We start from the raw sequence: 56922 nt of genomic DNA, 5'->3' as shown, positions 1-56922 counted from the left end.
TCGGCGCCGATTATCTGAAGGAAGCCTACGGTACGTCGTCGGGCACCAGCCCGACGGCGTCGACGGAGTATTTCACCAAGAATTACAAGGAATTCTCCGGTATCGAACCGACCAATCCGGCAGCCGACCGTTCCTATGACGCCGGCGCGATTGTCGGTCTCGCCATCGCCATTGCCGGTTCGGAGGATCCGGCCAAGATCAAGGACGCGATGTACAAGGCAGTCGATCCGGCCGGCACGCCGATCTTTGCCGGCAAGGAAGAGTTCGCCAAGGCGCTCGGCCTGATCAAGGACGGCAAGCCGATCCGCTATGAAGGCGTCATCGGCCCGGTCGCCTTCGACAAATATGGCGACATCACCGGCCCGTTCCGGCTGTGGAAGATCGTCGATGGCAAGGTGGCGACCGACGGTGAAATGACCACCGACGACGTCAACGCCCTGCAAGCGAAACTTCAGTAAGACTACCTATTCTCCGGTGTCGATCACGATCCCATCGTGGTCGATACCGGACGATTGTCCTGTTTTGCATTGCCACGGACACGGACAACGTCGCCTTGCGTGGACGAGCGTTTGACCGGAAGCCGATCATGAATAGGATTGGCCGATGTCACCCGAAACACAACGGCTTCTATCCACTCTCGACAATAGGCTGGGTGCGGGCGGGGTCCTCGCCGGTCCGGAGGTGGACCAGCGCTATCGTAACGATCCCGACGGCAAGCTTGGCGCGCTTCCCGAAGCGGTGCTGCGCCCGCGCGACACCGAGGGTGTCGCGGCAGCGCTGGCGGTTTGCAACGATCTCGGCCAGCCGGTTGTCATCCAGGGCGGACGCACCAGCCTGGCAGGCGCCGCGCGTGTGCAGCTGGGTGAGGTGGTGCTGTCGCTGGAGCGCATGACCGGTCTTGCCGTTCCGGATCGCCAGGCTGGCAGCATCGTCGCCGAAGCGGGCGCGACGCTGCAGGCGGTGCAGGAGGCAGCCGACAGCGACGGGCTGATGTTCGGCGTCGATATCGGTGCACGCGGCTCCGCGACGATCGGCGGCAATGTCGCCACCAATGCCGGCGGCATCCGTGTGCTGCGCTACGGCATGTACCGGGCGCAGGTTTTGGGGCTGGAAGCCGTGCTTGCCGATGGCAGCGTGCTGACCTCGCTCAAGGGCCTGCCCAAGGACAATTCCGGCTACGACCTCAGCCAGCTCTTCATCGGTTCGGAAGGGACGCTCGGCGTCGTCACCCGCGCTGCGCTCAGACTGCACCCGAAGCCGGCCTCCGAGGTCAACGCCTTTTGCGCGCTCGCCTCGCTCGATGCGGCGATTGCGCTGCTTGGGCTGCTGCGGCAAAAGCTCGGGCCTCTACTGTCCGCCTATGAGGTCAACTTCGCACCGCTCTATGACCTCATGGTCGCCAGCATGGCCATGCCGGCGCCGCTGCCGGCGGGCTCGCCCGTCTATGTGCTGGCCGAGATCCTGGGCACCGAGCCCGAACGCGACGGCGAGCGCTTCGCCGAGGTGTTGATGCAGGCGGTCGAAGACGGTGTCATCGACGATGTGGTGGTCTCGCAGTCGCCGCGCGAGTTTCGCGCCCTGTGGGACGTGCGCGAGGACGCCAATCGCGTCCTGTTTTCGATCAAGGGTCTGATCGGCGTCGACATCAGCATCCCGCTGGCCCGCATGGGAGCGTTCCTGCGGGAAGCGGATATCGCCATTCATGCCATCGATCCCGGCGCCGACATCTATTTCTTCGGCCATCTCGGCGACGGCAATCTGCACTACCAGGTACGCACGGTCGATCCGGCGGCGGCACACGACATCGTCTATCGCGGCGTGGCTGCGGCTGGAGGTGGTGTTTCGGCCGAACATGGCATCGGCCTCGACAAGAAGAAGTGGCTGCACCTGGTTCGCAGCGACGCCGAGATCGCCACGATGCGGCGGCTGAAGGTAGCGCTCGATCCGAAAAACATTCTCAATCCGGGACGGGTCTTCGACCTCAACCCGGCCGCCTTCTCCCGATGAGCATTGCCCGGTAACTCAAGTCCGTTCCGTCGCGACCTGCCTGGGTATGAGAAAGCGGGCGGCAAGCACGCAGAGCAGCACGGTGAACATCAGGATCAGCGCCACCAGCGCATTGATATCGGGTGAGAAACCAAGCCGCATCATCGCCCACAGCCTGACCGGCAGCGTGCTCTGCGTGCCGGTGACCAGGATGGTGATCATCGTCTCGTCGAACGACAGCGCGAAGGCCAGGATGGCGCCGCCGACCATGGCGCTCGACAGGTTCGGCAGGATGATGCGCCAGAACGTCTGCCAGCCCGTGGCGCCGAGATCGTAGGACGCTTCGACCAGCGTGCGGCTCATCGACTGCAGCCGCATCAGCACCGTGCGGTAGACGATCGCCAACACGAAAACCGTATGGCCTATGACGACCGTCAGCAGCGAGCGTTCGAGGCCGATTTCGCGAAAGAAGATCAGCAGCGCCAGGCCGCTGATGATCGGCGGCATCAGGAACGGCAGGAAGATGATGAACTGCAGCAGCGACCGTCCGGAACGCCGGCTGTGGTAGTAGAGCGCCAGCAGCGTTCCGCTGACCACCGACAGGATGACGGTGCAGACGCCGACGATCAGCGTGGTGCGCAAGGCGGCCAGTATGTCGTGATTTTCAGCCAGCGCCACGTAGGTCGATAGCGTCGGCGACGACCAGTCGACAGAGCCATGCGAAATGGTGAAGAACGACGACACGATCGGCACGAACAGCGGGCTGTAGAGCAGCACCGCAACCAGTATCGTGATCGTGGCCAGAAAGATCGTGGACAGTCGGGGCAGGGCGCTCATACCGAAGTTCCCCGGTTGCGCCCGATGCGTTCGCCGACGAGGATCGCCGCGATCACCACCACGGCCAGCGCCACCGACAGCGCGGCACCGAACGGCCAGTTATAGGCCGTGCCGAACTGGCTGTAGAGGATGCGGCCGAAGGTGAAGCCGCTGATCCCGCCGACCATTTGCGGCGTCAGGAAATCGCCGATCGCCAGCACGAAGACGAAGCTCGCCGCCGAGGCGACGCCGGGCAGGCTGAGCGGCAAGGTGATGCGCAGGAAGGTCTGCAAGCCGCTGGCCCCCAGATCGTCCGAAGCGCGCAGCAGCACCTGCGGAATCCGCTCCAGCGACAGGAAGATCGGCAGGATGGCGAAGGGGATCAAGAGCAGGGTCAGCGTCAAAAGGATGGCGTTCATGTTGAACACGAAAAGCGTCGACGGCTCCTGCAGGATACCGAGCGCCACCAGCGCCTTGTTGAGAAAACCGTTGAGGCCGAGGATGCTGCGGATCGCATAGATCTTGATGACGTAGCTCATCAGCAGCGGCACCAGCAGCAACATCAGCAAGGCATAGCGCCAGCGGCCTTTCAGCGTCGTCAGGAAATAGGCGGCGGGATAGGCGAGCAGGATGCAGATGATGGCCACCGAGACGCACAGCACGATGGTGTTCCAGAACACCGGGAGAAAGATCGGATCGGTGAAGAACCTGACATAGTTGCCCAGTGACAACCCGTAGACGATCGTGCCCTGGTCCACGCTGAAAAAGCTGTAGCCGAGGAAGATCGCCAGCGGCACCAGGACGAAGACCACCGGCAAGGCAAACGCCAGCACTGTCACCAGCAGCGACAGCCGTCTTTCCGCAGGCTGTGTTGATCCGGCTTCGCTCATGCCAGCACCAGATGGCCTTCATGCGGCGCAAACGAAAGCGATACAGTCTCGCCGGATTTGAGCGCGCTGCCGTCGACCCGGCTCGGCACGCGCAGCCGCAAGCGTTGCGCGGCATTGTCGGCGCCGGCCGTGATGGTGGCGACGGTCGACGAGCCGGCAAAGGCCATGTCGGAGATCGTGCCGGAAAAGCGGTTGTCGCTGTCTTTTGCATCCGCAAGGTGCAAGGCCTCTGGTCTGAATGCGGCGTAGGCGCTGGCGCCGTCCGCTGCGGCCTTCAAATGCGGCTGGTTGCTGATCGAGCAGACCAGGCGCCCGAGTGCGGACTCGATCGATCGCAGTTCGCCCTGGACCGGTCCGAGTTTCCCGGCCACCAGATTGTTCTCGCCGAAGAAGCGCGCGACGAACTCGCAATTCGGCTTGTAGTAAAGGTCGTGCGGCGTGCCGAGTTGGCGGATATGGCCGGCTTCCATGACGCAGATCCGATCGGCCATGCCGATGGCTTCTTCCTGGTCATGGGTGACGAACAGGAAGGTGGTCTTGATTTCGCGCTGGATGGATTTCAGGAAGACCTGCATCTGCCGGCGCAGTTCGAGGTCGAGTGCTGCGAGCGGCTCGTCGAGCAGGATCAGGCGCGGCTGGCAGATCAGCGCACGGGCGAGCGCGACGCGCTGGCGCTGACCGCCGGAGAGCTGTGCGGGAAAGCGGTCGGCGAAACGCCCGAGCTGGACCAGCTCCAGCGCCTCCGCGACACGGCGCGCAATCTCCTTGCGCTGGATATGGCGAACCGAAAGCCCGTAGCCGACATTGCCGGAAACGGTCAGGTGCGGGAACAGCGCATAGTCCTGGAACACGGTGTTGAACGGTCGTCGGTTGATCGGCATGCGGCTGATGTCTTGCCCATCCAGGCGGATCTCGCCCGACGTCAGCGGTTCCAGCCCGCCGATCAGCCGCAACACCGTGGTCTTGCCGGAGCCCGAAGGCCCGAGCACGGTGAGGAACTCACCGTCCCGGATCGACAGGTCGATGTCGTGCAGCACGGGGACCGTGCCGTAGGATTTCGAGACGGACCGCAGCGTCAAGAGGTCGGTGTTCTGGTTCATGAAATACTCTCGCATACGCTTCGGCGGTCCGGAACCTCCGGACCGCCTGGTCCTTCGAAGGCATAGAGCGGAAAGATCAGGGCGTCGCCTTGACCTCGTTCCACATGTCCGAACGCTTGAGCGGGTCCTCGACATTGTTGAGCCAGACCAGCTTGTCGTTGCCGCCGGCGCTGCCGGTTTCCGTCACCGTGTTGCCGAAGCCGGTGCGCTCGGAAAGCGCGCCGCTGACCTTCTTGCTCAGCATGAAGTCGATCCATTTCTCGGCCGCCGCATTGTCGCGGACACCCTTGGAAATCACCCAGTTGTCGAGCCAGGCGAGCGCGCCCTCGCTTGGATTGACGTAGGCGACATGAGCGCCGATCTTCTGCAGCGCCTTGACCTGCTGCTGGCCGTAATTGGCCCAGATCAGGGCCACATCATTGTTCTGGTAGATCTGCTGCGCCTCGTCGGCGGTGGTGTAGAAGCTCAGCACGTTGCGCTTGAGTTCGACCAGCTTGGCCTTGACCGCCGCCATCTGCTCTTCATTGAGGTTGAAGGGGTCCTTGTAGCCGAGCGTCAGCGCCGTGAACGAGAAATTGTGCTCGCCATTGTCATAGGCCAGAACCTTGCCCTTGTAGGCCGGGTCCCACAGAACCGACATCGAGGTCGGCGCCGGCTTGACCTTGTCGGTGTCGTAGATCAGGCCGATGGAGTCGAAGCAGAACGGAATGCCGTAGACCTTGCCGTCCTTGGTGACGCCGCTCACCGCGGTCAGATCGCGGAAGCGCGGCAGCACTTCTTTCTGGTTGGCGAGCTTCGTCACGTCGATCGGCGACACCAGGTCGGCCTTGATGTAGCGCTGCAGCTGGGCGGTGTTGACGGCGAAGACGTCGAAGTCTTGGCCTTCGCTGCCCTTGATCTTGGCCCAGATCTCGTCGTCGCTGCCGATGAAGACGACATCGACGCCGATGCCGGTTGCGGCGGTGAAGTCCTTGACCCAGTCGGCATCGGCGTAGCCGTCCCAAGCCAGAACCCGTAGGTTCGCGGCGAGCGCCGCCGATGTCATCAGGCCGATGCCGAGCCCGATCGTCGCCATTCTTAGAAACAGTTTCTTCAGTCCCATTTTTCAATCTCCCATTGTCATTCTGGTGGACCGCAGTTTCCGGACTTTTGCCGTCACAGCTGGGTGACAGCGACCAGTCCCTCGTCCGGCACCGACACCATCCGGTTGCGCAGTGGCTTGCCGAATGTCTGTGCCTGGATTTCATACTCGTCGCCGGAGGCCGTCTTGACGCCGGAGGCGTAACTCATCACCGCCGCACCGAAGAAATAGGCATGCAGGTCGCCCGCCCTGCGGTGCATCGGGTAGCGGAAATGGAAGTGTTCGAGATTGCCGATCGAGTGCGACATGTGCGCCTCGCCCGACAGGAATTCCTGCTCCCAGATGACGGTGCCGTCGCGCAGGATGCGCGAATGGCCGCGCACTTCGTCGGGCAGGTCGCCGATCAGCAGCTCCGGCCCGATCGAGCAGGAGCGCAGCTTGGAATGGGCGAGATAGAGGTAGTTCTCGGCTTCAGTCACATGGTCGGAATATTCGTTTCCGAGCGCATAGCCGATGCGGTAGGGGCGGCCGTCCGGCCCGTTGAGATAGAGGCCGACGATCTCGGCTTCTTCGGCGCCGGCGCGCGCGAAGGCCGGCATCGGCAGCTCAGCACCGGGCGGCACGACGCAGGTGCCGACGCCCTTGAAGAACCATTCAGGCTGGATTCCGATCTGCCCGGCGGCGGGCTTGCCGCCCTCCAGGCCCATGCGGAAGATCTTCAGCGAATCCGATTCCTCGGCGTCCTCGCCATGGGTCAGCACATGCATCTTGTCGCGTGCGGCGGCACTTCCGGTATGGGTCAGGCCCGTGCCGGTGACCAGGAAGCGCGCCGGTTCCGGGTGGTCGACCGGGGCCAGCACGCGGCCATCGCGCAACAGCTGGTCGTAGTCGATCATCGCTGTGCCGGTCCGCTTCTCGACCAGCGCTGCGATCGACGTGCCCTGGGCGATTGCCGCTTCGGCCAGCTCCAGCACGCTGCTGGTCTTTTCCAGCGGGTGCAGGTGATTGCCGTCGTCGGAGACACGGCCAACCCGCCTGCTGCCATCCGGCATTCTGTACTGAACAAGACGCATGAACTAACCTTCTTCCTTTGAAGCCGTACGGGTCACACCCAGCCCGCATCGACGATGAACTGCTGGCTTGTGCACATGCGGCTGTCGTCGGCGGCGAGAAACAGCGCCATGCGCGCGATATCGGAGGGTTGCAGCCGGTCGGGCAGGCACTGCCTTTCCGCGATCTGGCGTTCGCCGGCCGGGTTCAGCCACAGGCGCATCTGGCGCTCGGTCATCACCCAGCCCGGCACCATGCAGTTGACGCGGATGCGTTCGGGGCCGAGTTCTCGGGCCAGCGCCCGCGTCATGCCGTAAACAGCGGCTTTCGCGGTGACATAGGCCGGGCAATCCGGATCGCCGACCATCCAGGTGATGGAGCCGAAATTGATGATCGAGCCGCCGCCCAGCGCGCTCATTTGCGGACGCACCGCCTGCGCCGCGAAGAACTGGTGGCGCAGGTTGACCGCCATGCGGTCGTCCCAATAGGCGACCGTCACGTCCTTGGTCTGGTGACGGTCGTCATTGCCGGCATTGTTGCACAGGGCCTGGATCGGGCCGTTGTGCTGCATCGCCTGCACGGTTGCCGCCTGCAACTCTTCGACGTTGCGCAGGTCGCAGGGAATGAACAGCGGTGCGGCATGTCCTTCGGCCGCAATCGCCTCGACCAGGCGCCGTGAAGGCTCGTCGGCCATGTCGACGAAGGCGACGCGGCTGCCTTGCGCACAGAAATGGCGTACCAGGCTTTCGCCGATGCCGCTGCCGCCACCGGTGATGAACACGCTGCGGCCCTTGAGGCTGGGGTAGATGGCGTAGCCGATTTCATCCGTCATCGCGCGCCCCTCTAGTGCGAATGCCGAGGAATGCCGGCATCGCGCCGGCCGACGAGAAAGTCGAAATCGCAGCCCTTGTCGGCCTGCAGAACGCGCTCGACATAAAGGCTCTGATAGCCGCCTTCCGGCGGCGCCGGTGGCTTCCAGTCACGCCGGCGGATTGCGAGCTCCTCATCCGACACCAAAAGCTCCAACCGGCGGCCGGCGACATCGAGCTCGATGAGGTCACCGTCGCGCACCAGCGCAAGCGCGCCACCCGCGGCTGCTTCCGGCGCCACATGCAGCACCACGGTGCCGTAAGCCGTGCCGCTCATGCGCGCGTCCGAAATGCGCACCATGTCGGAGACGCCCTGCTTCAGCAGTTTGGCCGGCAGCGGCATGTTGCCGACCTCGGCCATTCCGGGATAACCGCGCGGCCCGCAGTTCTTCAGCACCATCACCGAGGAGGCGTCGATATCCAGCTCCGGATCGTCGATGCGGGCGTAGTAGTGCTCGATGTTCTCGAACACCACCGCCTTGCCGCGATGCTGCATCAGCTCCGGCGTTGCCGCCGACGGCTTGATGACCGCCCCGTCGGGCGCCAGATTGCCACGCAGGATCGAGATACCGCCTTCCTTGGTCAGCGGCTGGCTCAGCGGTCGGATCACCTCGCTGTTGTAGTTGGGCGCGCCGTCGACCAATTCGCCGATGGTCTTGGCGCTGACGGTCATGGCGTCGCGATGAAGAAGCCCCACTTCATCAAGCGACGCCATGACCGCAGCTAGCCCCCCGGCGTAGTAGAAATCTTCCATCAGGAACCGGCCCGACGGCATCAAGTCGACAATGGTTGGAACGTCGCGGCCAAGGCGGTCCCAGTCTTCGAGGCTGAGGTCGACACCGACCCGGTTGGCGATGGCGATCAGATGCAGCACCGCATTGGTCGAGCCGCCGATCGCGCCGTTGACGCGAATGGCGTTCTCGAACGCTTGCCTGGTCAGGATCTGCGCGATCGTCACGTCCCTGCGGACCAGATCGACGATCTGGCGTCCGGCCATCTGCGCGAGCACGCCACGGCGCGAATCCACAGCCGGGATCGCGGCATTGTCCGGCATGCCGATGCCGAGCGCTTCGACCATGCTGGCCATGGTCGAAGCCGTCCCCATCGTCATGCAGCTGCCCGCCGACCGGCTCTGGCCCTGCTCGGCGGCGAGGAAGTCGGCGACCGGCATGCGGCCGGCTTTAACCTCCTCGGCGAATTTCCAGACATGCGTGCCCGAGCCGATATCCTGTCCGCGGAACTTGCCGTTGAGCATTGGCCCGCCGGAAACAGCGATTGTCGGCAGATTGCACGACGCGGCTCCCATCAGCAGCGCCGGCGTGGTCTTGTCGCAACCGACCAGCAGGATGACGCCGTCGATCGGATTGCCGCGGATGGACTCCTCGACATCCATGCTGACCAGATTGCGAAACAGCATGGCGGTGGGGCGCATATTGCTCTCGCCCAGCGACATCACCGGGAATTCGAGCGGCAGGCCGCCGGCCTCATAGACGCCGCGTTTGACGTGATCGGCCAGCGCCCGCAGATGGGCATTGCACGGGGTCAATTCCGACCAGGTGTTGCAGATGCCGATCACCGGGCGGCCGTCGAAAGCGTCGGCGGGGATGCCCTGGTTCTTCATCCAGCTGCGATGCATGAAGGCGTTCTTGCCTTCGCCGCCGAACCAGGCCTCGGACCGCAGTTTGCGTTTGGTGTCGGTCACGATGTCTGTTCCCGATCCTGGCGGCGCTTGTTGCGGTTTTCGACGCTGCGGCGCACGTCTTCCTCGGCATTGTCGATGAGCACCAGCAGCGCTTTTTGCGCGCCGGTCGCGTCGCCGGACGCAATCTTTTCGGCCACTTCCCGATGCAGCGGCAAGGAATGGCGCTGCCCTTCCGGATTGTCGTTGGAGAGGCGAAAGCTCATCACCAATGCGGTTTCGACCAGTGCCGCCAGCGAGCCGATCAGCTCATTGCCTGTCATGCGCAGGATGGTCTGGTGGAACAGGAGGTCAGGCTTGGCGAAGCGGTCGCCGTCGTCGACAACGGCTTCCATTTCGGCCAGCGCGGCATTGATCTCGGCAATCTGCGCCGGTGTGGCGCGCTGGGCGGCCAGCGCGGCCGACATCGGCTCGATGGCTCGCCGCAGCTCGAACAGCGCCCGGACATCATCGGCGCTGACACCGCTGGCGTAGCGCCATGACAGGACATCCGGATCGAGGAAATTCCAGTCGGAGCGGGGACGCACCCTTGTGCCGGTCTTCGGTCGCGATTCGACAAGCCCCTTGCCGGCCAGAACCTTGATCGCCTCGCGCAGCACCGTGCGGCTGACCCCCAGCATCTCGCTGGAATCGTCGGCATTGGGCAGCGCCTCGCCGGGCAGGAAATCGCCTTGCACGATGCGCAATCCGATCTGCTCGACGACAGTCGCATGCAGAGCGGTGGAACCGCTGGCGACCGCCACCGCGATCCTCGACGTGCGCGCCGTGCTGAAAGATTTCTTATTCTTCATACTATTCATATGATATGTCTTATAGGCGTTGCGATTGGAGTCAAGGGATGGGGGAGTGCCGATGACAAAGAATTCCGCTGCCGTTGCCGAGCAGCACCAAGAGCTGATCTCGATCAGCGATGGCATTGCGACTGTGGAGATTGCTCCGGCCGCCGGCGGCGGGCTGGCGTCGTATCGCTGGCGGCAAAACGGATCCGTGGTGGATTGGCTGCGCCCTGCGGATCAGGCGGCGATCGACAGCCGCGATGCCGGCGCCATGGCCTGCTTCCCGCTGGTTCCCTATTCCAATCGCATAAGGGGCGGGCGCTTCGCATTCGCCGGCCGCACCGTCGAATTGCCGACCAGCTCCAACGATCCGCATCATGAGCATGGCCATGGCTGGCGTCGGCCATGGACGGTCGTGCGGCACGAAGCCAGCACTACCGTCCTATCCTATCGTCATGCCGCCGATTCCTGGCCATGGAGCTATGAGGCAAGGCAAGCGATCTCGCTGGCCGATGGCGGGCTGGTCATCGCCATCTCGCTGCGCAACCTGTCGGACACGCCGATGCCGGCAGGCTTTGGGCTGCATCCCTATTTCCCGTCGACGCCGTGGACGCATGTCCAGGCGCGGGTTTCCGGCATGTGGGAGACCGATGCGGAAATCCTGCCCACCCGGCACGTCCTGCCGCCCGCTGGCGCCAACCCGACCACGGGCTTCGACGTGTCGGAGACGGACTTCGACACGGTTTTCACCGGATGGGCACGCTGCGCCCGGATCTCCTGGCCGGAGCATGGACGGCAGCTGGACATCGAGGCCGAGGCGCCGCTGGATTTCCTCGTCCTCTACACGCCGCCCGGTGAGCCGTTCTTCTGCGTCGAGCCGGTCAGCAACATCACCGATGCGTTCAACCGCAGGGGTGACGCTGGCATCGACACCGGCTGCATCGTACTGGCGCCCGGGCAGATGCGATCCGCAAGCGTTCGCTTCACGCCGTCGCAGGCGATCTGATCGTCAAACCGACCGCCCAAGCGAGGCCGGGTCAGAACGGATAATGCTGGCCCGGATCCTCGATCGTCACCCAGCGCAGATCGGTGAACTCGGCGATCGAGGCCTTGCCGCCGAAGCGGCCATAGCCCGAACCCTTGACGCCACCAAACGGCATCTGCGCTTCGTCGCCGACGGTCGGGCCATTGATGTGGCAGATGCCGGCCTCGATGCGCGCGGCGATGGCAAACGCACGCTTGATGTCGCGGCTGAACACGGCTGACGACAGGCCATACTCGGTGTCATTGGCTACACGCACGGCCTCATCCTCGCCCTTCACCCGGATCACCGGCTTGACCGGCCCGAAGGATTCTTCCGCGTAGACGCGCATCGCCGGCGTGACATGGTCGAGCAAAGTCGCCTCGACCACGGTGCCGGTGCGCTTGCCGCCCGCCACCAATTTGGCGCCCTTGGCGACAGCATCGGCGACGAGTTCCTCCATCTTGTCGGCTGCCTGGCTGCTGATCAGCGATCCCAGCACGACATGGCCGCGTGGGTCGCCGGCCGGCAGTTTCGAGGCGCGGGCAGCCAGCTTGGAGACGAATTCGTCGGCGATCTTGTCATCGACGATCAGGCGCTCGGTCGACATGCAGATCTGGCCTTGATGCATGAAGGCACCGAAAGTGGCGGCGTTGACCGCCGCGTCGATGTCGGCATCGTCCAGCACCAGCAGCGGCGCCTTGCCGCCGAGCTCGAGCAGCGCCGGCTTCAGATGCCGGCCGGCGAGTTCGGCGATGATCCTGCCGACCTTTGTCGAGCCGGTGAAATTGACACGCTTGACCGAAGGATGCGCGACCAAAGCTTCGACAATGCCTGCGGCATCCCTGGGATCGTTGGTGACGACATTGATGACGCCCTTGGGCAGCCCGGCTTCGACCAGCACCTGGCCGATCAGCCGGTGCGTACCGGGGCACATTTCGGAGGCCTTCAGCACCACGGTGTTGCCACAGGCGATCGGCATGGCGATGGCGCGGGTGCCCAGAATGACCGGTGCGTTCCACGGCGCGATGCCGAGGCAGACACCGGCCGGCTGGCGGATTGCCATGGCCAGCGTGCCCGGCTTGTCCGACGGGATGATCTCGCCCGAGATCTGCGTCGTCATCGCCGCCGCCTCGCGCAGCATGTTGGCCGCCAGCATGACGTTGAAGCCGGCCCAGGGGCCTGTCGCGCCTGTCTCTTCCATCATCAGCCTGGTGAATTCACCGACCTTCGAGGCCATCACATCCGCCGCCTTCGACAGCAGAGCACGGCGCTCGCCGGGGCCAGTCTTCGACCAGGTAGCGAACGCGGCGGCAGCGGCCTCGACCGCGGCATGGGCGTCGGCGACGCTGGCTGCGGCGGCGCGTGTCGCCAGCTTGCCGGTGAACGGGTCCATGCGGTCGTAGGAGGCCGAGCCGGACGCATCCCTTTTGTCGCCGTCGATCAGAAGTCCGATATCCATTGTAGTCTCCATCGCCCCGACTGGAGCTTCTTGATTAGAAGCCGAACATCTCGGCATTGATCGATGCTTCGAGGCCGCCGTCGACCGGCACATTGGCGCCGTTGACCCAGCGCGCACCATCCGAGCACAGGAACAGCACCACCGGCGCGATATCGCCCGACGTGCCGGCGCGCCCAACCCGGGCAATGTCGCTGTCGACACGGGCGTCGCCAAGCACGGTTCGGAACTGTTTCAGGATCGGTGTCTCGACCGGCCCGGGGCTCACCGCATTGACGCGGATGCCACGGCGTTTGAACAGATCCTGATGCGCCGCACGGAAGGTCCACAACAGCAGCAACTCCTTGGAGACGGGATAGCCTTCCTCGTTCCTGACCGCGTGCGTGCAGACCACATCGGCAACATCGGGGAAGCCTTCGATGCCAACCATCGAGGCGGCGCGGTTGAGATTGGCGCGCCAGCCATAGCCGGCGATCGACGCGACGTTGACGATCGCGCCGCCTTCACGAAGTCTTGGCGCCAGACCTTCCGACAGAGCCCGCAGCCCGAAGAAATTGACCGCCAGCGTCGACGCCGCGCCGGTGTTGCCGGAGAGGCCGGCGACATTGCAGAGCGCATCGAGGCGCTGCGGCAGGCGGGCGATCAGCTCGTCGACACCGGCCTTCGACGAGATATCGGCCTTGACGAAGCTGCCGACCGGAGCGGTCGGCTCACGCACATCGACGCCGATCACGTCGGCGCCAAGCTGGCCGGCAAGTTCCGCCGTGCGCGCGCCGATGCCGGAGGCGACGCCGGTGATGAGGATCGTCTTGCCGAAAAGCATGGTCATGCCTTCTCCCGATATGGTGTGGTTTGCTGTGGCGAAGGTGTTGCATCGCCATCGGCTGCCGCAGGGAACCTGACGCGGTAGCCGACCGGCAGCAGGCGCAGGCCAAAACGCTCCTCGATCGTCCCCCACAGGCCGCGCGGCAGGAAGAGCGAGAACAGCACGGCGGTGGCGCCAAGCCCGACCAGATACCAGACACCGGTGCCGCCGAACCATGTCTCGATGAGGAAGAACACCAGCGCTCCCAGAATGGCGCCCTCGAACGTGCCGATACCGCCGACCAGCACCATGAAGATCATGTAGGCGGTCCATTGCACATTGAAGTAGGTCTTGGGCTGGAAGGTGATCGAGGTCGCCAGCCACAGCGCACCGGCAATGCCGATGCCGAAGGCGGCAAGCACGAACAACAGCCGCTTGGTGCCGGTGACGCGCACGCCGACCGAGGCGGCGGCATCCTCATTGTCGCGGATGGCGCGGATCGCTGCACCGGTGCTGCCGCGCAGCAGGCCAAACAGGATGGCGAGCAGGGCGGTCATCGACGCCAGCGCCAGCCAGTAGATCGCTGCTCGCCTGGCGCCGGCGTCGTAGACGTTGAGCGAGATCAGCGATGTGCCGGTTTCGCCCTGCACCAGCCGGTCGAGATTGACCAGAAGATGGGTCAGCGCCGCGATCACCCACATGCCGATGGCGAACTCGCCGTTCCTCAGCCGCAGCATGAACAGCGACAGCGGCCAGGAGACGGCGCCAACGATAATTCCGGAAGCGAAGAGCGCCAGGAACGGGTTGAGGCCGGCATCGGCCAGCCGGATGGCGAAATAGGCGCCAAGCCCGAAGAACACCTGCTGGCCGACCGAGACCAGGCCGCCGAAGCCGGCCAGTGCATTCCACATCGCCGCCAGGATCACATAGACAAACAGGGCGGTCATCCTGTCGACCGCGCCGGCCGACAGGAAGTGCGGCGCGATCGCCAGCAACGCGATGATGATGGCCGCCGCAATCGCGGCGATGCGCGACGTCGCCGTGCCGCGCTCGATGACGGGGGATGTCGAAACGGCGCTCATGTTGGCTTCCTCGTGGGCAAGCGCAGCAGGCCGCGCAGGCCGAGGCCTGAAGTGGAGAGCCGAATGAACAACACGATCAGGAACGCGACATGGCCGCCGATCAGAAACCCTTGCGGATGCACTTGCGCGCCGAGTGTCTGGGCGAGCGCCAGCACGATGCCGCCGACCAGCGTTCCCCACAGCGACCCGGCGCCACCGATGACCGCGGCCTCGAAGGCGAACAGCAGTTGCGGCGCGCCGGCATAGGGATCGAAGGTGGCGCGCATGCCGAGAAACGCGCCGGCAAGGCCGACCGTGACCATGGCAATAGCAGCGGCGATGGCATTGGCGCGGCGTGCGTCGACCCCGACCAGGCCGGCTGTATCCGGGTCCTCCGACGTGGCGCGGATCGAGCGGCCAAGCCTTGTGTGGGTGAGGAACAGTTGCAGCCCGCCCAGCAGGATCACGGCACTGGCGAACATGATCACGGCGAGCTTGCCGACATAGATGCTGCCCGGCCATTCCCAGGAATCATAGGACAGGCTGCCGATATAGGGCGCCAGCGAACGGGTGTCGGCGCCGAACTGCTCGAACAGCAAATTGTCGATGACGATGGCCAGGCCGAACGTGGTCAGGATCGGCAACAAGGCTCCGCCGCGTGCGCTGCGTTCGAGTAGGAAGCGCTGCAGCGCCCAGCCGATCGCAGCCATCAGCGGCAGCACGATGAGCAGGCCGACAAAGGGCGAGATGTGGAAACGCGAGGCGAGCCACCACAGCGCAAAGGCGGCGAACACGGCAAGGCTGCCATGAGCGAGGTTGATGATGCGCATCACCGAAAACATGAACGACAAGCCGCAGGCGATCAGCGCGTAGTAGCCGCCGAGAAGGATGCCCTGGATGATCTGGTTGCTCATGCGGGAACGCTCCCGGGGCTTTTCCGGTGCAGGCCGAAATAGGCCTTCGTCACATCGTCGCGCGAAACCGCCTTGCTCGGCCCTTCGAGCGCCACACGGCCTTCGAGCATGCAGATGACCCTGCTGGATACCGCGAGCGCGCGGTTGAGGTCCTGTTCGACGAGGATGATCGTCGTGCCGGAGGCGATCAGCCCTTGCAGGGCGGCATAAACGCGGTCGACGATCAGCGGCGACAGGCCGAGCGAAACCTCGTCGAGCAAAAGCACGTCGGGATTGCTCATCAGCGCGCGGCCGATCGCCGTCGCCTGCTGCTCACCGCCTGACAGATGGCCCGTCTTGGCATGGCGGCGCGGCTTGAGATTGGGGAACATCTCGAGCACCTTGTCGACGCTCCAGTCGCCTGGCCGCCCAGTGGTCTTGCCGAGCAGAAGGTTCTCCTCGACCGTCATCTGCACGAACAGTTTTCGCCCCTCCGGAACCAGTGCGATGCCCATACCGACACGCTTGTGCGATGGCACGTCGGTGAGATCGGCGCCGTCCAGCAGCACGCGGCCGGCCGCCGGCTGGTGCGCGCCGGCGATCGCCCTCAGCAGCGTCGTCTTGCCGGCGCCGTTGGCGCCGACCAGCGCCAGCGTTTCGCCGCGTTCGATCGCGAAGCTCACGCCACGCACCGCCTGCAGCAGGCCATGCCGGACAACCAGGTCCTCGACCGACAGCAGGCTCATTTGGGGCCTCCGCCGAGATAGGCGCGCACGACCTCGGGGTCGGCCATCACCGTTTGCGGATCGCCATCGGCGATGATCTTGCCGGCGTCCATGCAGATCAGCCGCTCGGCCACCTGAAGGAGAATATGGACGATGTGCTCGATCCAGACGATGCCGATCTTGCGCCGGCGCAATTCCTTGATCGTGTCGACGAGTTCGCCGGCTTCACCGTCGGTCAGCCCGCCGCCGATCTCGTCCAGCAAAAGCAGCGTTGGTCTGGCTGCCAGCGCGCGCGCCAGTTCCAGCCGCTTGCGGTCGAGCAGCCCGAGCGTTTCGGCGCGCCGGTTGGCTACGCCCAGCATGCCGCACAATTTCAGCGAGCCGAGCGCTTCCTCATAGGCTTCGTCGCGGCCAAGGCCTGCGCCATGCGAGGCGGCAACGAAGACATTCTCGAAGGTGGTCATGCCGCTGAAAGGTTTCGGCACCTGGTGCGTGCGCACCAGGCCGAGCCGGCAACGCTGCGTCGCCGCCAGCGCCGTCACATCGCCGCCCTTGAAGCTGACTGTGCCCAAGCTTGGTGGAAAAGCCCCGGCCAGCACGCTGAGCAGCGTGGTCTTGCCGGCGCCGTTCGGGCCGACGATGCCGACCGCCTCGTCGGCAGCCATGGTGAAGTCCACCGCATCCAGCACCACAAGCGCACCGAAGCGTTTGTGGATACCGGCGGCAGCGAGGATCGCCTGTTGTTGCGGATGGGTCACCAGGCGATCCTCGTCAGCGGTCCATCAGCCGTTGTAAGGCAGAAGCTTGGCTTCGACAGGCACTTTGGGATCGGTAGCGTTCTCGGTCACGACGTAATCGAGCGGGAATTTGCTGCCTTCCTTGGCGGCCACCCATTGCGTGCCGATGATCGGGCCGGGCGAGACATTGGCCACCGGCCCGCTGGTGAAGTCGACCTTGCCGACCATGGTTTCGGTTTTCAGCGTGCTCAGCGCCTTGGCCACGGCCGCCTTGTCCTTGGCGTCGGTGCTTGCCTTCAGCGCCTCGAAGCCGGCGTCGAGCAGCGACATCGAAGCGCCGAGTTGCTGCGTCCACTGCTTGCCGCTCGCCGCCTCATAGCCATCGGCCAGCTCGATGCCCGAGACACCGGTCAGCGGCGACTTGTAGGGAAAGGCCTTGTGCCAGTACGCGGCGCTCGAAATCTTCACGCCGAGATCGCCGAGCGCCTCGATGTCGGACGGGAACAGTCCGGTCTTGGCGACCTGGCAGATCTTGATCTGCTTGATCAGGCCTTGCTGCGCCGCCTGCCGCCAGAACGCGGCGAAATCCGGCGGGATCGGGAACGAGTTGAAGATCTCGACGCCTTCCTGCTTGAACAGGGCGATCTGCGAGGAATAGTCGGTGGTGCCGGTCTCATAGGCGCCGGGATCGACAATGGTGAACCCCTGCTTGGCCAGCAGCGGCGCCAAATGGGCGCGGATGGCATTGCCGTCGGCGTCGTTGGGATACATGACGCCGACCTTCTTGTTGGTCTCGATCAGGTTCCATTGCGAGATATAGGCCTTGAAGAACTCGCCGACGCCGAAGCCGAAATGATAGGTCCATTTGAACGGCGAGGGTTCGCCCGGCTTGGCGCCACGGCCGAAATACCAGGCTTCCCACGGCATGACCGTCGACAGGCACGGCACGCCGGCGGCCTCGCAGGCGTCGGCCACCGGATTGATCACCTCAGGCGTTGACACGGCCAGCATCAGGTCGATGGCCTGGTTGTTGATCAGGTCCTTGGCCAACTGGCCCGCGCGCGAGGGATCCGATTGCGTATCCTGATCAAGGATCTCGACGCTGTATTTCTTGCCGCCGATGTCGAGGCCGCCGGCCAGTGCCTTGCGGGCCAGGTCGAGCACGTAGCCGTCGGTCTGGCCGAAGCCGGCGAGCGGCCCGGTCCGCGGGCTGACGAAGCCGATCTTGAGCGTGTCGCCTGCCTGGGCAAAGGCGCCGCGGCCGCCAAGCGTGAGCGCCGCGCCGCCAGCGATCGAGGTGGCGATGAACTGGCGCCGCGAAATGCCTGGAATGCTGGATTTGCTGCCGATGGTGTGAGTCATGAGTTCCTCCCTCTGTGGCTCCTCCACCATCACAGTGCACTACGCATTTGGTTCGGTAAAATGATATTTTGCGGTCTTTCATTAACCCCTGGGTTAGGAAATTTCAGATCGCGACAACATCCGGTTCGAACGACCGGATGCGTCAGCTGCCTTGCCTTGCCGCTTCGCGGATGGTCTGCAGCAGGATGGAGAAGGCCGGCGAGGGCGCCGTGTCCGTCCGCATCGTCAGGCCGACCGGCCCCTTGGTTTCCTCGGTGTTGACCGGCAAGGCGACGAAGGCGCCGCTGCCGAGTTCGTTGGCAACGACGCCGGCCGAAATGATCCAGACGGCATTGCTCTGCCGCAGGAAGGCGCGGCCGAAGGAGTCCGAGACGGTTTCGATCTCGGTTGCCGGCGCCGTCATGCCGTTGGTGATGAACAGGCGGTCGACAAAGGGGCGAATGACCGATTCCCGCGTCGGCATCAGCATCGGGAATTCGTCGAGCCGTGCGAACACATCCTGTCCCGGATCGAGCAGCGGATGTCCCGCCCGCACCACGAACAGCACCGGTTCGGAATAGAGGTGCTCGAAGAAGAAGCCGGTCATGTTTTCCGGCGCCGCCAGCCGTCCGACAACGAGATCGAGCGCGCCGGTGCGCAACTGTTCAAGCAGCACAGCATTTTCGCCGGTGACGATCTTGATCGCCGCACCGGTGCCCTCCTTGAGGAACAGGCTCATGGCGAGCGGCATCACCCGCGCCGACACCGTCGGCAGCGCGCCGATGCGGAGCGGGTGCCGGTTGACCGCTCCGTCCTGGCGGACGGAATCGACGCCTTGCTTGAGTGCCGTGATCGCCGTGCCGGCATGGCGAAGGAAGATTTCGCCGATGCGCGTCAGCCGGATGCCGCGGCCGTCGCGCTCGACCACCGCCACACCCAGCGCCTCTTCCAGTTCGCGCAACGTCTTGGTCACCGCCGGTGGGCTGACATGCAGCAAGTCGGCCGCTCGCGCCACGCTTCCTTGTCGCGCAACTTCAAGGAATGCCTGCAGGTGACGGAACCGGATGCGGCTCTCGGACATGGATTTGATAACCCCTGAGTTAATGAAACGGCGCAAAATATCATTTTACCGAACCAAACGCCTTGTGCAATGTGGGGACGGAGGACCGAAATCGTGCCATTCGTCACCATCGGCGGCATCACGCTGCACCATCGCCACATCAAGGCGGCCGGCAATGCGCGCCCTATCATATTCATCAATTCGCTCGGCACCGACTTTCGGATCTGGGACGAAATTGTCCCGGCGTTTGATGGTGAAATGCCGCTGCTGGTCTATGACAAGCGCGGCCACGGACTGTCCGACATCGGCGACATCAGGTCGATCGACGATCATGTCGACGACCTCTCGGCGCTCATCGATCATTTCGGGCTGAGCAAGGTCGTGCTGTGCGGCCTGTCGGTCGGCGGCCTGATCGCACAAGGCTTCTATCGCCGGCGCCCGGAAATTGTCGAAGGCCTGATCCTGTGCGACACGGCTCACAAGATCGGCACGACAGACAGCTGGAACACGCGCATCGCGACCGTCGAAAGCAAGGGCATCCAGGCCATTGCCGATGGCGTGCTCAAAGTGTGGTTCACCCCCGCCTTCCACGCGGCGCGTCTGGCTGAGCTGGACGGTTATTGGAACATGATGACGAGGCAAGCGCTCGCCGGTTACATCGGGACTTGCGCGGCCGTTCGCGATGCGGATTTCACCGATGCTGCACGCCGCATCGCGGTGCCGACGCTCTGCGTCGCCGGCGACCAGGATGGCTCGACGCCTCCCGATCTCGTCCGCTCGCTGGCCGCACTGATCCCCGGCGCGCGCTTCGAGATCATCCGCGACGCCGGGCACATTCCTTGCGTCGAACAGCCTGAAGCGCTGATCGCCCTGATCCGCGGTTTTATCGCATCGCTTGCCCCTGGAGCAGAAACCCATGGATGAAGTCCCCGGCAACGCAGCCAGATATCGCACCGGCCTCGCGGTGCGGCGCTCGGTGCTCGGCGACCGCCATGTCGACCGGGCCGAGGTCGCCGCCACCGATTTCGACCAGCCTTTCCAGGAGCTGATCACCGAGGCTGCCTGGGGAACCGTGTGGGCGCGGCCGGCCTTCACCAAGCGCGAGCGTTCGATCGTCACGCTGGCGCTGCTGGCAGCACTCGGCCATGATGAGGAGGTTGCCATGCATGTGCGCGCCACCGTCAACACCGGTGCGTCGCGCGACGATATCTGCGAGGCGTTCCTGCATGTCGCCATCTATGCTGGCGTGCCGGCCGCCAACCGTGCCTTCAAGATCGCCAAGGACGTGTTTTCGGAAATGGACGGAGCCAGGAATGCCCGCTGAGTCCGGCTCGAACCGGAGGCCCGAGACCGGCGCCTTCTTCCAGCGCGACCGGACCTGGCATCCGCCTGTTCTGACGCCGAACTACAAGACCTCCGTGCTGCGCTCGCCGCAGAAGGCGCCGCTGTCGTTCGACAACACGCTGTCGGAGATTGCAGGCCCGGTCTTCGGCCACGCGATGCTCGGCGAACTCGACGCCGACCTGATCCACAATTTCGCCAGGCCCGGCGAGAGCGCGCTCGGCGAGCGCATCATCATCTATGGCCGGGTGCTCGACGAACGCGGCGTTGGCGTGCCCGGCGCGCTGCTCGAATTCTGGCAGGCCAATGCCGGCGGCCGCTATCGCCACAAGAAGGACGGCTATCTGGCGCCGCTCGATCCGAATTTCGGCGGCTGCGGCCGCACTATTACAGGCGAGGATGGCGGCTATGCCTTTCGCACCGTCAAGCCCGGTCCCTATCCCTGGCCGAACGGACCGAACGACTGGCGGCCCTCGCACATCCATTTCTCTGTCTTTGGCCACGGCTTCGCGCAGCGGCTGATCACGCAGATGTATTTCGAGGGCGACCCGCTGATCTGGCAATGCCCGATCGTGCGCGGCATCCCCGACAAGGCAGCCATCGAGACGCTGATCGCCACACTCGACATGCAAGCGACGATCCCCTTCGACGCGCGCGCCTACAAGTTCGACATCGTGCTGCGCGGGCGCCGCGCGTCGCTGTTCGAAAACAGGCTGGAGGGCAATTGATGGCCCAGTCGCTCGACCGGCTCAGGGAAAGCCCCTCGCAGACCGCCGGACCCTATGTCCATATCGGGCTGACGCCCAATTTCTGCGGCATCGGTGGGGTCTACCCGACCGACCTTGGCGCCACCATGGTCAACGACAAGACCAAGGGCGAGCGCATCGGCCTGCGCATCCGGGTGCTCGACGGTACCGGTACCCCGCTCAAGGACGCGCTGATCGAGATCTGGCAGGCGGATGCCGACGGGCTCTACAATTCGCCGGCCGAATTGCGCGGCACTGCCGATCCGAACTTTTTCGGCTGGGGCCGTTGCGCGACCGATATGGACACCGGCCTGTGCGCGTTTGAGACGATCAAGCCAGGTCGCGTGCCGTTCAGGGATGGAAGCCTGATGGCCCCGCACATTACACTCTGGATCGTCGCGCGCGGCATCAATCTCGGCCTGCACACAAGGCTGTATTTTTCCGATGAGGAAAAGGCCAATGCCGGGGATGCGATCCTGGCGCGCATCGAGCACCGCATTCGCGTGCCGACGCTGATCGCCGAGCGCCAGGGCGACACCTACGTCTTCGACGTCCATCTCCAGGGGGAGAAGGAAACGGTCTTCTTCGACAGCTGATGGTCAGGAGGAGCAGGACATGACCGTATCGCCCTTCGACCATCCATTGCTCTCCGCTCTTCTCGGCGACGAGGAGGCGAGCCGGCATTTCTCCGTCGAGGCGGAAATCGAGGCCATGCTGGCCTTTGAGCGTGCGCTGGCGCAAGCCGAGGCCGAAAACGGGCTCATCACCGGAGATGCGGCGGCAGCGATCGTGACGGCGCTTGCCAAGTTCCGTCCCGATACCGCCCTGCTGCGGGCTGCCGTCGCCAAGGACGGCGTCATCGTCCCGGAGCTCGTGCGCCAGATCAGGGTGGCGATCGGCGAACCGCATGGCCAGAAAGTGCATTTCGGTGCGACCAGCCAGGATGTCATCGATACGGGCCTGGTGCTTCGGCTGAAATCCGTCGTCGAGCATCTCGATCTGCTGTTGACCGAAACCGTCATGCGCCTCGTCTCACTCGAAGAGCACTTCGGGGGCAGGGCGCTGACCGGAATGACGCGCATGCAGAAGGCGATCCCGATCAAAGTTGCGGATCGCGTAACAGCGTGGCGGGCTCCGCTGCAGCGACACCAGGAGAGGCTCTCGGAACAGTCGAGGCGTCTGCTGGTGGTGCAGTTCGGCGGCGCCGCAGGCACGCTGGACAAGCTTGATGACAAGGGGCCGGCGGTACGCGCGGCCCTTGCCGCGAAGCTCAGTCTTGCCGACGCACCGCAATGGCATAGCCAGCGTGATGCACTCGCCGACTTTGCCGGTCTGATGTCGCTGGTGACTGGCAGCCTCGGCAAGTTCGGCCAGGACATCGCGCTGATGGCGCAAGGTGGAACTGAGATCGAGCTTTCCGGTGGCGGCGGCTCGTCGGCCATGCCTCACAAGCAGAACCCGGTGAAGGCCGAAGCGCTGGTGGCGCTTGCCCGCTTCAACGCCACGCAGCTTTCCGGCATGCATCAGGCGCTCGTGCATGAGCAAGAGCGCTCGGGTACCGCCTGGACGCTGGAGTGGCTGCTGCTGCCGCAAATGGTCGTCGCAACCGCCGCGTCGCTGCGCCTTGCCGCCGAGCTGGCCGGACAGGTCGAAAGTCTCGGCCACTGATGCGCAGCCAGGTCGTTATCGTCGGCTCGGGACCATCCGGCCTGCTGCTCGGCCAGCTTCTGGCCGGCATCGGTGTCGAGACGGTCATTCTGGAACGCGCGAGCCGCGAGCATGTGCTTGGCCGCGTGCGGGCAGGGGTGCTCGAACAGGGCACGGTCGAATTGCTGGAAGAGGCAGGCGCGGCGGCACGGCTGCACGCCGAAGGGCTGCCGCATACCGGCATCTCGCTCGCCTTCGACGGACGCTTGCACCGTATCGACCTCGAGGCACTGACCGGCGGCAGGCATGTCACCGTCTATGGCCAGACCGAGGTGACGCACGATTTGATGGACAAGCGCGACGCGGCGGGGCTGACCACGATCTATGAGGCGGCAAACGTCACGCTGCACGATTTCGACGGCGCCGCGCCTTTCGCCACCTATGACCGGGACGGCGTCACGCATCGGATCGATTGCGACTTCATTGCCGGCTGCGACGGCTATCACGGCGTCAGCCGCAAATCGGTGCCTGAGCGCGCGCTGAAGACCTTCGAGCGGCAGTATCCGTTCGGCTGGCTCGGCGTGCTGGCCGAAGTGCCGCCGGCCGATCACGAGCTGGTCTACGCCAATCACGAGCGGGGTTTTGCGCTGTGCTCGATGCGCTCGACGCACCGCAGCCGCTACTATGTGCAGTGCCCCGAGGGCGACCGTGTCGAGGCGTGGTCGGATGAGCGCTTCTGGGACGAGTTGCGCCGCCGCTTGCCCGAGCAGACGGCGGCAAGCGTCGTCACCGGCCCATCCTTCGAGAAATCGATCGCGCCGCTGCGCTCCTTCGTTGCCGAGCCGATGCGCTTCGGCAGGCTTTTCCTGGTCGGCGACGCCGCCCACATCGTGCCGCCCACCGGCGCCAAGGGCCTGAACCTCGCCGCCAGCGACGTGCGCTATCTCTTCTCGGGTTTGCGCGACTTCTACCGCGACAAAACCGCGACTGGCATCGACGCCTATTCGCAAAAGGCATTGGCGCGGGTCTGGAAGGCGGTTCGCTTTTCCTGGTGGATGACGACGATGCTGCACCGTTTCCCGGATACCGGCGACTTCGGCCAGCGCATTCAGGAGGCCGAGCTCGACTATCTCGTGCAGTCGCGTGCCGCATCGACCGCGCTGGCCGAGAACTATGTCGGCCTTCCCTACTGAAGGCTGGGGATCACCCGACGCCTTGCTGCCTGGCAAAATCCAATAGCATCGGGCGCTGCCCGTTGAGGATTTTCACCTCGGCCTCGGCCAAGGTGAACCAGCCTGCTCTGTCGACCTCCGGGAAGTCCCTCAGGGATCCAGACCGTGGCGGCCATTCCATGGTGAAGCTGTTGCTCCTGATGGCGGCCACATCGATGTCGATGGTCGCCTCGACAGACCAGGCCGAGACGATCTTGCCGCCCGGTTGCCTGTAGTCGCCAAGCCGCGCGAAGTTGCCATCGACCTTGACGCCGAGTTCTTCCTCTGTCTCGCGTTGCGCTGCCGTCAACTCGTCCTCGTTCTCGCCGACAAGGCCCTTCGGTATCGACCAGGCGCCATCGTCCTTCTTCGCCCAGAACGGTCCGCCTGGGTGAACCAGCAACACCTTGAGATCGCCGTCACTGCGGTGATAAATCAGCAATCCCGCACTGCGTTTTGCCATTTCATACGTCCGCTTGCTAAGCCGGCAGCCTGCCGATGATCCTTGAGGCGACCTTGCGCCAGGGGATTGCGACGCTATGTCAGGCGCGCCTGCATTGCACCTCACCCGCGACTCCGGCAATCTGATACTATCGCTTATTTGGCGGCACGAAGGCTAGGTGACGATGCAACTCGGTCTTATCGGCTATTATAGCGACTTCGTGGTGTATCCGCTGGTGATCGCCGTGCTGGCAGTGGCAGGGCTGCTCGAGGCCGGCGAAGAGAGTGCGCCAGGCTGGATCGGCACGGTTCTCGCCTGCCTCGGCCTCTGGACCCTGACTGAATACCTCCTGCACAGGTTCGTCCTTCACCACATTCCCTACATCAAGGACCTGCACGATCGTCACCATGTCGAGGAGCGCAGTTCGGTGGGCACGCCGACCTGGCTCAGCCTCGGGGTGCATGCGCTGGTGGCGTTTTTGCCGGTTTGGATGATCTCGGATTTCGCCACCGCGAGCGCGGTGAGCTGCGGGCTGATGTTGGGGTACCTGTGGTACATCAGCGTCCACCACATGATCCACCACTGGCATCCCAGTCATCCGAGCTATCTCTACACGCTCAAGCGCCGGCACGCCGTGCATCATCACATCGACGAAACGGCCAATTTCGGTGTTACGTCGGCACTTTGGGATCGGATCTTCGGTACCGCGCGGCTCTGAAACCAGGCGCCTGCGCCTCGCGGCTCAACGCCTCTTTCCGCGACCGCCGGGAGACTTGGCTCCGCGAGGTCCGCTCTGAACCGGCGTGTTGTTCTGGTTTTCGTCGGACAGTTTGCGCCAGCGGGCAAGGCGCTCCGGGTCGAGCGTCCCGGCCTTCAGGGCCGCCTGCACGGCGCAGCCCGGCTCATGCACATGCGTGCAGTCGCGGAACTTGCACAGCGGCGCAAGTTCGGTGATTTCGGCAAACAGCGTGTCGATGCCGGAGGCGACGTCGCTGACCTGCAGCGTCCGCATTCCCGGCGTATCGATCACCCAGCCGCCGCCGGCAATGGAATGCAGCGATCGCGACGTGGTGGTGTGGCGCCCCTTGGAATCGTGTTCGCGAATGCCTGCGGTCTGTTGCGGCGATTGCTGCGCCGATCCGGCCAGCGTGTTGACCAGCGTCGATTTGCCGACGCCGGAGGAGCCGATCAGCGCCACCGTCTGGCCAGCACCGCACCAGGCAGCCAGGACGGTCGCCGCATCCGACGTGCGTGGGTTCAGCATCACGACCGGCAATCCACGCTGCAACGCGGCAGCCTGCCTTTCATACGCCTCGGCGTCTTCAGCGGTATCGGCCTTGGTCAGCAGGATCACCGGCGTCGTTCCGGCCTCGTTGGCCAGCGCCAGATAGCGCTCGAGCCGGGCGGGATTGAAGTCGGCATTGCACGAGGTGACGATGAACAGCGTGTCGACATTGGCGGCGGCAAGCTGCGGCACCCGGCCGCCCTGGGTGCGACGCTCCAACACCGTCTTGCGGGTCAGGCGGCGCTGCACAAGGCGCTCATGTCCATCGACCAGCACCCAGTCGCCGACGGCATAGTCGCCGGTGTTGGCCTGCGCCGGCAGCGTTAGGTCGACTGGCCCTGCCTGGGACAGGCCGGTCAGGCGGTCGCGATGGACCGTAGCGATCCGCGTCGGAACGAGATTGGCTTCGCCGGGCTCGAGCTGGTCGCCAAAAAATCCGTCCAGCCCAGGCTAGCGAGCGATGGCGTGGAGTGATCCGTCACGGCTTTGACCACGGCGTCACGGACATTGGACAGTATCCCTGGCAAAATCGAAGGAGAGGCGGACCACGACCTCGGGCGGGCGATTGCCCAGCTGTATGGGCGGCATGGCGGCATTTGGCAAGCAGGGCCGTGGCCGAAGGCGGAACGGCAAGCTTCGGTTCAAAACCTATCCCTTGATCGCCGAGCCGACGATGGAATCGACGAAGAAGCGCTGCAGGAAGACGAACAGCAGCAGCGGCGGCAGCACGGCAAGCGTGGCGCCGGCCATCACCAGGCCGGTGTTGACCGCCCCCTGTTGTAGCTCAGCAGGCGGCTGAGGCTGATGACGATCGGATAGGCGTCCGCATTGCCCTGCAGCACGGTCAGCGGCCACAAATAGCTGTTCCAGTGATAGACGAAGGCAAACAAAGCGAGTGCGGCGATCGCCGGCGCGACGCTAGGCGCCACGATCTTGAACAGGATCAGCAGCTCCGATGCGCCATCCATGCGCGCGGCATCGATCAGGTCGTCCGGCACGCCTGATATGAACTGGCGCATCAGGAAGATGCCGAAGGCGTTGGCGAGATTGGGCACGATAATGCCGGCCAGGCTGGCGTTAAGGCCTATCGACCCGACCAGGCGGTAGAGCGGGATCAGCGTCACGATCGGCGGCAGGAACATGGTGGCGATCAGCAGGGAAAACAGCAGCGACTTGGCGGGGAAGTGGTATTTGGCGAAGGCGTAGCCGGCCATCATGCTGGTCAGCAGAATGCCGGCGGTCGTGATCGAGGCGATGACCAGAGAGTTCCACATCGAGCGGCCGACATTGACCACGCCCGAAACCTTCTCATAGGCGTCGAGGCTCGGCGTGCCGGGGATCCACACCGGTGGCACCTGCATGCTTTCAGCCGGGGTCTTGAGACTCGACAGCACCATCCACACCAGCGGGAAGGCCGAGGCCACGGCGACCAGCAGCATCAGTGTCGCCAGCAGCGCCTTGCGGCCGGACGGGCGTCTGCGCGGCAACCAGCTCGGCGATCTCGAATAATCGACCGCGCTCATTCGTCGTCCTTCCGGTTGACCAGGGCAAACAGCGCACAGACCACGACGATCAGCGACAGCATCAGCATGACAGCCATGGCCGAACCCAGTCCGCCCTGCGCGCGCTCGATGCCGACGCGGCGGATGTGGTAGGTCAGCACATTGGTCGAGCCGACCGGTCCGCCCTGCGTGATGAGGGCGACCGGCTCGAACACCTGCACCGCATTGATGATGGCGATGACGGCGCTGAACAGCAGCGTGCGCCGCAGCAGCGGCAGCGTGATGAAGCGGAACTGCTCGCGCCGGTTGGCGCCATCCAGCTTTGCCGCTTCATAGAGGCTGCCGGGGATCTGCGTCAGCCCCGCGATCGCCAGCACTGTGAAATAGCCGACCTGCTGCCAGACATTGAGGAAGACGATCGAAATCAGCGCCGAGCGTGGCGACGACAGAAAGGGCTGCGGGCCGATGCCGACCAGGCCGAGCATCTGGTTGAGTGGCCCTTCGCTGGGCGAATAGAGTTTCGACCAGACCAGCGCCACCGCGATCATCGGCACCATGTAGGTGGCAAACAGCACGGTTCTCAGCGCGGTGCCGCCTGCAATTTCGCGCTGATAGACCATCAGTCCGAACGCCACCGACAGAGGCAGGATGAGGATGACCGACAGCGCCGTGTAGATCGCGGTGTTGGCAAGCGCGCCCTTGAAGTCACGTCCGACCGAGGTCGGGCCGAAAATCTCGCGGAAATTGTCGAGGCCGATGAAGCTTGCACTGGAAAACGGTGTCTGCGTCGACCAGTCCTGGAAGGACAGCCAGACAGTGAGCAGCATCGGCAAGAGGACGAAAACGCCGATCAGCGTCACGGCGGGTGCCAGCATGATGCCCGCCGAGGCACGGTACCTGTTGATCATGGCTCCAGTCTACTTGGCGGCGCGCTCCAGGATAGAGGTGGCGTCGGCCTGCGCCGTCGCCTGCGCATCCTTGGCCGAGACCTGACCGTACTGCAACGCCTCGAGCGTCTGCTGCAGGGATTCGCTGAACTCCTGGCCGCCCGGCACCACCGGGAAGGGCTTTGCATCGGCCAGCACGCTGACATAGCCGGACAGGAATTCCGAGCCGAGCTTGTCCTTGTGCGCCCCGATGTCGGACAGGCGCGACGGCAGGATGCCCATCGACATCAATATGTCGGACATCGCCGAGGCGCCGTTCTTGCCGGACTTCGGGTTGTTCAGCCATGCCAGGAAATCCCAGGCCGCCTTCTGCTCGGCTTCGCCGGCATTGGCATTGACCACGGTCATCCAGGAATAGGAGATCGAATGCGGCTTGTCGCCGCTCGGGCCGACCGGGATCGGCGCGGTGGCAATGTCAGCGAACCTGTCGCCCATGCCGCCCTTCAGCGCACTCTCCCACCAGTTGGCCATGATGATCATGCCGGTCTTGCCGGAGACGAAATTGTCCAGAAACGGGCCGGTTGTGTTGGCGTCGGCCGTCGCCATGGCGGGCACGCTGGCGCCCGACTTGATCAGGTCCTCGTAGAGCTGGAAGGTCTCAGTGGCCTGCGGGCTGTCCAGCACCGGTTTGCCGTCCTTGACCAGGTCGCCGCCATTGGAAACCAGCAGCGAGGCGAAGGGATGGACGACGCCCGCCGCCCAGGAATTGATCATGCCAAAACCCTGCTGGCCGGCATCCTTGTTGGTCAGCTTCCTGGCCGCGTCCTTGAACTCGTCCCAGGTCTTTGGGGCAGCAGTTATGCCGGCCTGCTTGAACAGCGCCTTGTTGTAGTTCAGCGCGTAGACGTCGATCTCGTTGGGAATGCCGTAGAGCTTGCCGCCGACCGAGGCGGCGCTGACGACGCCCGCTGGCCACGCATCCTTGACCTCGCCGGCGACCGCGTCGGGGGCAGGCGCGACAAGCTTGTCGCGGGCGAGTTCGGGCAGCCACAGATCGTAGATGCCGCCGATGGTCGGGCCGTCCGAGCCGCCACCCTGGGAGCGCAGCGTGGTCAGGAGATCGCCGAACGGAACGGCGCGCACGGTGACGCTGACGTCCGGATTGGTCTTCGCATAGTCCTTGGCCGCCGCTTCCAGCAGCGCGACGGTCTCGGGCGACCAATGCGTCAAATATGAGATGTTGACCGATTGCGCCCAACTGGTGACGGGCAGGAGCGCCAGGCTCGCGGCCAGGGCCAGTTTCGAAGTCCAGGCAACAGACATTCCTCATCCTCCACTTGGCATATCGATCACGATGACGTTATGACAACATGAGACGATGGCGCAAGTGCCTGTTTGTGAAAAAGCTACGGATGACATCGAGCAGAATTTCCTTGCAGCTGCTTCGCAGGGAAATTTATGTAAATTTAACAGATAGTTATGCCGAGTCCTTGGGCAAAAGAGCCTGCCGTCTCCGTTGCGCAGGCGCGCCAGACCTCTTGCGAATACCGCTATGTCGTTATAATGACTTTTCCCGAGCGATTGACTCTTTCGTGGTCCTGAGCGCCGCGAAACGCCAAGACTGAGAACAATGGGAGACTGGCAATGAGCATGCTTTCGATTCACCGACGCGCAGCCCTTGGCCTGATCGGCGGCCTCGCCGCCGCTTGCGCCGGCATCTTTTCCACCGTGCCGGCGAAGGCCGATAGCACGGTGACATTGTGGAGCTGGCGCACCGAGGACGAAGCCGCAATGCGCCGCATCTTCGACGCCTTCGAGGCCAAGACCCCCGGCATCAAGGTCAACATCCAGTTCACGCCGGATGCCGACTACCAGAACCGGCTGAGCACGGCGCTGCGCGGCGGCCGCGGACCGGATATCGCCCAGCTCAAGGCCTACGGTGAATTGCAGCCCTTCGTCGACGCCGGCTATCTCGATGCACTGGACGACAGCGTGCCCGAGCTGAAGAACATGGCCGATGCTGCCCTTGGCGGCGCGCGCGGCCGCACCGACGGCAAGGTTTATGGCGTGCCCTATTCGGTGCCGATGATGGGCGTCTTCTACAACCAGGACATCTTTGCCGCCCAGGGCATCGAAATCCCCAAGACCTACAAGGATTTCGTCGCCGCCTGCGACAGACTGAAGGCGGCCGGCATCACCCCGATCGCCACCGGCGGTGCCAACGGCTCGGCCTGGGAGCTGGAGATCGGCGTCGGCGTCGTCGGGCCTACGGTCTACGGTCCGGGCTTCTACGATGAGATGATGGCCGGCAAGGCGACCTTCGAGGATCCCCGCTATGTCGCGGCACTGAAGCGCTTTGCCGAGCTGAAGCCCTATTTCCCGGATGGCTTCGCCGGTATCGACTACACCACCGCGACGCAGCAGTTCATCGGCGGCAAGGCGGCGATGTTCCTCGGCGGCTCGTTCGAGAATGGCAGTTTCAAGGCGCAGAACCCGAAGCTGAAATTCTCGATCTTCCCGTTCCCCACCGATGATGCCGGAGCAAAACTCTACACCTCGGCCTTCTCCGACGGCTCCTATGGCCTGGTCTCCGAAAGCGCCAGCAAGGAAGCCGCGACTAAGGTGCTGGGCTTCATGGCGTCGGCCGAATTCGCGCAGATGTTCGCCGATGAGCTCGGCTGGCCGCCGGCCCGCACCGACGTCACGGTGAAGGACCCAGTGTTGGCGCAGATGATGGAGATGTCGAAGAATTCGACGCCTTATCTGACGCTGGTCGGCTTCCGCTGGCAGTCGCCGACGGCCTCCTCGGTCCTGCAGTCGGAAATCATCGACATGGTCGAAGGCAACATCGCGCCGGAGAAGTTGGCGGCCGACATGCAGGCTGCGGTCGCCACCTGGTTCAAGCCGAAACAGTAAGGAGCCGGGCCGGTCGCATCGCGGCCGGCCTCTCGCGGAACAGAAAACAGCGCATGACCAACCTTCGCCGCAAAAGCAGCCTTAAGCGCACGCAGCAGCGCATGGCCGTGCTTTTCATCCTGCCGGCGCTGGCGGTCTATGCTCTGTTCGTCCTCTATCCCTTGGCGATGTCGCTATGGGGCAGCTTCTTCATCTGGAAGGGGCTGCGCATGGTCGAGTTCGCCGGCCTGTCGAATTTCTCGCGCCTGTTCGTCTTTCCGAGCGGCGCGCGGCTCTACGGCGCGCTGTGGCACAACACCGCCTGGTTCTTCGGCATCATGGTCTTCCAGAACGGCATTGGCCTGCTGTTCGCCTGGCTGCTGTTCCTGCGCGACAAGGGGGCTGCCTTCTTCCAGTCGGTGTTCTTCTTCCCGGCGGTGCTGAGCCCGGTCATCGTCGGCGCGCTGTGGCGCCTGCTTTTGGCGCCGGGCGGCGTCGCCGAATGGGCGCTCAACGGGCTCGGCCTGCATCAGGGCAGCCTGACCGTGCTCGGCAACAGCCACACCGCGCTGGGGATGCTGATCGCCGTCGATGCCTGGAACTGGATGGGCCTGCCGGTGCTGATCTACACCGCCGGCCTGCGCCAGATTTCCGGCCAGATCTTCGAGGCGGCGAAGCTCGACGGCGCCGGCAATGCGCGCATGCTGTTGTCGATCGCACTGCCGTTGCTGATGCCGGCCATCGGCACGCTGACGACGCTGTCCTTCATCAACACCTTCAACCAGTTCGATATCGTCTATGTCATGCAGGGCGTGCAGGGCAATCCGAGCTATTCGACCGACACGCTGGTGACCTATTTCTACCGGCTGGCCTTCGGCGCGGAGGGTGCTGTCGGCATCACCGATATCGGCCTGGCACTGGCGCTGGGCACCATGCTGTTCCTGATCCTCAGCATCGGCACGCTCATGATGCTGCGCTTCTTCGATCGCCGCACGGTGCAGTTATGAGCGCGCTGGTGAACGCGCAGAGGTTTGTGATCTCGCCACGGTTGGCGCGGCTGCCTGGCTGGACCGTGCTGGTCGTATGGACGGCTGCCGTCCTGCTGCCGCTCTACATCCTCGTCGTCTCCTGCTTCAAAACCACGGCCGAGATCTACGACAACCGGCTCGGCCTGCCGCAAAGCTTTGCCTTCGACAATTTCGTCAACGCCTGGACGCGAGCTCACCTCGGCCAGAATTTCGTCAACAGCCTGATCGTCACCGGCGGCGCGGTGGTGCTGACCATCGTCGTCTCGGCCATGGCTGCCTATCCGCTCAGCCGCTACAGGCTGGGCTGGAACGGCATCATGCTTGGCCTGTTCCTGGCCGGCATCATGCTGCCCATAAGGTTGGCCTCGGTCGAACTGTTCACGCTGATGCGCAATCTCGACCTGCTCGATTCGCTGACCGGCCTGATCCTCGTCTATTCGGCGATCCGCATTCCCTTTGCCGTCTTCATCTTCGCCAATTTCATGCGCGTGCTGCCCTCCGAACTCGACGAGGCGGCGCGCATGGACGGCGCCGGCGAGGTCCGCATCCTGTTCCAGATCATCCTGCCGATGGTGAAGCCGGCGGTGTCGATCGTCGCCATCTTCACGGCCATTGCCGTGTGGAACGACTTCTTCTTCCCACTGATCTTCATCTTCGACGACCGCTACAAGACCGTGCCGCTGGCGATCAGCGTCTTCGTCGGCCAGTTCCGCACCGACTGGGGCCTGGTGTTTGCCTCGCTGGCGATCTCCATGGCGCCCATCCTGATCATGTATTGTCTGCTCGCCCGCCAGATTCGCGAAGGCGTCGGCGCCGGGGGAGGCATGAAATGATCGAAGACAGGATCTACGCCGCAAGCTCCATCCTGGTGGTGGGCGCGCACGCCTTCGATGCCGAGGTCATCGCCGGCCCGCTGGCGGCCGCCGCCGTGAAGCGCGGTGCGACCGTGACCTTCCTGCATCTCACCATGGGCGAACAGGGTCACCCCTGCCTCATCCCAGCGCATTATTGCGTGCAGAAGGAAGAGGAAGCGAGCAGGGCGGCTACGCGCCTTGGGGTCAAAGTGCGCAGCCTTGGCCTGCGCGACGCCTTCCTGCCTTCAGACGACCAGACGGCGCTTGAGGTGTGCGACGTCATTCGCGAGCTCAGGCCAGAAGTCGTCATCACCCATTGGCACGGCAGCTGGCACAAGGACCATCGCGCCGCCGCGCATCTGACGCAGACCGGCATCTTCTTCGCCGCACTGCCGACTGTTGCGAGCGACCATGCAGCACACACACCGCAATTGCTTTTGTTCGGCGAGAACTGGGAGGACGATGACGGTTTCCGCCCCGAGCATCTCGTCGATGTGAGCGACGGCTTCGACACCTGGAGCGAAGCGGTCAAGGAATACGAGCTGGCGCGCGGCCTGAGCAGCTTTCCCTATGTCGACTATTACAGCGCACTCTACCGGCTGCGCGGCTGCCTGCGCGGCACGCGCCACGCACAGGCGTTCGCGGCGGCCTCGCATTCGTGGAATGCCGGCAGTGGCCTGTTCTCGCCGCCGTTCGGCAAGGGGCCTGGCCGATGACGCGGGTTCTGGCCATCGATCTCGGCGGCACCAATCTGCGCGCCGCCGTCCATACCGGCGATGTGCGCATGCTGGAGATGTTGAGCCGCGAGGCCGCACCGGCAAGCCTCGACGCCTTTGTCGTCCGCATCCGCGCGCTGTGCGCCGAGGCGGGTGCGGTGGAGGCACTGGGCATTGCGGTGCCCGGCCTGGTCGAAGGCTCGGTCTGCCGCTGGGTCCCCAATCTCCCCTGGCTCGACGGCGTTGACGTCGCGAGATTGTTTCCGGGTCTGCGCATCGCGCTTGGCAATGACGCGCAGATCGCCATGCTCGCGGAAGCCGTCGAAGGCAGTGCGAAAGGCATGTCCGACGCGATCCTGCTGGCGATCGGCACCGGCATCGGCTCCGCCGTGCTGGCCAACAGCCGCATCGTTGCCGGGGCGCGTGGCGGCGCCTGCTCCTTCGGCTGGGCCTGCGCCGACATCGAGGATCAAGGCGAGGAGCGCAGCGGCTGGCTGGAGCGCGTCGCCTCCGGCCGGGCGCTCGACACCCTTGCGCAACAGATCGGCTTGGCCGATGGCGGCAGGCTGATCGACGCCGCTCGGGCCGGCGAGAAAGCGGCACTTGCCGCATTGGAGGCGCCGGCGCGTCGGCTGGGCACGGCGCTGGCCGGCGCGGTCGCGCTGCTCGATCCGCAGGCGGTGCTGATTTCCGGCGGCCTGGCGGAGGCGCTCGACATGATCCGGCCGCCGCTGCTTGCCGAGATGCGGCGGCACCTGCCGCCGCATCTCAAGCGGATTGTTCTGCGGCCAGGACAATTCGGTTCTCGCGCGGGTCTGGTCGGGGCGGCGCTGGCCGGGCTGGCGGGAAGAGAGTGGAGGCAGGTGCGATGAGCGAAGCGAGCTTTCAGCAACCCGATCGCAGACGACCGGAGCCGCTCTGGTATCAGGTCGAGGAAGCGATCCGCGCCATCGTCAAGAGCGGCGAATGGGCAACCGGCGACCAGATTCCGGCCGAAGACAGGTTGTGCGCCCTGTTCGGGGTCAGCCGCATCACGCTGCGCCACGCCTTGCGCAATCTGGAGGAAGGTGGGCTGCTGCGCCGCGAGCACGGCCGCGGCACCTTCGTGCGCTCCACCACGCTTGTCGCGGGCACCCGCGAACTGACCAGCTTCACCCAGGAAATGGGCAATATGGGCGTGATCGCCGGCTCGCGCCTGCTCGATTGCAGCCTGACGACGGCCAATGCCGCGGCGGCCGGTGCGCTGGAGATCGAGGAGGGCGATCCGGTGGTGCGCATCCGGCGCCTGCGGCTCGGCAACAGCGAACCGATCGGCATCCAGACGGCGCAGCTCTCGGCCGTGCGCGTGCCTGGTTTCCTCGACGCCGGCCTGCTGCAGGGCTCGCTCTACGAGGCGCTGGAGCGCCATTACGGCATCGTGCCGGTGGCGGCGCGCGAAAACTACCGCGTCGGCGCGGTCGGTGCTGCCGATGCCGAACTGCTTGATCTCTCGGTTGGAAGTCCCGCCTTCGTGGTCGAGCGCATCACCACCGACGAGCGCGGTCCGTTCGAATTCACCGTCTCCATCATGCGGGGCGACCGCTACGAAATCCGCTCGACGCTGCGCGCCGGGCGCGTCCCGTCAACCCCAAGAAGCTGATCCATCCCAAGCCGACACTTAAACAGGAGTGCCCACGTGTCCGATCTCTACATCCACCGTCTCGCAGCCCTCATCGACCAGGCGGCGAAAACCAACGAAGAAGCCTTCGGCCAGGCCGCCAGCCGCTTTGCCGACTCGCTCGAGGGCGGCGGGCTCGTCCATCTTTACGGGTCGGGCCATTCGGTGCTGCCGGTGCAGGAAGTGTTTCCGCGCTATGGCAGCTTTGTCGGTTTCAACCCGCTGACCGACCCGCGTGTGATGTGGCACAACGTGCTCGGCGCCGGCGGCGTGCGCGAACTGCTGTGGCTTGAGCGGACCGAGAAATACGCCGAGAAATTCCTCGACCACCAGCCGCTCAACAAGGGCGACTCGATCATCATCTTCGGTCACAGCGGCCGCAATTCGTCCGGCATCGACACAGCGCTCTATGCCAAGAAGCGCGGCATCTTCGTCGTCGCCGTGACCAGCAAGAACAACCTCGACAAGCCGGCGACGCACTCCTCCGGCAAGCGGCTTGCGGACGCGGCCGACCTCGTCATCGACACGTGTTCGCCGATCGAGGACGCGATCGTGCCGGTCGAAGGCTGGAGCCGTCCGGTCTCCGGCTCGTCGACGGTGCTCGCCATGATCCTGGCGCATGAGCTGATCGCCCGCACAGCGGAAGCACTGTCCAAGCGCGGCATCGAACTGCCGGTCTTCGCCTCGCCGACAATTGCCGGCGTGACACTGCACGACACCGACGTCATCTATGGCGTCTATCGCGAGCGCATGCTGGAGGCGCAGAAGAAGCACCTGCCGACTTTCCAGGCGACGATGCGCGGCGAATGATCGAATGATAATTGCGATCGGGAGGCGCCGCTTGCGCCTTCCGATCGATTGCTACCGTCCCAGCAGGTTGCGCGCCATTTCACGGCCCGACCACGCCCACACACCAGAGAAGCCCGCGCCGCACGTCAACCGCATTCTTCGCGGCGGCGCGCATGCCCGCCCGTGGCGCCGGCTTGGATCTCTCGCACTCCTGTCCCCAGCCAATCAGCCGATCCCTGACCTTTGGCGTGATACCCCCAGTCACGATCGCCTGGTGCTTGCATCGATGCGCCTGTTGATTTCAGGGCGTCAATAAATAATTTGACGTACGTAATGTTTTTGCGTTGTATTGGGAACTGTAGAAATTTGACTGAATAAGTTCGGTCAAGCATTGCCGCTCCCAGGGCAACGGCCGCATGACTGTTACGGCCGGATCGGTCCGGCAGGCGAATGGGGAAGGGACCCGGTATCGATGGCGGAGAAGACGCACCGCACGATGGATGACTTCGCCCAGGCATGTGGCGTGTCACGGCCGACGTTGTCCAAATATTTCGACGATCCCGCGAGCGTGAAGCCGGCGACGCGGGCGCGCATCGTAGCCGCGCTGCGTTCCTCGGACTATCAGCCGAACCTTTTCGCCCGCAACCTCAACCGCAAGCGCACCCGCAACATCGGCATCGTCGTGCCGACGATCACCGATCCATTCTACGCCGAGATGGTCAGCCGCATCGAATTTCGCTGCCGCGACGAAGGCTATTGGCCGATCGTCATCTCCTCGCATGGCTCGCCGAAGCTGGAAGCGGAGTCGGTCAGGACGCTGTTGTCGCTGAAGGTCGCCGGCGCGATCATCGCCCCGCTCGGCCTGGCCTCCGACCGCAGCGTTTTCGACAAACTCGGGCAGGACATTCCGATCGTCTATTTCGACACCTATATCGAGGGCGATACGCCGTTCGTCGGCAACGACAACCGGCAGAGTGTGTCGACCATCGTCGACTATCTCTGCCGTTCGGGCGAACCGCCGGTCTATCTCGACATTCCGCATGTCAACCACAACTCCGGCGAACGCCAGGAGAGCTATATCGTCGCGATGGAGACCGGCGGGTTCAAGCCGGTCGTCATCGAGGCCGCGCGCGATTACACGTGGGACTTCGAACGCATCGGCTACGAGCAGACGGAAAAAATGCTGGAGGCGGGCACCTTGCCCGGCCGTACCATCCTGTGCGCCAATGATCGTCTCGCCTTTGGCGTGATGGCGGCCGCATTCTCGCGCGGCCTGAAGGTCGGACGCAGGCCCGATTGCGATCTGCGCGTTGCAGCACACGACGATCATCCGCTGAGCCGCTACACCTGTCCGGCGCTGACCACCATGGCGCAGGATTTCACCGCCATGGCCGGCCGCAGTGTCGAGATCCTGCTGGCCTTGCTGGACGAGGCCGATCCGCCAAAGCAAGGCATGGCACGCACCGTCAAGCTCGGCGCCACCCTGGTGATGCGTCAGTCGGCCTGAGCGTCAGCGACCCCTCTCGAAGTGGCGCCAGGCAGCCACCGCCTCGGCCACGGCTTGCCAGGCAGCGGGAATATGGCGTCCCATCGAGACGAAGCCATGGATCTGGCCCGGCCACTGCCGCAAGATCACAGGCACGCCCGCGGCCTGCAGGCGCGCTGCATAGGCTGCTCCTTCGTCGGCGAGGATGTCGCAGCCGGCCAGCGCGACAAAAGCCGGCGGGACGCCGGCAAGATCAGGCGCCAGCAAGGGCGAGACGCGCCAGTCCAGAATGTCGTCGGACGTTCGCACATAGTGGTCGCGGAACCACGACATGGTGGTCGCGGTGAGGCCGAAGCCGTCGCCGAAACGCCGGTAGCTGTCCGATGTCTGCCGCGCATCGGTGTTGGGATAGATCAGGATCTGCGCGGCAAGCGATGGTGCCAGCCCGTCGCGGGCGAGCAGCGCCAGCACGGCGGCGAGATTGCCGCCGGCACTGTCGCCGGCCACGCCGATGCGCGCCTTGTCGATGCCGAGATCGGCCGCATTCTCGGCCATGAAACGAAGGGTTGCCACGCAATCCCCGAGCCCGGCGGGAAATTTGTGTTCCGGCGCCAGGCGGTAGTCGGGGCAGACAATGACGGCGCCGCCGAGATTGGCCATCAGGCGGCAGATCTCGTCATGCGAATCGAGATTGCCGATGACCCAGCCGCCACCATGCAGATAGAGCAGCGCCGGAGCCCCGCTTTGTGGTGCGCCGATGCCGCGATGGATGCGCAAAGTGATGGGGCCGTTCGGCCCGTCTATCTGCTGTTCCAAGGTCGTTGCGACCGGCTCGTGATCGCCCTGTAGCGTCGGGAACGAGGCGTTGTAGGCGGCGCGCGCCGTCGCCACGCTGCCTGTCTCGAACGGCTCACCGCCGGCTGCACGACCGATTTCGAGGACGCGCAGCGCATCCGGATCGAGCGTCATGATCATACCTCAGGCCAGCAGGTCGCTTGCCTCTTCCTCGGTCAGCAGGGCCGGCTGGACGACATCGCCCGCGATGGCGACTGAGCCCTGTGTTTCACCGGAGCGCAGGATCGCCTCCATGATCTCCAGCACATGCAGCGCGAGGCTGCCGGAGGCGCGTGGCGTGTTGCCGGTTTGAAGCGAGCGCACCAGATCGGCGACGCCGAGCATGCGGTAGTTCGCGCGATCGGGTGCCGCATAAGGCCAGTTGCGGGCGCCGTAGAGCTCGCCCTCGCTGGCAAAATCCTTCCACTCGGTGCCGCGTTCGGACAGTGACACGGTGCCGCCGAACGTGTCGGGGTCGGGCAGGCGCAGCGAGCCCTCGGTGCCGTGCAGTTCGATCGGGTGGTTGGAGTGGCGAAAGACATCCCACGAGGCGCCGAAGGTGACGGTCGCGCCGGAGCGGAACTCGAGCAGCGACAAAACGTTGGTCGGCGTGCCGACCTTGAATGTGGTGTTCTTGAATGGCCCGTCGGCGGTGATCAGCCTTTCCTCCTGGCCGCGTGTCGCCATCGCCATCACCCGCTCGACCGGGCCGAGCAGGTTGACCAGCGTGGTCAGATAATATGGCCCCATGTCGAACACCGGCCCGCCGCCCGGCTGGTAGTAGAATTGCGGGTTGGGATGCCAATGCTCCATGCCGCGCCCCATCATGAAGGCGGTGCCGGTGACCGGGCGGCCGATGGCGCCGTCGTCCATCAGCCGGCGGGCGCGGCGTCCAGCGGCACCGAGGAAGGTGTCGGGCGCCGAGCCGAGCAGCAGGCCGCGCGACCGCGCCTCGTCGACCAGGCGCCGTCCGTCGGCGGCCGAAGTGGCGAGCGGCTTTTCGGTGAAGACGTGCTTGCCGGCCGAAAGCGCGGCAAACGAAATGTCGAAATGCGCCGCCGGAATGGTCAGGTTGAGGACAAGATCGATCTCGGGGTCGGCCAGCAGCGCATCGACGCCGAGTGCCCGAATGCCATATTCCTTGGCCCGCACCGCCGCCATGTCGGCCGAGATGTCGGCGCAGGCGCGCAATTCGATGCCGCCGAAGAGGGCGGCATTGCGCAGATAGGTCATCGAGATATTGCCGCATCCGATGACGCCGATTCCGAGTTTGGTCGTTGATATCCCGTGCATTTTCGATCGTACCTCCCGATGCGCCATGGTCTGACGGACCCGCCCAGCCGGCGACGGATCGCTTTCGCAAAGGGCTATACAACATTTTAAATATTGACGCGCGTAAAATTTTTATACAACATGCGAAAATGCTGGCGCGATATCGGGAGGCTGCCAGCCCTGGGAGGAGAAAATGACCGACGTGAAAAAACGGCCGACCGCCGATGCGGATCCCGTGGGTTGTGAGCGCACTGGATATTTCCGTCGCGGCCAGGGACCGCGACCGGGTCAGGCATAGATCACCTTGGCCCCGGTCCTATCAAGCTGGCTGCGTATCGGGCCGGACAGGCCATCGTCGGTGATCACAACATCGACGCTCGACAGCGAAAAGGCCTTGGAGGTCCCGCTGACGCCCCATTTGCTCGAATCCGCAAGGAGGACAACGCGCCGGGCCATGCGCACGAGGTTTCGCTTCGTTCGCGCCATGTCTTCGTTCACGTCGACCACATCCAGTGACGAGTCAATCGCATGCGCTCCAACAAAGACCTGATGCGCTACCAAGCCGCCGAGAGCCGTGTCGGCATCGGTGATCAGCGTGCTCACCGTGTCTGGATAGACCCGGCCACCGATCATGTGAACGTCGAGCCCGGGCCGATGCATCAGATGCTGCACGATATTCATCGCCGTGGCCGCGACCACGACATTGCTGAGCGGCGGTAACAGCATGGCAACCTGCATCAATGTCGAGCCGCCGTCGAAGATGACCGATTGGTTGTCCTCGAACAGTTCTACCGCTGCCCGGGCGATGCGTTTCTTTGCATCGAGGTTTGTTTGCATTCGCCGGGCGAACGCGGCCGTGGTCGAATCCGTGGTCCGGGTCACCGCGCCTCCACGGGTCTTGGTCAGCAGTCCCTTGCGGTCCAGTATCTCGAGGTCGGAGCGCACCGTGACTTCCGACACGCCAAAATCGTCTGACAGGTCCTTGATGCGAACCTGTCCGCTGCGTTGCACTTCACCCAGGATCGATTGGCGTCTCTGCTCTGACAACATTGCCCTGTCCTTGCCTCCATGCACCAAGCGATCGCTTTGGCCTCGGTTCACTCTATCAAAAATATGCGAATTCGAAAGCTTTCGAAAGATTGCATTTGTCATTTCTTTCGCAAACACTGGGTCCAGGGTTTTTAAATCAATCGATTGGAGAGTTTTGGACTCATGAGCCTCGGAACCAAGGTGCGCCTGGCGCGCCTCTTCTCACATCCATCGGGGAATCTTTTTGGCGGCGCGGTCGACCACTTTGTCGGCTATGGCGACGTGCGCAAAGGAGGTCTTGCCGACCTGCCGGGCGCGCTTGCACGCGTCATGGTAGGCAAACCCGACTATGTCAGCATCCAGCCTGGCACCGCGCGTCATCTGTGGCCGCAATACGCGGGCAAGGCTTCCCTGGTGATCCAGGCCGGCTGCTTCACCCCAGACGATCGCATCAGTGAACTGATTGCAACGCCCGAGGATGCGGTGCGCGCTGGCGCCGATGCGTTGGCCGTGGCCATTCCGGTGCGCGGCGCGACCGAGGGCAAATACATACGCTGGCTGACCGATTCGGTGAATGCGGCGGCCCGTTACGGCATGCCGGTGGTGGCGCATATCTACCCTCGCGATTTCACCGACGGGGCAAAAATCGTCTTCACCCCCGACGAGATCGCCTATGCGGCACGCATCGGCTACGAGTCCGGCGTCGACGTGATCAAGATCGGTTACACGGGCGATTTCGAGTCGTTTCAAGAGACCGTTCGGACCTGCCCGGTGCCGGTTGTGATCGCCGGTGGTCCGAAGACCGACACGCTGCTCGGCGCCCTTCAGCAAACGGCGGACGCCATCCGTGCCGGCGCGCGTGGTGCCGTGGTGGGCCGCAATCTCTGGGGGCATGGCGATCCGGAAAAGGCAGCGATTGCCTTTCGGGGCGTCATCCATGACGGCCTTTCGGCGCAAGACGCCCTGGCGAAGGCGGGGGCCTGAACGATGCCCGCCGTCCCTTCAATCCTCGGCTTCGGCGCTATTGCGATCGACGACATCGTCTATGTCGATCAGCCGTTGTCGGCGGGCAAGGGGAAGGTTCTGCAAAGTGCCCGAGCTTTCGGGGGAAATGTCGCGACGGCGCTTGCCGCCGTCGCGCGGCTCGGCGGAAGCGCCGGGTTCGTCGGATGGCTGGGCAATGCCGCGGACGACGCCGTGCTGTGCGATCTCATTGAGAGCGGTGTTGAAACCGCGTTCGCGCCACGCCACGCCCACGCACGCCCGGTGCGCTCACGCATCACCGTCGGCTCGGACGGAGAGCGGTTCATCGCATATGACGACGACGCGATGCTGGGCACCACGCCGGATTTCTCAGACGAGGTCCTCAACCGGGCGACCGTTCTGATCGTCGATAGTTACGCGATCCGGTCGATGGATGTCGTGGCTCGGGCTAGCGATCTCGGCCTTGCGATCCTCGGCGATATCGAATGGAGCAGCGGCCCAGACACGGAGCGGCTGATCGGGCTCTGCGACCACCTCATTCTTCCGCTCGGCTTTGCGCGGACCGCTACGGGCTACCGATCGCCCGCCGAGATGCTCGATGCATTGTGGTCGCCGTCGCGGTCCGCCGTGGTTCTGACCGATGGCGGCAGGGGCGTGTACTATCGCGGACGCGATGAGACAGGGCTCTGGCACCTGCCTCCGCACCGGGTTGCCGTCGTCGACTCGACCGGCGCCGGTGACTGCTTTCACGGCGCCTATGCCCATGCATTGACGCGCGGTGCCAACACCGCAGGCCGGGTCGCATTCGCGGCCGCCGCGGCGGCCCTTTCGATAACGGGGCGGGGCGGGCGCGAGGCGCTTCCGACCGACGACCAGGTCACGGAACTCCTGGCATCGACGAACGCGCCGTCGGCAGTCGAACTCAAATATGCGCGGCTCGATACCGGAACATAGCCCGAACTATCCGAAGAAATATTTCGCAGGTGAACATAGGCCGAGGACAATCATAAAAATCAGTGGCTTAGACTTGTGGAGGGAGGAATATGGCAGAAGTCGTTCTTGAGAATATCTGCAAGACATACGGGAACAATTTTCACGCAATCGACCAATTGAACCTGTCGGTCGAGGACGGCGAGTTCTTGATTCTCGTCGGGCCTTCCGGCTGTGGCAAATCCACCGCGTTGCGGATGATCGCGGGATTGGAGGACGTCACCAGCGGCAGCCTTCGGATCGGCGGCGTCGACGTCGTCGACATGCCGCCCAAGGACCGCGACATCGCGATGGTCTTCCAGAGCTACGCCCTCTACCCGCATATGACGGTGTTCGAAAACATCGGCTTTTCGATGCGGCTGGCAGGCAAGTCGAAGGCCGAGCGCAAGAAGCGCGTGGATGAGATCGCCAAAACCCTTCAACTGACGTCTCTGCTGGAGAGCAAGCCCGCGAATCTTTCAGGCGGACAGCGTCAAAGGGTTGCCATGGGCCGCGCCATGGTGCGCGAGCCGGCAGCCTTTCTCATGGACGAACCCCTTTCCAATCTGGACGCGAAACTGCGTGTTCAAATGCGCGCCGAAATCACCAGCCTGCAAAAGCAGCTCGGCGTCACGACCATATATGTGACCCACGACCAAACCGAAGCCATGACGATGGGCGACAGGGTCGCGGTGTTGAAAGGCGGCGTGCTGCAGCAGGTCGACACACCCAAGAGGCTCTATGAATCGCCGGTGAACGCCTTCGTTGCCGGCTTCATCGGGTCTCCTTCTATGAACCTTTTCGAGGCGACCCTGACGGGTGACGAACTGATGTCCGGCGCCTTAGCCATCCGGCTGCAGGATGCAGCCTTCGTGCGCAGGCCGGGCTTGAGGTCGTATGCGGGGCGCAAGGTCGTGTTCGGGATACGACCGGAGGATCTCTATGACAGCAGCCTCGAATCCGGCCGCAAGTATCAGACGATACCGGCAAAGGTGACCTCGATCGAAGAACTTGGATCCGAACAAATCGTCCATCTCGACATCGACGCGGTCCGAGTGGACTCCGGCGACCCGGACGCAGTGCAGGATTTCGGCCTGGCGTCGAACGCGGTGGCGAAATTCGAACCGGTCAGCACAGTTCGCTCCGGCTCGGAAATCCGGTTGGCCCTGGATGACGCCAAGCTCCATTTCTTCGATCCCGAGACGCATCTGGCGATCTGAATATCCGCGGCAAGGCCCGCAGGCGAGGGTGAGGCGCCTGCGTAAGAAGACTTCTGAATAACCAGACGATCGTCCGCATTGTGCGGTCGATCCCAAAGAAGGAGGAGAAAATGATGTTTCGTATTAAACCCGCGATGCTGAAAATAGCCGCGGCCGCATGGTTGCTTGGCGCAACCGGCGCCATGGCGGACACAACGCTGGAATTCACCCAATGGTGGGAGCCCGAATTGCCGGCTGGCTCGCTCAGGGCAATCATGGATGACTTCGAGGCCGCAAACCCCGGAGTCAATGTGACGCTGGTCAGCGGCCCCTACGCGACCACGCGAGACCAGATCTCGGTTGGTGCTGCAACCGGAACGCTCAGCGACGTCGTCGGTCTCGACGGTGCCTGGGTAAACAATCTGAATGCGCAGAACGCACTCGCCGACATGAATCCGATGATGGATGCGAGCGGTTTCGACAAGAGCCAGGTCGCGGACATCATCAAGGTGGACGGCAAGGCGGTGATGTTTCCCGTGGCTTCCTTCGTCTATCCGGTCTTCGTGAATTTGGACCTCGCCGCTCAGGCAGGCGTGACCAAGCTGCCGTCGACCCGTGCGGAGTTTCTCGAAGCCGCCAAGAAGATGACGAAGGCCGACAAGAACCAGTATGGCTGGGTGCTGCCCCTGTCGCTGCAAACGCCATCCGGCGTCCAGAACGACATGATGTCGTGGGTTTGGGCTTCGGGTCAGTCGATGATGGCGAACGGCAAGCCGGACCTTGAGGGCAAACCGGTGGTGGATATGCTCACCTTCGTCAAATCACTCAACGACGCCGGCACCATCTCGCCCGGCATCGCCACCAAGACCGAGCAGGAAAAGGTCGAGGAGTTCGTCAACGACCGCGTCGGAATGATGATCGACTCGCTCGCGCATGTGAACCTCATCCGCAAGCGCAATCCTAAGCTGAACTTCGACCTCATCCCGGTCCCGGTCGTGGAAAACTATACCGGCAAGCGCGGCCTTCCCTATGCCTCCTGGGGCATCGGCATCTCTGCTGCCTCGAAACATCAGGAAGAGGCCTGGAAACTCGTCCAATATCTGATGAGTGAAAAGGTGAACGCCAAGCTCGTGTCGCTTGCAAACGCCTTCCCGGGCAACGTCAACGCCAAGCCCGATTTCGTGACCTCGGACAAGGCTTTCGGCAAGGCTTTTGAAATCTTCAAGACCGGTTATCTCGCCAATGAGTTCACGGGCCTGCCGGTGGCTGAAGACCTGATGACCCAGTTCGACGTGCAAGCCCAGAAGATGCTCGCCGGCGAGCAGTCTCCCGAACAGGCCGCAGCCGCCGCTCAGAAGGGCTGGATGGCGAAATTCTGATCGGTCTGTTCCCGTTTGCTATCTTCGACCGGGTGGCCTGACTTCGGGCAGGCCACCCGGCAACAACGGATCGGCAATCTAAGATGAACCTGTTTTTGAAGCTTACCTTCTCTTGAAGGCGTATCCCAAGGTTGGCACATGACCCGGCAAAAGCGCTCCCACCACAAGCTGAAACGAGCGGTCGCACCCTACCTCTATCTGTCGCCCTCGCTGCTCATCATCGGGCTGCTGATGCTGCTGCCGATGGTGACGGTGATTGCCTACTCGTTCCAGAACAGCGCGGTGCTGCGTCGTGACCCATCCTTTGCCGGACTGAAACACTACCAGGCGATCTTCGACGACCCCGTGTTCTGGGCTTCGCTGTGGCACACGCTCTACTTCACGTGCATGAGTGTCATTTTCCACATGACCATCGGCATGGCCTTCGCGCTCATGCTGAACAGCGACCGCATCAATCCGACGCTGCGCAATATTCTGCGCGTGCTCTACATACTGCCCTGGCTGTTCACCGCGGTGATTATCGCCGTGATCTGGCGCCTCCTGCTTGAGCCGAACGGTGTCGTGAACAGCATTCTCATGCAAATCGGCATCATCGATTCCAAGGTCGAATGGTTTTCCTCGCCTCAGACCGCGCTGCACGCCGTCACATTCGCCAATATCTGGGCGGGTTATCCGCTCTTCATGGTCAGCCTGCTCGCGGGTTTGCAGGGCATTCCCAAGGATTTCTACGAGGCCGCCGATATCGACGGGGCAAAAGCCTACCAAAAGCTGATCTTCATCACCATCCCGCAGCTGATGCCGATCATCATCAGCATCTCGCTGCTCGACTTCATCTGGACCATGCAGGTCTTCCCGTTAATCTGGATAACGACGGGCGGTGGCCCGATCTACTCGACCGAGGTCCTCAGCACCTACACGTACAAGCTGGCGTTTTCGAGCTACAACCTGTCACAGGCGTCGGCGAGCGCTGTGGTCATCCTGCTGATCTCTCTCGGCCTGACGCTGTTCTACATCCGTTATCAGAAGGCTCGGTAGTCACCATGAGGAAACGAAACTCTGGCAAAGACAAGCTGATCACCGTCGCGCTGCATGTTGCTCTTGCGGCTGGACTGTTCTTCGCAGCCTTCCCGATCTACTGGATGCTGAGCAGCTCGTTCAAGTCGAACACCGAAATCTTTGCCCTGCCACCAACCATCCTGCCAAAGGCCTTCACGCTGGAAGCGTATGCAGCCATCCTTGGCGACCCGGTAAAGCTGCGCTTCTTCTTCAACAGCTATTTCGTGGCGGGAGCGGTGACCGTGCTGACGGTGCTGATCGCCTTGCTGGCGGCCTACGGGTTCAGCCGCTTCAATTTCCGCGGCAAGGGCAGCCTGAACACAATCATCATCAGCACGCAGACGATTCCGCCGATCACACTTTTGATCCCCTTCTTCGGGCTTGTCGTCTCATACGGTATCTTCGATACCTACGTCGCACTGATCCTGACTTACCTGGTGTTTACACTGCCGTACGCCATCCTGCTGATGACGGGATATCTGAACACCTTGCCCCGCGATCTCGATGAAGCCGTGGCTGTCGATGGCGGCAGCAGTTGGACAGCGCTTTGGCGGGTGATCGTCCCGATTTCACTGCCTGGTATCGTGGCGACGTCGGTGTACACCTTCCTGTTGTGCTGGAACGAATTTCTCTTTGCGCTGACGCTGACGAAGTCAACGTCCATGCGCACCGTCCCGATCGGCATCCAGCTGTTGATGGGGCAGCACGCCTTCGAATGGAACCAGATGATGGCGATGAGCGTGCTCGGCTCGCTACCGCTCTTGCTCATCTACCTCGTTGCCCAGAGGTACTTCCTCGCCGGCATGACCGCGGGCTCGGTCAAATAGGATGTCCTTCCCACGGCGACGCGGAGTGGCATCAAGCAATAAGCGGTATCAAGGAATGAAAGTATGAACGTGAAAGACCTCAAAGTCGGCTGCCAGACCTTTACCTGGGAAATGCTCGGCGACCGCTTTACCGGCGGCCCCGACGATCTCTTGAAGGCAATTGCCGATGGCGGCTATTCAGGCATCGAGATCACCGACACCATGATCGGCCGCTATGCCGACAGGCCGTCGCAATTCGCCGTGGCACTGAAGTCATCGGGCCTTACTCTTGTCTCCTTCGCCTTCGGGTCGAAGAGCGGTTTCACCCTCGCAGAGGAGATCGGCGCTGACCTCGAAACCGCCAAGCGCTGGATAGACTTCGCCTCCGCATTTCCTGGCGCGCTGGTGTCGATGGGCTCTGCGACGGTGGTCTCCGACGGTCCGCGCGACGGCAAGTTCGCCATCGCGGCCGAAGTCTACAACAAAGCCGGCGAGCTCGGGCGCAAGGCCGGCGTCCAGGTCGCGGTGCATCCAAGTTCGCACCACAATACGCTGCTCTTCGACCGCACCGACTACGACACAATCTTTGCCTTGCTCGACCCCGATCTGATCGGCTGGGTGCCGGATACCGGCCATATCCTGCGCGGCCACAAGGACATGGCCGACACGCTGCGCACCCACCGCGACCGCATCCGCTACATCCACCTCAAGGATGTCGACGCCAACGGCACCTGGGCCATGCTGGGCAAGGGCGTCTGCGACACGCCTGAAGTCATCGAGATCGCCAACACCGCGCCACGCTTCAACGGCTGGCTGGTGCTGGAGGAAGAATCCGAAACGGCCGCCGCCGATCCCGCCGGCGCGGTCAAGACCAACCGCCAGACAATGCGCAGCTACGGCGCCTGAAGAACGAGACGATGATCAAGAAACAGGACAGACGCCTCAGGGTCGGCGTGCTCGGCTGCGGCCCCATCGCGCAGTTCGCGCATCTGGAATCCTGCGTGAAGGCCGGCAATGCCGACCTCTACGCCATCTGCGACGCCGCACCCGACCTGCTCGCCCGCATGGGCGCCACCTACGAGCCGCAGAAAATGTATTCCGACTATGAGGCAATGCTCGCCGATCCCGAGTTGGAAGCGGTGATCGTCGCCACCTCGGACGCCTATCACGTGCCGATGTCGATCAGGGCGCTCAACGCCGGCAAGCATGTTCTGTGCGAAAAGCCGATCGGCACTTCGGTCGAGGAAGGCGAGGCACTGGCCGAGGCGGTGAGGCGCTCGGGCAAGGTGCTGCAGGTCGGACACATGAAGCGCTTCGACCCGGCGCTGGAGGCGGCGCGCGACTTCGTCCGCGACGAGATCGGCGAGGTGCTGGCGCTGAAGGCATGGTATTGTGATTCCACCCATCGCTACACCAACACCGATGCGGTGCAGCCGCTGCCTGTCACCAGCAAGCTGGCGAGGAAGCCCGCGGGCAATCCCAAGGCGGATCTCAGGCGGTATTTCATGTTGGCGCATGGCTCGCATCTGGTCGACACGGCGCGCTTCCTCTGCGGCGATATCGTCGCCGTGCGCGCCCGGCTCAATGAGAAATTCGGCGCCTATTGCTGGTTCGTCGAGACCGAGTTCGCCAGCGGCGCACTAGGCCATCTCGATCTCACCGTCGCCGTGAGGATGGACTGGCACGAAGGCTTCCAGCTCTATGGCGAGAACGGTTCGGTCATCGCGAAAACCTTCAACCCCTGGTACTTCCGCGCCAGTGAGGTCGAAATCTTTCATGAGAAGACCGCAACGGCCCACAAGCCACTCGGCGCCGACGGCCACTTTTTCCGCCGCCAACTGGAAGGCCTTGCCCAAACGGTGCTGGAAGGCGTGCCGATGCGCGGCGCCAATGTCGAGGACGGCATCGCCTCGATCCGGGCCATGGTGGCGATCGCCCGTTCGGTCGAGACTGGTGAGCGGGTCGAGCTCGCCTCGGTTTCGGGAGCGGTCTGATGCGTCTCGGCATCTTCGCCAAGACTTTTCCGGGGACTGAGCCGGCTGCGGTGCTCGCAGCCGTCCGGCAGGCGGGCTATGAGACGACGCAGTTCAATCTTGCCTGCGCCGGCCTGCCGTCGATGCCGGATGCGGTGCCGGCGGATGCCATCGCTTCCATCCGCACTGCGGCGCAATCGAGCGGCGTTTCACTTGCAGCACTGTCGGGCACCTACAACATGGCGCACCCCGACAAGGCGGTCCGCGACGATGGCCTTCGACGCCTGGCCATCGTCATCGACGCGGCTGCTGCCCTGGACATCCCGCTGGTCACGCTCTGCACCGGCTCGCGCAACGCCGCCGATCAGTGGGCGTATCATCCCGACAATGCCACGCCGGCCGCCTGGTCCGACATGGCCGCCGAGATGGCGAAGGCGCTGGCGCTGGCCGAAGCCGCCGGCGTCGATCTCGGCATCGAGCCCGAGCAAGCCAACATCGTCACCTCGGCCAGGGATGCGACCAGGCTGATCGCCGCGATGGGATCGAAGCATCTGAAGATCGTGCTTGATCCGGCAAACCTGTTTGAACACGCGACGCCTGACGAGGGGCGCGCCATTGTTGCCGCAGCGATCGACGAAGCTGCCGGCCACATCGCGATGGCGCACGCCAAGGACCGCCATCGTGACGGCCGCTTCGCCACGTCTGGACAAGGCATCGTCGACTTCCCGGATTTCGCCGCACGGCTGAAGGCAGCGGGTTTCGACGGCGCACTCGTTACCCACGGCCTGTCCGCCGACGAAGCCCCCGGCGTCGCCGCCTTCCTGCGAGGGCTCCTCTGATGGGCGCCGCGCCGGCGATCCTGCTTCGCGACGATGCCGCACTTCGTGTCTTCGACACGGGGCAGGGCGGGCTTCCCATCGTCTTCCAGCATGGTCTCGGCGGTGATGCGGCCCAGGTCGCGCAAAACTTTCCCGATGGCCTTTCATACCGCCGGCTGACCGTCGAATGCCGCGCGCAGGGCGGCTCTGGCGCCGGCAGCAAGCGGCCCTTTTCGATCGCGATGTTCGCCGATGACGTGCTGGCTGCCGCCGATGCGGCCGGCCTCGACCGTTTCGTCGCCGGCGGTATTTCGATGGGCGCGGCCATTGCCTTGCAGCTTGCCGCTCGGCACCCGGAGCGCATCCCGGGTTTGGTGCTTGTTCGCCCTGCCTGGGCCTTCGATGCGGCGCCGCAAAACATGCGCCCTTACGTGGAAGTGGCGGAGCTCATCCGCAGCCGTCCACTGGATGAAGCGCGCGATGCCTTCGCTGCCTCCGCCACAGCGGCTCGCTTTCGCGCCGAGGCGCCGGACAACCTTGCTTCCCTGCTCGGCTTCTTCGCGCGCGACAACGCGGCCGTCTTCGCCGAGGTGATGCAAGCGATCGCAGCCGACGGACCCGGCATCACGCAGGCCGAAGCAGCTGGCCTTACAATGCCCACGCTCGTCATCGGCAGCGGCATCGATCTCGTCCATCCCTTGGCGACCGCCCGAGGTCTGGCCGAGACCATCCCCGATACTGCCTTCGTTGAGGTGACGCCGAAAGCCACCGACAAGGATCGCCACTTCGCCGAAATCCGCACGGCCATCGGCGGCTTTCTCGACAGACATTTCAACAATCAGGACCAATCATGACTTCAAAGCCCCTGTCAGGCCCGGCCGCCATCGCCGCATTGCCGCGTGATCGCATGATAGCCGAATTCTCGCTGTGGTCGGCCAATCTCGCCAATTTCGAGAGCGATCTCAGGCGCATCGAACCCTATGTCGATCTTCATCATATCGACGTGGCGGACGGTCATTTCGCTCCGTCCTTCCTGTTCTTCCCGGATCTCGTCGCCCGCATCGCCGGGCTGACGGCGAAACCCATCCATGTCCATCTGATGGTCGATGAAGCAATCGTCGAGGCACAGACGCGCCAGTTCATCGAGGCCGGCGCCGACATGATCAGCGTCCATATCGAGAATGGCGAGGCGGGATTGCGCGCCGTTCGGCTGGCGCGCGAACTCGGCGCGGAAGCCGGTGTCGTGCTCAGGCTGGAGACGCCGGTCGAGACGGTGGCGCCTTTCGTCCCGGAGGTCGCTTTCGTCACGCTTCTGGGAACCGCAATAGGCGTCAAGGGCCAGAGCCTGTCGGACAAGGCCTGCGACAGGCTGGGCGCTGCCCGCACTATCCTAAGAAAGGCCGGCCGCGAGGCGGAAATAGTCTTGGCAGCCGACGGCGGCATCCGCCACGAGACCGTGCCGTTGCTGCGTGCCGCCGGTGCCGAAACCGTGGTTCTCGGTTCGCTCGCCTTCGGCGACAAGGATCTCGCCGGCCGCATCGGCTGGTTGCACGGCTTGAAGGTCGCGGCATGACGATAGAAGTCGCCCTTGCGATCGATCTTGGCGGGACGGAGCTTCGCGCCGCCCTCGTCGACCGTGAAGGCAAGATCCTGGCATTCGCGGCGGTGCCGACGCAGGCGCAAGCTGGCCCCGATGTGGTGATCGGCCAGATCGAGGCGCTGGCGGCGACCGTCCATGCCGAGGCACCGGCACTCTCTGTCGTCGGCGTCGGCGTCGGCGCGCCGGGACCGCTCGATCCGCTGGCCGGCATCGCCGTTGGCCCGCCGACACTCGCCGGCTGGCTGGACGTGCCGCTTGCCGACATTCTCGAGCGGCGGCTCGGCCTGCCGGTGCGGCTGGAGAACGATGCCAATGCGGCGGCACTCGGCGAATGGCGTTTCGGTGCCGGACATGGCGCCCGCTCGCTGGTCTTCGTCACGGTTTCCACCGGCATCGGTGGTGGCGTCGTTGTCGACGGGCGCATCCTGCACGGCCGCCGCGGCCTGGCCGCCGAGATCGGCCACATGACCATCACCAATGAAGGCGAACGCTGCATGTGCGGCGTCGTCGGCTGCTTCGAGGCCATCGCCTCGGGCACCGCGCTCGGCCGCCGCGCCAACGCCGCGACGGCTGCAGGCGACGGCTCGGCCTTGCGGCGGCTGTCGGCGGATGCGGAGGTGACCGGCCGCCATGTCGTCGAGGCGGCACGGCTGCAGGACGCCCTTGCTCTGGCCCTGCTCGAGGAAGAAGCGCGCTGGCTGGGCGTTGGCTTCACCAATCTCTTGCATCTCTATTCGCCCGATGTGCTGGTCGTCGGCGGCGGCATTGCCAATGGGCTCGATCTGATGCTGCCGACTATCGAGGCGACCATCAGGCAACGCGCCATGCGCGCCTATCGCGACGTGCCGGTCGTCCAGGCCCTGCTTGGCCGCCATGCCGGGCTGGTCGGCGCCGCCAGCCTCGTCCTGTTTGACGACGTGGGCGCGTTTGCCGCCCGCAGGCCTGTCGGCCCAAGCACATATCCGGACACGCCGCTGAGCAAGACCGGCACCGTCTGACGTTACGACCTGCATGACAAAGGCCGGAGGCAGCACGCCTCCGGCCTTTTACGCATTGACCCGCACGTGATTACTCGGCGGGAACGACGTCCGCCGGCAGGCTGTCATCCGCCGTGCCCGCCAGCGCCCTGGCCAGCTTGGCTTCGTCGAGTTCGCCTTCCCAGCGTGCCACCACCAGCGTGGCGACGGCATTGCCGACGAAGTTGGTCAGCGCCCGGCACTCCGACATGAAGCGGTCGACGCCGAGGATCAGCGCCATGCCGGCGACCGGCACCGCCGGAACCACCGACAGCGTGGCGGCAAGGGTGATGAAGCCTGCTCCGGTGATGCCGGCGGCGCCCTTGGACGAGAGCATGGCAACCAGCAGCAGCAGGATCTGGTCGCCGATCGACAGATGGGTGTTGGTCGCCTGCGCGATGAACAAGGCCGCCAGCGTCATGTAGATGTTGGTGCCGTCGAGGTTGAAGGAATAGCCGGTCGGAATGACCAGGCCGACCACCGAGCGCTTGGCGCCGGCCTTCTCCATCTTTTCCATCAGCGAGGGGAGCGCAGCTTCAGACGAGGAGGTGCCCAGCACCAGAAGCAGCTCTTCCTTGATGTAGCGGATGAGCGACAGGATGGAGAAGCCGTTGTAGCGGCAGACCGCGCCCAGCACGACGAACACGAACAGAAACGACGTCACGTAGAAGGTGCCGACCAGCATGGCGAGGTTGATGACCGCGCCGATGCCGTATTTGCCGATGGTGAAGGCCATGGCGCCGAAGGCGCCGATGGGGGCTGCCTTCATCAGCACGCTGACCAGCTTGAAGATCGGCGTCGTCAGTGCTTGCAGGAAGTTCAAAACGGGCGTGCCCTTGTCGCCGACCAGCGCCAGCGCAATGCCGAACAGCACCGAGAAGAACAGCACCTGCAGGATGTCGCCGTCGGCGAAGGCGCCGACGATGGTCGACGGGATGATGTTCATCAGGAAGCCGGTGACCGACTGGTCGTGCGCCTTGGCGGCGTAGGTGTTGACGGTCGAGGCGTCGAGCGTCGCCGGGTCGATGTTGAAGCCGGCGCCCGGCTGCACGACATTGGCCACCACAAGGCCGATGATCAGCGCCAGCGTCGAGAAAGTGAGGAAGTAGAGCATCGCCTTGCCGGCGACACGCCCGACCTTCTGCAGGTCGCTCATGCCGGCAATGCCCGTTGTCACGGTCAGGAAGATGACCGGGGCGATGATCATCTTGACCAGCTTGATGAAGGCGTCGCCGAGCGGCTTCATGCTCTCGCCGACCGACGGATAGAAATGGCCGAGCAGGATGCCGACGGTGATCGCGACGAGCACCTGCACGTAGAGCTGGGCATAGAAAGGCTTGCGCTGCGCGGAAACCGCGCCTGAATGGTCTGCGATGTGCATCGAACTCTCCCTGGCCGGATAGGGCGGAATGCACCGCCCTGCGTGACTTCTCCCATCGCGGCGTTCCGGTCGCGCGCCGCTGCCAAGGAGTTTTGCAAGCGTCGTGCCAGATCGGGGAAAGGCTGGAATCCCGGCAATTCCGCCTTTGCTCGAAGCCATGCGGCGAATGTCTGTGCGGATTTCCGCACAGACAGCGTTTGCCTGGGCGGATTTTCGCATTACACTGGCCGCAAGGCTGCGAGCAAAAAAGGAGAGGGCAGACGCTGCAAGCAGGCACCGATAGCGAATCCCAGGGTTTTGCCGGGCGTGAGTTGCTGCGCGAGGCAGTGGCCCGGCTGCGCAATGGCCGCTGGCTCGTCGTGCTCGTCGCCCTTGCCGTCCTGGCCGGCGCGATTGTCATCGCCGGGCGTATTGCCTCCGGCCAGGCTGCCGACAATCTGCGCGACACAGCGCTTGCCGCCCTGCCGCTGGCGGCGGGAACCCTGACCGGCGAAATCGAAAAGCAGCGCCTGGTTCCGTTGGTCCTGGCCCGCGACGATGCGGTGCGAGGCGCGCTGCGCCGGGCCGGAAAGATGCAAGAAGCGGCCCTCAACGACAAGCTCAAGGCGATCGCCGGCGATGCCTCGGCGTCCGCCATCTATGTCATCGACACGGCGGGCATCGCCATATCAGCCAGCAATGCCGGCGAGCCGACCAGCTTTGTCGGCATCGACTATAATTTTCGTCACTATTTCAGGGAGGCGATGGCCAACGGCGCCGCCAGCCAATACGGCCTCGGCACGATCAGCGGACGGCCGGGCCTATACCTTTCGAGCCGCGTCGACGATAACGGCAAGCCGCTTGGCGTCGCGGTGTTGAAGGTCGAGCTCGACGGCGTCGAAGCCAATTGGCGCTCCAGCGGGTTCCTCGTTTTCGTCACCGACGAACACGGCGTCGTGCTGGCCACCAGCCAGCCCGAATGGCGGTTTCACGCACTGGCGCCGCTCTCCACCGGAGATGCCGCCGCTGCCCACGAGCAACTGCAATTGACGGACGCCGCCTTCGAGCCGCTGCCGATACGGCGCGGCGCCGGGGACGGCCTGGCGACGATCGACAGCGCCGGAAAACCGCGTCAGTTCGTCGAGGTGGTGCAGGATCTGCCCGGTGCGGTTCCCGGCTGGCGTCTCTGGCTGCTGACGCCTGCCGACGCTGCCCTCTCGTCTGCCGCCAACACGGCGCGCCTGACCACGCTGCTCGGGCTGCTGCTGACAGGCCTGCTTGCCTACGTGCTCACCCGCCGCCGCCGCGCACGCCGGTTGCGGCAGGAGGCGCTGGCGCGCATGAATGTCGAATTGGAGAGCCGGGTCAGCACGCGAACGGCCGAACTGACGCGTTCCAACACCGCACTTGCCGGCGAAATCGCCGAGCGTGAAAATGCCGAGGCCAAGGTCCGCCGGTTGCGCGACGACCTCGCCCAGGCCAACCGGCTGTCCATCCTCGGCCAGATCGCCGCCGGCGTGGCGCATGAGATCAACCAGCCGGTCGCCGCCATCCGCACCTATGCCGAGAACGCCGGCCGCTTTCTCGACAGCGGCAAGACCGAATCGGCCAGCGGCAATCTGACGTCGATCGTTTCGATGACCAAGCGCATCGGCGCGATCACCAGCACCTTGCGCACCTTCGCCCGCCGGCCCGGCACTGCTGCCTCGCCATTGCCGGTGCGCGAGGCGATCGACGGTGCGCTGTCGCTGCTGTCGGGCCGCATCCGCGATTCCGGCGTGACCATCGTCAAGCCGCGCGGCAACGCGTCGCCAGTGGTCATGGCGAGCCGCATCCGGCTGGAGCAGATCCTCGTCAATCTGTTGCAGAATGCGCTCGACGCGATGAAGGACCAGCCCGCCCCCCGCATCGAGATCGAACTTGCCGAGCGTGACGACAGGGTGCTGATTTCGGTGCGCGACAACGGTCCCGGTCTCGGGCCGGAAGCGGCCGGCAATCTGTTCATGCCGTTCCAGACCACCAAGGAGAAGGGGCTTGGCCTCGGGCTGGTGATTTCGCAGGAGATCGCCCAGGAATTGGGCGGCACGCTGCGGCTCGATCCCGGCAATGGCAGCGGCGCATCCTTCACCATCGATCTGAGGCGAATAGAATGACTGAGGGATCAGGGCTGGTCGCGCTCGTCGACGACGATGCGGACTTGCTGCACGCCACCACGCAACTGCTCGAGCTTGCCGGCTTCACCGTGGCCGCACTCGACGCCGCCGAGGCAGCACTTGCCGTCGTCGACAGGAATTTCGAGGGCGTCGTCGTCAGCGATATCCGCATGCCGGGCATGAACGGGCTGCAATTGTTCGATCGCATCAAAGCGATCGATCCTGATATACCCGTGATCCTGGTCACCGGCCATGGCGACGTCGATCTTGCCGTGGCCGCGCTCAAGGACGGCGTCTACGATTTCATCCCGAAACCCTATGCCGGCGATCGGCTGGTCGAAGCGCTGAAGCGGGCATCGGAAAAGCGGCGTCTGGTGATGGAGAACCGCCGCCTGCGCGAAGCCGCGGCACTGGCCGCCGACGGCCTGCCGCTGATCGGCGAGGCGCCTGCCATCAAACGGTTGCGCGAGACCTTGCGCCAGATCGCCGACATGGATGTCGACGTGCTGGTCGAGGGTGAGACGGGAACCGGCAAGGAAGTGGTGGCGGACCTCCTTCACAGATGGGGGCGGCGGCGCGCAAAGCCCTTCGTGGCGCTGAATTGCGGCGCCCTGCCGGA

The 56922-nt window shown here is 64.1% G+C and carries 55 protein-coding genes and 2 pseudogenes (2 of these 57 only partly in view); 32 read left to right on the top strand and 25 right to left on the bottom strand.

Features of this window, described 5'->3' with window-relative positions; genetic code table 11:
- Together HB777_20475 and HB777_20470 are read left to right on the top strand one after the other, a co-directional pair.
- On the top strand, window positions 1–458 hold the 3' end of the coding sequence (locus tag HB777_20475; protein QND66051.1) for an ABC transporter substrate-binding protein. It extends 802 nt beyond the left edge of the window; 458 of the gene's 1260 nt are visible here — the last part of the coding sequence; its start codon lies off the left edge, out of view; the stop codon is at window positions 456–458.
- 145 nt (window positions 459–603) lie between these two features.
- On the top strand, window positions 604–2007 hold the full coding sequence (locus tag HB777_20470; protein QND66050.1) for an FAD-binding oxidoreductase: 1404 nt from the start codon (window positions 604–606) through the stop codon (window positions 2005–2007).
- A 15-nt stretch (window positions 2008–2022) separates the two neighbouring features.
- On the opposite strand, the gene HB777_20465 is transcribed toward HB777_20470, so the two are convergent.
- From HB777_20465 to HB777_20430, 8 genes are all read right to left on the bottom strand, one after another.
- Window positions 2023–2823, bottom strand: a complete 801-nt coding sequence (locus HB777_20465; protein ID QND66049.1) for an ABC transporter permease — start codon at window positions 2821–2823, stop codon at window positions 2023–2025.
- On the bottom strand, window positions 2820–3692 hold the full coding sequence (locus HB777_20460; protein QND66048.1) for an ABC transporter permease: 873 nt from the start codon (window positions 3690–3692) through the stop codon (window positions 2820–2822). Before HB777_20460 ends, HB777_20465 begins: the two co-directional genes overlap by 4 nt.
- Entirely contained in the window at window positions 3689–4792 is a 1104-nt protein-coding gene (locus HB777_20455; protein QND66047.1) for an ABC transporter ATP-binding protein, read from the bottom strand. Before HB777_20455 ends, HB777_20460 begins: the two co-directional genes overlap by 4 nt.
- Window positions 4793–4868: 76 nt before the next feature.
- Window positions 4869–5894, bottom strand: coding sequence for an ABC transporter substrate-binding protein (locus HB777_20450; GenBank protein QND66046.1), 1026 nt, complete (start codon window positions 5892–5894; stop codon window positions 4869–4871).
- A 53-nt stretch (window positions 5895–5947) separates the two neighbouring features.
- Window positions 5948–6946 (bottom strand): FAH family protein, encoded by a 999-nt coding sequence (locus HB777_20445; GenBank protein ID QND66045.1) that lies wholly within the window; start codon window positions 6944–6946, stop codon window positions 5948–5950.
- Window positions 6947–6978: 32 nt separating this feature from the next.
- Window positions 6979–7755, bottom strand: a complete 777-nt coding sequence (locus HB777_20440) for an SDR family oxidoreductase (protein QND66044.1) — start codon at window positions 7753–7755, stop codon at window positions 6979–6981.
- Window positions 7756–7766: 11 nt separating this feature from the next.
- Window positions 7767–9494, bottom strand: coding sequence for a dihydroxy-acid dehydratase (locus HB777_20435; GenBank protein QND66043.1), 1728 nt, complete (start codon window positions 9492–9494; stop codon window positions 7767–7769).
- Window positions 9491–10282 carry a FadR family transcriptional regulator gene (locus tag HB777_20430; GenBank protein ID QND66042.1) on the bottom strand — a complete coding sequence of 264 codons (792 nt, stop codon included), beginning with the start codon at window positions 10280–10282 and terminating at the stop codon, window positions 9491–9493. The genes HB777_20435 and HB777_20430 overlap by 4 nt, the downstream gene beginning before the upstream one ends.
- Window positions 10283–10343: 61 nt before the next feature.
- Here HB777_20430 and HB777_20425 point away from each other — a divergent pair, with 61 nt between their 5' ends.
- Window positions 10344–11273, top strand: coding sequence for an aldose 1-epimerase (locus HB777_20425; protein QND66041.1), 930 nt, complete (start codon window positions 10344–10346; stop codon window positions 11271–11273).
- 31 nt (window positions 11274–11304) lie between these two features.
- On the opposite strand, the gene HB777_20420 is transcribed toward HB777_20425, so the two are convergent.
- The 8 genes from HB777_20420 to pcaQ all read right to left on the bottom strand — a co-directional run bounded on the left by HB777_20420 (window position 11305) and on the right by pcaQ (window position 19390).
- Window positions 11305–12750 carry an aldehyde dehydrogenase gene (locus HB777_20420; GenBank protein ID QND66040.1) on the bottom strand — a complete coding sequence of 482 codons (1446 nt, stop codon included), beginning with the start codon at window positions 12748–12750 and terminating at the stop codon, window positions 11305–11307.
- Window positions 12751–12784: 34 nt separating this feature from the next.
- Window positions 12785–13570: a coniferyl-alcohol dehydrogenase gene (locus tag HB777_20415; protein QND68839.1), complete on the bottom strand. Its 786-nt coding sequence runs from the start codon at window positions 13568–13570 to the stop codon at window positions 12785–12787.
- A gap of 2 nt (window positions 13571–13572) precedes the next feature.
- Entirely contained in the window at window positions 13573–14634 is a 1062-nt protein-coding gene (locus tag HB777_20410) for a branched-chain amino acid ABC transporter permease (protein ID QND66039.1), read from the bottom strand.
- Window positions 14631–15527, bottom strand: a complete 897-nt coding sequence (locus tag HB777_20405; protein QND66038.1) for a branched-chain amino acid ABC transporter permease — start codon at window positions 15525–15527, stop codon at window positions 14631–14633. The genes HB777_20410 and HB777_20405 overlap by 4 nt, the downstream gene beginning before the upstream one ends.
- Window positions 15524–16252 carry an ABC transporter ATP-binding protein gene (locus HB777_20400; GenBank protein ID QND66037.1) on the bottom strand — a complete coding sequence of 243 codons (729 nt, stop codon included), beginning with the start codon at window positions 16250–16252 and terminating at the stop codon, window positions 15524–15526. The genes HB777_20405 and HB777_20400 overlap by 4 nt, the downstream gene beginning before the upstream one ends.
- Window positions 16249–16992, bottom strand: coding sequence for an ABC transporter ATP-binding protein (locus tag HB777_20395; GenBank protein QND68838.1), 744 nt, complete (start codon window positions 16990–16992; stop codon window positions 16249–16251). The genes HB777_20400 and HB777_20395 overlap by 4 nt, the downstream gene beginning before the upstream one ends.
- Window positions 16993–17013: 21 nt before the next feature.
- Complete coding sequence (locus HB777_20390; protein QND66036.1) at window positions 17014–18330, bottom strand: ABC transporter substrate-binding protein; 1317 nt, start codon at window positions 18328–18330, stop codon at window positions 17014–17016.
- Between the two features lie 142 nt (window positions 18331–18472).
- Window positions 18473–19390, bottom strand: a complete 918-nt coding sequence (gene pcaQ, locus HB777_20385; protein ID QND66035.1) for a pca operon transcription factor PcaQ — start codon at window positions 19388–19390, stop codon at window positions 18473–18475.
- 93 nt (window positions 19391–19483) lie between these two features.
- Between pcaQ and pcaD the strand changes: the two genes are divergently transcribed.
- The 6 genes from pcaD to pobA are packed head-to-tail and all read left to right on the top strand — an operon-like array spanning window position 19484 to window position 24296.
- Entirely contained in the window at window positions 19484–20293 is an 810-nt protein-coding gene (gene pcaD, locus HB777_20380) for a 3-oxoadipate enol-lactonase (GenBank protein QND66034.1), read from the top strand.
- A complete protein-coding gene (gene pcaC, locus HB777_20375) occupies window positions 20286–20693 on the top strand; it encodes a 4-carboxymuconolactone decarboxylase (GenBank protein ID QND66033.1) in 408 nt (135 codons plus the stop codon). The genes pcaD and pcaC overlap by 8 nt, the downstream gene beginning before the upstream one ends.
- Entirely contained in the window at window positions 20683–21438 is a 756-nt protein-coding gene (gene pcaH / locus HB777_20370) for a protocatechuate 3,4-dioxygenase subunit beta (GenBank protein QND66032.1), read from the top strand. Before pcaC ends, pcaH begins: the two co-directional genes overlap by 11 nt.
- A complete protein-coding gene (pcaG, locus tag HB777_20365) occupies window positions 21438–22052 on the top strand; it encodes a protocatechuate 3,4-dioxygenase subunit alpha (protein ID QND66031.1) in 615 nt (204 codons plus the stop codon). Before pcaH ends, pcaG begins: the two co-directional genes overlap by 1 nt.
- A gap of 19 nt (window positions 22053–22071) precedes the next feature.
- Window positions 22072–23124, top strand: a complete 1053-nt coding sequence (locus HB777_20360) for a 3-carboxy-cis,cis-muconate cycloisomerase (GenBank protein QND66030.1) — start codon at window positions 22072–22074, stop codon at window positions 23122–23124.
- On the top strand, window positions 23124–24296 hold the full coding sequence (gene pobA / locus HB777_20355) for a 4-hydroxybenzoate 3-monooxygenase (protein QND66029.1): 1173 nt from the start codon (window positions 23124–23126) through the stop codon (window positions 24294–24296). Before HB777_20360 ends, pobA begins: the two co-directional genes overlap by 1 nt.
- A gap of 10 nt (window positions 24297–24306) precedes the next feature.
- Here pobA and HB777_20350 read toward each other — a convergent pair whose 3' ends face one another.
- Window positions 24307–24777 carry an NUDIX domain-containing protein gene (locus tag HB777_20350; protein ID QND66028.1) on the bottom strand — a complete coding sequence of 157 codons (471 nt, stop codon included), beginning with the start codon at window positions 24775–24777 and terminating at the stop codon, window positions 24307–24309.
- Window positions 24778–24940: 163 nt separating this feature from the next.
- Between HB777_20350 and HB777_20345 the strand changes: the two genes are divergently transcribed.
- Window positions 24941–25474 carry a sterol desaturase family protein gene (locus tag HB777_20345; protein ID QND68837.1) on the top strand — a complete coding sequence of 178 codons (534 nt, stop codon included), beginning with the start codon at window positions 24941–24943 and terminating at the stop codon, window positions 25472–25474.
- Window positions 25475–25498: 24 nt separating this feature from the next.
- Here HB777_20345 and rsgA read toward each other — a convergent pair.
- The 4 genes and pseudogenes from rsgA to HB777_20325 form a co-directional block, all read right to left on the bottom strand.
- Window positions 25499–26535 (bottom strand): annotated as a pseudogene (gene rsgA, locus HB777_20340) (ribosome small subunit-dependent GTPase A).
- Window positions 26536–26689: 154 nt separating this feature from the next.
- A pseudogene (locus HB777_20335) lies at window positions 26690–27564 on the bottom strand (carbohydrate ABC transporter permease).
- On the bottom strand, window positions 27561–28451 hold the full coding sequence (locus tag HB777_20330) for a sugar ABC transporter permease (protein QND66027.1): 891 nt from the start codon (window positions 28449–28451) through the stop codon (window positions 27561–27563). Before HB777_20330 ends, HB777_20335 begins: the two are co-directional and overlap by 4 nt.
- A 9-nt stretch (window positions 28452–28460) precedes the next feature.
- Window positions 28461–29753, bottom strand: a complete 1293-nt coding sequence (locus HB777_20325) for a sugar ABC transporter substrate-binding protein (GenBank protein QND66026.1) — start codon at window positions 29751–29753, stop codon at window positions 28461–28463.
- A 321-nt stretch (window positions 29754–30074) separates the two neighbouring features.
- On the opposite strand from HB777_20325, the gene HB777_20320 reads away from it, so the two are divergent.
- From HB777_20320 to HB777_20285, 8 genes are all read left to right on the top strand, one after another.
- Window positions 30075–31346, top strand: coding sequence for an extracellular solute-binding protein (locus HB777_20320; protein ID QND66025.1), 1272 nt, complete (start codon window positions 30075–30077; stop codon window positions 31344–31346).
- Between the two features lie 53 nt (window positions 31347–31399).
- Window positions 31400–32332 carry a sugar ABC transporter permease gene (locus HB777_20315; protein QND66024.1) on the top strand — a complete coding sequence of 311 codons (933 nt, stop codon included), beginning with the start codon at window positions 31400–31402 and terminating at the stop codon, window positions 32330–32332.
- Window positions 32329–33186: a carbohydrate ABC transporter permease gene (locus HB777_20310; GenBank protein QND66023.1), complete on the top strand. Its 858-nt coding sequence runs from the start codon at window positions 32329–32331 to the stop codon at window positions 33184–33186. Before HB777_20315 ends, HB777_20310 begins: the two co-directional genes overlap by 4 nt.
- Complete coding sequence (locus tag HB777_20305; protein QND66022.1) at window positions 33183–33923, top strand: LmbE-like protein; 741 nt, start codon at window positions 33183–33185, stop codon at window positions 33921–33923. Before HB777_20310 ends, HB777_20305 begins: the two co-directional genes overlap by 4 nt.
- A complete protein-coding gene (locus HB777_20300) occupies window positions 33920–34795 on the top strand; it encodes an ROK family protein (GenBank protein QND66021.1) in 876 nt (291 codons plus the stop codon). Before HB777_20305 ends, HB777_20300 begins: the two co-directional genes overlap by 4 nt.
- Entirely contained in the window at window positions 34792–35562 is a 771-nt protein-coding gene (locus tag HB777_20295; protein QND66020.1) for a GntR family transcriptional regulator, read from the top strand. The genes HB777_20300 and HB777_20295 overlap by 4 nt, the downstream gene beginning before the upstream one ends.
- A gap of 36 nt (window positions 35563–35598) precedes the next feature.
- Window positions 35599–36390 (top strand): SIS domain-containing protein, encoded by a 792-nt coding sequence (locus HB777_20290; protein QND66019.1) that lies wholly within the window; start codon window positions 35599–35601, stop codon window positions 36388–36390.
- Between the two features lie 451 nt (window positions 36391–36841).
- Window positions 36842–37876 (top strand): LacI family transcriptional regulator, encoded by a 1035-nt coding sequence (locus tag HB777_20285; GenBank protein QND66018.1) that lies wholly within the window; start codon window positions 36842–36844, stop codon window positions 37874–37876.
- Window positions 37877–37879: 3 nt separating this feature from the next.
- Here the strand turns inward: HB777_20285 and HB777_20280 are convergent, their stop codons facing one another.
- The 3 genes from HB777_20280 to HB777_20270 form a co-directional block, all read right to left on the bottom strand.
- The gene (locus tag HB777_20280) at window positions 37880–38830 is read right to left on the bottom strand and encodes an alpha/beta hydrolase (GenBank protein QND66017.1); all 951 of its coding nucleotides are present in this window, start codon (window positions 38828–38830) and stop codon (window positions 37880–37882) included.
- 3 nt (window positions 38831–38833) lie between these two features.
- Window positions 38834–39982, bottom strand: a complete 1149-nt coding sequence (locus tag HB777_20275; protein ID QND66016.1) for a Gfo/Idh/MocA family oxidoreductase — start codon at window positions 39980–39982, stop codon at window positions 38834–38836.
- 267 nt (window positions 39983–40249) lie between these two features.
- Window positions 40250–41011, bottom strand: a complete 762-nt coding sequence (locus tag HB777_20270; protein QND66015.1) for a DeoR/GlpR transcriptional regulator — start codon at window positions 41009–41011, stop codon at window positions 40250–40252.
- Window positions 41012–41173: 162 nt separating this feature from the next.
- Between HB777_20270 and HB777_20265 the strand changes: the two genes are divergently transcribed.
- From HB777_20265 to HB777_20210, 12 genes are all read left to right on the top strand, one after another.
- Window positions 41174–41974, top strand: coding sequence for an aldolase (locus HB777_20265; GenBank protein QND66014.1), 801 nt, complete (start codon window positions 41174–41176; stop codon window positions 41972–41974).
- 3 nt (window positions 41975–41977) lie between these two features.
- Window positions 41978–42928, top strand: a complete 951-nt coding sequence (locus HB777_20260; GenBank protein QND66013.1) for a permease — start codon at window positions 41978–41980, stop codon at window positions 42926–42928.
- An 89-nt stretch (window positions 42929–43017) separates the two neighbouring features.
- Entirely contained in the window at window positions 43018–44163 is a 1146-nt protein-coding gene (locus HB777_20255; GenBank protein QND66012.1) for an ABC transporter ATP-binding protein, read from the top strand.
- Window positions 44164–44273: 110 nt separating this feature from the next.
- Window positions 44274–45521, top strand: coding sequence for a sugar ABC transporter substrate-binding protein (locus tag HB777_20250; protein ID QND66011.1), 1248 nt, complete (start codon window positions 44274–44276; stop codon window positions 45519–45521).
- Window positions 45522–45659: 138 nt separating this feature from the next.
- Entirely contained in the window at window positions 45660–46556 is an 897-nt protein-coding gene (locus tag HB777_20245; GenBank protein ID QND66010.1) for a sugar ABC transporter permease, read from the top strand.
- A gap of 5 nt (window positions 46557–46561) precedes the next feature.
- On the top strand, window positions 46562–47404 hold the full coding sequence (locus HB777_20240) for a carbohydrate ABC transporter permease (GenBank protein ID QND66009.1): 843 nt from the start codon (window positions 46562–46564) through the stop codon (window positions 47402–47404).
- A gap of 63 nt (window positions 47405–47467) precedes the next feature.
- A complete protein-coding gene (locus HB777_20235; GenBank protein ID QND66008.1) occupies window positions 47468–48289 on the top strand; it encodes a sugar phosphate isomerase/epimerase in 822 nt (273 codons plus the stop codon).
- A gap of 11 nt (window positions 48290–48300) precedes the next feature.
- Complete coding sequence (locus HB777_20230) at window positions 48301–49377, top strand: Gfo/Idh/MocA family oxidoreductase (protein QND66007.1); 1077 nt, start codon at window positions 48301–48303, stop codon at window positions 49375–49377.
- Complete coding sequence (locus HB777_20225; protein QND66006.1) at window positions 49377–50195, top strand: sugar phosphate isomerase/epimerase; 819 nt, start codon at window positions 49377–49379, stop codon at window positions 50193–50195. The genes HB777_20230 and HB777_20225 overlap by 1 nt, the downstream gene beginning before the upstream one ends.
- Window positions 50195–51028 carry an alpha/beta hydrolase gene (locus HB777_20220; protein ID QND66005.1) on the top strand — a complete coding sequence of 278 codons (834 nt, stop codon included), beginning with the start codon at window positions 50195–50197 and terminating at the stop codon, window positions 51026–51028. The genes HB777_20225 and HB777_20220 overlap by 1 nt, the downstream gene beginning before the upstream one ends.
- Entirely contained in the window at window positions 51025–51747 is a 723-nt protein-coding gene (locus HB777_20215) for a D-allulose-6-phosphate 3-epimerase (protein QND66004.1), read from the top strand. Before HB777_20220 ends, HB777_20215 begins: the two co-directional genes overlap by 4 nt.
- The gene (locus HB777_20210; protein ID QND66003.1) at window positions 51744–52772 is read left to right on the top strand and encodes an ROK family protein; all 1029 of its coding nucleotides are present in this window, start codon (window positions 51744–51746) and stop codon (window positions 52770–52772) included. Before HB777_20215 ends, HB777_20210 begins: the two co-directional genes overlap by 4 nt.
- Before the next feature lie 70 nt (window positions 52773–52842).
- Here HB777_20210 and HB777_20205 read toward each other — a convergent pair whose 3' ends face one another.
- The gene (locus tag HB777_20205) at window positions 52843–54171 is read right to left on the bottom strand and encodes a dicarboxylate/amino acid:cation symporter (GenBank protein QND66002.1); all 1329 of its coding nucleotides are present in this window, start codon (window positions 54169–54171) and stop codon (window positions 52843–52845) included.
- 311 nt (window positions 54172–54482) lie between these two features.
- Between HB777_20205 and HB777_20200 the strand changes: the two genes are divergently transcribed.
- Together HB777_20200 and HB777_20195 are read left to right on the top strand one after the other, a co-directional pair.
- Window positions 54483–56303 (top strand): sensor histidine kinase, encoded by a 1821-nt coding sequence (locus HB777_20200; protein ID QND66001.1) that lies wholly within the window; start codon window positions 54483–54485, stop codon window positions 56301–56303.
- A protein-coding gene (locus HB777_20195) for a sigma-54-dependent Fis family transcriptional regulator (GenBank protein QND66000.1) crosses the window boundary here: on the top strand, window positions 56300–56922 show its start. 769 nt of this gene lie beyond the right edge of the window; only the first 623 of its 1392 coding nucleotides appear in the window; the start codon lies at window positions 56300–56302; its stop codon lies off the right edge, out of view. The genes HB777_20200 and HB777_20195 overlap by 4 nt, the downstream gene beginning before the upstream one ends.

The organism is Mesorhizobium loti, from assembly GCA_014189435.1.
Classification (GTDB): domain Bacteria; phylum Pseudomonadota; class Alphaproteobacteria; order Rhizobiales; family Rhizobiaceae; genus Mesorhizobium; species Mesorhizobium loti_G.
Note: the sequence above shows the minus strand (reverse complement) of the source record. Positions and strands in the feature narration are given on the sequence as shown.

Excerpts from the sequence above, each read along its gene's own strand:
- HB777_20360 (QND66030.1), top strand. The coding sequence starts at position 22,072 with ATGACCGTATCGCCCTTCGACCATCCATTGCTCTCCGCTCTTCTCGGC.
- HB777_20440 (QND66044.1), bottom strand. The coding sequence starts at position 7,755 with ATGACGGATGAAATCGGCTACGCCATCTACCCCAGCCTCAAGGGCCGC.
- HB777_20235 (QND66008.1), top strand. The coding sequence starts at position 47,468 with ATGAACGTGAAAGACCTCAAAGTCGGCTGCCAGACCTTTACCTGGGAA.
- HB777_20345 (QND68837.1), top strand. The coding sequence starts at position 24,941 with ATGCAACTCGGTCTTATCGGCTATTATAGCGACTTCGTGGTGTATCCG.
- pcaQ (QND66035.1), bottom strand. The coding sequence starts at position 19,390 with ATGTCCGAGAGCCGCATCCGGTTCCGTCACCTGCAGGCATTCCTTGAA.
- HB777_20320 (QND66025.1), top strand. The coding sequence starts at position 30,075 with ATGAGCATGCTTTCGATTCACCGACGCGCAGCCCTTGGCCTGATCGGC.
- HB777_20465 (QND66049.1), bottom strand. The coding sequence starts at position 2,823 with ATGAGCGCCCTGCCCCGACTGTCCACGATCTTTCTGGCCACGATCACG.
- HB777_20280 (QND66017.1), bottom strand. The coding sequence starts at position 38,830 with ATGATCATGACGCTCGATCCGGATGCGCTGCGCGTCCTCGAAATCGGT.
- HB777_20445 (QND66045.1), bottom strand. The coding sequence starts at position 6,946 with ATGCGTCTTGTTCAGTACAGAATGCCGGATGGCAGCAGGCGGGTTGGC.
- HB777_20450 (QND66046.1), bottom strand. The coding sequence starts at position 5,894 with ATGGGACTGAAGAAACTGTTTCTAAGAATGGCGACGATCGGGCTCGGC.
- HB777_20470 (QND66050.1), top strand. The coding sequence starts at position 604 with ATGTCACCCGAAACACAACGGCTTCTATCCACTCTCGACAATAGGCTG.
- HB777_20425 (QND66041.1), top strand. The coding sequence starts at position 10,344 with ATGACAAAGAATTCCGCTGCCGTTGCCGAGCAGCACCAAGAGCTGATC.
- HB777_20270 (QND66015.1), bottom strand. The coding sequence starts at position 41,011 with ATGTTGTCAGAGCAGAGACGCCAATCGATCCTGGGTGAAGTGCAACGC.
- HB777_20455 (QND66047.1), bottom strand. The coding sequence starts at position 4,792 with ATGAACCAGAACACCGACCTCTTGACGCTGCGGTCCGTCTCGAAATCC.
- HB777_20460 (QND66048.1), bottom strand. The coding sequence starts at position 3,692 with ATGAGCGAAGCCGGATCAACACAGCCTGCGGAAAGACGGCTGTCGCTG.
- HB777_20325 (QND66026.1), bottom strand. The coding sequence starts at position 29,753 with ATGTCTGTTGCCTGGACTTCGAAACTGGCCCTGGCCGCGAGCCTGGCG.
- HB777_20205 (QND66002.1), bottom strand. The coding sequence starts at position 54,171 with ATGCACATCGCAGACCATTCAGGCGCGGTTTCCGCGCAGCGCAAGCCT.
- HB777_20230 (QND66007.1), top strand. The coding sequence starts at position 48,301 with ATGATCAAGAAACAGGACAGACGCCTCAGGGTCGGCGTGCTCGGCTGC.
- HB777_20260 (QND66013.1), top strand. The coding sequence starts at position 41,978 with ATGCCCGCCGTCCCTTCAATCCTCGGCTTCGGCGCTATTGCGATCGAC.
- HB777_20315 (QND66024.1), top strand. The coding sequence starts at position 31,400 with ATGACCAACCTTCGCCGCAAAAGCAGCCTTAAGCGCACGCAGCAGCGC.
- pobA (QND66029.1), top strand. The coding sequence starts at position 23,124 with ATGCGCAGCCAGGTCGTTATCGTCGGCTCGGGACCATCCGGCCTGCTG.
- HB777_20330 (QND66027.1), bottom strand. The coding sequence starts at position 28,451 with ATGATCAACAGGTACCGTGCCTCGGCGGGCATCATGCTGGCACCCGCC.
- HB777_20410 (QND66039.1), bottom strand. The coding sequence starts at position 14,634 with ATGAGCGCCGTTTCGACATCCCCCGTCATCGAGCGCGGCACGGCGACG.
- HB777_20245 (QND66010.1), top strand. The coding sequence starts at position 45,660 with ATGACCCGGCAAAAGCGCTCCCACCACAAGCTGAAACGAGCGGTCGCA.
- pcaH (QND66032.1), top strand. The coding sequence starts at position 20,683 with ATGCCCGCTGAGTCCGGCTCGAACCGGAGGCCCGAGACCGGCGCCTTC.
- HB777_20215 (QND66004.1), top strand. The coding sequence starts at position 51,025 with ATGACTTCAAAGCCCCTGTCAGGCCCGGCCGCCATCGCCGCATTGCCG.
- HB777_20275 (QND66016.1), bottom strand. The coding sequence starts at position 39,982 with ATGCACGGGATATCAACGACCAAACTCGGAATCGGCGTCATCGGATGC.
- HB777_20300 (QND66021.1), top strand. The coding sequence starts at position 33,920 with ATGACGCGGGTTCTGGCCATCGATCTCGGCGGCACCAATCTGCGCGCC.
- HB777_20350 (QND66028.1), bottom strand. The coding sequence starts at position 24,777 with ATGGCAAAACGCAGTGCGGGATTGCTGATTTATCACCGCAGTGACGGC.
- pcaG (QND66031.1), top strand. The coding sequence starts at position 21,438 with ATGGCCCAGTCGCTCGACCGGCTCAGGGAAAGCCCCTCGCAGACCGCC.
- HB777_20295 (QND66020.1), top strand. The coding sequence starts at position 34,792 with ATGAGCGAAGCGAGCTTTCAGCAACCCGATCGCAGACGACCGGAGCCG.
- HB777_20225 (QND66006.1), top strand. The coding sequence starts at position 49,377 with ATGCGTCTCGGCATCTTCGCCAAGACTTTTCCGGGGACTGAGCCGGCT.
- HB777_20285 (QND66018.1), top strand. The coding sequence starts at position 36,842 with ATGGCGGAGAAGACGCACCGCACGATGGATGACTTCGCCCAGGCATGT.
- HB777_20265 (QND66014.1), top strand. The coding sequence starts at position 41,174 with ATGAGCCTCGGAACCAAGGTGCGCCTGGCGCGCCTCTTCTCACATCCA.
- HB777_20305 (QND66022.1), top strand. The coding sequence starts at position 33,183 with ATGATCGAAGACAGGATCTACGCCGCAAGCTCCATCCTGGTGGTGGGC.
- HB777_20415 (QND68839.1), bottom strand. The coding sequence starts at position 13,570 with ATGCTTTTCGGCAAGACGATCCTCATCACCGGCGTCGCCTCCGGCATC.
- HB777_20240 (QND66009.1), top strand. The coding sequence starts at position 46,562 with ATGAGGAAACGAAACTCTGGCAAAGACAAGCTGATCACCGTCGCGCTG.
- pcaC (QND66033.1), top strand. The coding sequence starts at position 20,286 with ATGGATGAAGTCCCCGGCAACGCAGCCAGATATCGCACCGGCCTCGCG.
- HB777_20210 (QND66003.1), top strand. The coding sequence starts at position 51,744 with ATGACGATAGAAGTCGCCCTTGCGATCGATCTTGGCGGGACGGAGCTT.
- HB777_20405 (QND66038.1), bottom strand. The coding sequence starts at position 15,527 with ATGAGCAACCAGATCATCCAGGGCATCCTTCTCGGCGGCTACTACGCG.
- HB777_20420 (QND66040.1), bottom strand. The coding sequence starts at position 12,750 with ATGGATATCGGACTTCTGATCGACGGCGACAAAAGGGATGCGTCCGGC.
- HB777_20250 (QND66011.1), top strand. The coding sequence starts at position 44,274 with ATGATGTTTCGTATTAAACCCGCGATGCTGAAAATAGCCGCGGCCGCA.
- HB777_20400 (QND66037.1), bottom strand. The coding sequence starts at position 16,252 with ATGAGCCTGCTGTCGGTCGAGGACCTGGTTGTCCGGCATGGCCTGCTG.
- HB777_20255 (QND66012.1), top strand. The coding sequence starts at position 43,018 with ATGGCAGAAGTCGTTCTTGAGAATATCTGCAAGACATACGGGAACAAT.
- HB777_20220 (QND66005.1), top strand. The coding sequence starts at position 50,195 with ATGGGCGCCGCGCCGGCGATCCTGCTTCGCGACGATGCCGCACTTCGT.
- HB777_20310 (QND66023.1), top strand. The coding sequence starts at position 32,329 with ATGAGCGCGCTGGTGAACGCGCAGAGGTTTGTGATCTCGCCACGGTTG.
- HB777_20430 (QND66042.1), bottom strand. The coding sequence starts at position 10,282 with ATGAAGAATAAGAAATCTTTCAGCACGGCGCGCACGTCGAGGATCGCG.
- HB777_20390 (QND66036.1), bottom strand. The coding sequence starts at position 18,330 with ATGACTCACACCATCGGCAGCAAATCCAGCATTCCAGGCATTTCGCGG.